This window comes from Lactobacillus pasteurii DSM 23907 = CRBIP 24.76, from assembly GCF_000297025.1.
Classification (GTDB): Bacteria; Bacillota; Bacilli; order Lactobacillales; family Lactobacillaceae; genus Lactobacillus; species Lactobacillus pasteurii.
The window spans coordinates 57,672-115,342 of sequence record NZ_CAKD01000013.1 but is presented as its reverse complement, the minus strand read 5'-3'; the positions used below and the strand labels follow the sequence as shown (position 1 = coordinate 115,342).

Annotated in this window: 50 protein-coding genes, 2 pseudogenes and 1 other annotated feature (2 of these 53 cut by a window edge); of the genes and pseudogenes, 26 read left to right on the top strand and 26 right to left on the bottom strand. The window is 36.5% G+C overall.

All coding sequences use genetic code 11. The features are described 5' to 3' along the window. The 5 genes from BN53_RS03205 to BN53_RS03190 all read right to left on the bottom strand — a co-directional run. On the bottom strand, window positions 1–395 hold the 5' portion of the coding sequence (locus BN53_RS03205; RefSeq protein WP_009559479.1) for an ABC transporter ATP-binding protein. Its footprint begins 307 nt before the window's first position; 395 of the gene's 702 nt are visible here — the first part of the coding sequence; it begins with the start codon at window positions 393–395; its stop codon lies beyond the left edge, outside the window. Between the two features lie 142 nt (window positions 396–537). Beyond that, complete coding sequence (locus BN53_RS03200) at window positions 538–768, bottom strand: hypothetical protein (protein WP_009559478.1); 231 nt, start codon at window positions 766–768, stop codon at window positions 538–540. Next, window positions 765–926 (bottom strand): hypothetical protein, encoded by a 162-nt coding sequence (locus BN53_RS09575; RefSeq protein WP_009559477.1) that lies wholly within the window; start codon window positions 924–926, stop codon window positions 765–767. Before BN53_RS09575 ends, BN53_RS03200 begins: the two co-directional genes overlap by 4 nt. Before the next feature lie 186 nt (window positions 927–1,112). Continuing rightward, window positions 1,113–1,865 (bottom strand): DeoR/GlpR family DNA-binding transcription regulator, encoded by a 753-nt coding sequence (locus tag BN53_RS03195; protein ID WP_009559476.1) that lies wholly within the window; start codon window positions 1,863–1,865, stop codon window positions 1,113–1,115. Between the two features lie 80 nt (window positions 1,866–1,945). Then, window positions 1,946–3,586: a peptide ABC transporter substrate-binding protein gene (locus BN53_RS03190; protein ID WP_009559475.1), complete on the bottom strand. Its 1,641-nt coding sequence runs from the start codon at window positions 3,584–3,586 to the stop codon at window positions 1,946–1,948. Between the two features lie 375 nt (window positions 3,587–3,961). On the opposite strand from BN53_RS03190, the gene BN53_RS03185 reads away from it, so the two are divergent. The 3 genes from BN53_RS03185 (at window position 3,962) to BN53_RS03175 (ending at window position 8,134) form a co-directional block, all read left to right on the top strand. Next, window positions 3,962–5,719 carry a hypothetical protein gene (locus BN53_RS03185; protein ID WP_009559474.1) on the top strand — a complete coding sequence of 586 codons (1,758 nt, stop codon included), beginning with the start codon at window positions 3,962–3,964 and terminating at the stop codon, window positions 5,717–5,719. A 192-nt stretch (window positions 5,720–5,911) separates the two neighbouring features. Then, window positions 5,912–7,588 (top strand): formate--tetrahydrofolate ligase, encoded by a 1,677-nt coding sequence (locus tag BN53_RS03180; RefSeq protein ID WP_009559473.1) that lies wholly within the window; start codon window positions 5,912–5,914, stop codon window positions 7,586–7,588. A gap of 18 nt (window positions 7,589–7,606) precedes the next feature. Then, on the top strand, window positions 7,607–8,134 hold the full coding sequence (locus BN53_RS03175; protein WP_009559472.1) for a folate family ECF transporter S component: 528 nt from the start codon (window positions 7,607–7,609) through the stop codon (window positions 8,132–8,134). A gap of 189 nt (window positions 8,135–8,323) precedes the next feature. Here BN53_RS03175 and BN53_RS03170 read toward each other — a convergent pair whose 3' ends face one another. The 4 genes from BN53_RS03170 to BN53_RS03155 all read right to left on the bottom strand — a co-directional run bounded on the left by BN53_RS03170 (window position 8,324) and on the right by BN53_RS03155 (window position 12,664). Next, window positions 8,324–9,655: an FAD-dependent oxidoreductase gene (locus BN53_RS03170; RefSeq protein ID WP_009559471.1), complete on the bottom strand. Its 1,332-nt coding sequence runs from the start codon at window positions 9,653–9,655 to the stop codon at window positions 8,324–8,326. Window positions 9,656–9,846: 191 nt separating this feature from the next. Further along, the gene (locus BN53_RS03165) at window positions 9,847–10,851 is read right to left on the bottom strand and encodes a 2-hydroxyacid dehydrogenase (RefSeq protein ID WP_009559470.1); all 1,005 of its coding nucleotides are present in this window, start codon (window positions 10,849–10,851) and stop codon (window positions 9,847–9,849) included. A 27-nt stretch (window positions 10,852–10,878) separates the two neighbouring features. Next, on the bottom strand, window positions 10,879–11,952 hold the full coding sequence (locus BN53_RS03160; protein WP_009559469.1) for an AEC family transporter: 1,074 nt from the start codon (window positions 11,950–11,952) through the stop codon (window positions 10,879–10,881). 91 nt (window positions 11,953–12,043) lie between these two features. Beyond that, window positions 12,044–12,664 (bottom strand): GntR family transcriptional regulator, encoded by a 621-nt coding sequence (locus tag BN53_RS03155; protein WP_009559468.1) that lies wholly within the window; start codon window positions 12,662–12,664, stop codon window positions 12,044–12,046. Window positions 12,665–12,866: 202 nt separating this feature from the next. On the opposite strand from BN53_RS03155, the gene BN53_RS03150 reads away from it, so the two are divergent. Then, on the top strand, window positions 12,867–13,658 hold the full coding sequence (locus tag BN53_RS03150) for a Cof-type HAD-IIB family hydrolase (RefSeq protein ID WP_009559467.1): 792 nt from the start codon (window positions 12,867–12,869) through the stop codon (window positions 13,656–13,658). 202 nt (window positions 13,659–13,860) lie between these two features. Next, a complete protein-coding gene (locus BN53_RS03145; RefSeq protein ID WP_009559466.1) occupies window positions 13,861–15,120 on the top strand; it encodes an MFS transporter in 1,260 nt (419 codons plus the stop codon). Between the two features lie 193 nt (window positions 15,121–15,313). On the opposite strand, the gene BN53_RS03140 is transcribed toward BN53_RS03145, so the two are convergent. From BN53_RS03140 to BN53_RS03115, 6 genes are all read right to left on the bottom strand, one after another. Beyond that, a complete protein-coding gene (locus BN53_RS03140) occupies window positions 15,314–15,589 on the bottom strand; it encodes a helix-turn-helix domain-containing protein (RefSeq protein ID WP_009559465.1) in 276 nt (91 codons plus the stop codon). A gap of 476 nt (window positions 15,590–16,065) precedes the next feature. Beyond that, window positions 16,066–16,716: a DUF4097 family beta strand repeat-containing protein gene (locus tag BN53_RS03135; RefSeq protein WP_009559464.1), complete on the bottom strand. Its 651-nt coding sequence runs from the start codon at window positions 16,714–16,716 to the stop codon at window positions 16,066–16,068. Window positions 16,717–16,730: 14 nt separating this feature from the next. Further along, window positions 16,731–17,921, bottom strand: a complete 1,191-nt coding sequence (locus tag BN53_RS03130) for a peptidase M16 family protein (RefSeq protein ID WP_040537288.1) — start codon at window positions 17,919–17,921, stop codon at window positions 16,731–16,733. Continuing rightward, the gene (locus BN53_RS03125) at window positions 17,897–18,772 is read right to left on the bottom strand and encodes a HesA/MoeB/ThiF family protein (RefSeq protein WP_009559462.1); all 876 of its coding nucleotides are present in this window, start codon (window positions 18,770–18,772) and stop codon (window positions 17,897–17,899) included. Before BN53_RS03125 ends, BN53_RS03130 begins: the two co-directional genes overlap by 25 nt. 190 nt (window positions 18,773–18,962) lie before the next feature. Continuing rightward, on the bottom strand, window positions 18,963–19,823 hold the full coding sequence (locus BN53_RS03120; RefSeq protein WP_009559461.1) for a helix-turn-helix domain-containing protein: 861 nt from the start codon (window positions 19,821–19,823) through the stop codon (window positions 18,963–18,965). Window positions 19,824–19,999: 176 nt separating this feature from the next. Beyond that, window positions 20,000–21,040 (bottom strand): SDR family NAD(P)-dependent oxidoreductase, encoded by a 1,041-nt coding sequence (locus BN53_RS03115; protein WP_009559460.1) that lies wholly within the window; start codon window positions 21,038–21,040, stop codon window positions 20,000–20,002. A gap of 119 nt (window positions 21,041–21,159) precedes the next feature. Here BN53_RS03115 and BN53_RS09395 point away from each other — a divergent pair, with 119 nt between their 5' ends. From BN53_RS09395 to BN53_RS03090, 5 genes are all read left to right on the top strand, one after another. Beyond that, complete coding sequence (locus tag BN53_RS09395) at window positions 21,160–21,291, top strand: MerR family DNA-binding transcriptional regulator (RefSeq protein WP_009559459.1); 132 nt, start codon at window positions 21,160–21,162, stop codon at window positions 21,289–21,291. A gap of 327 nt (window positions 21,292–21,618) precedes the next feature. Beyond that, on the top strand, window positions 21,619–21,981 hold the full coding sequence (locus BN53_RS03105; protein WP_040537287.1) for a hypothetical protein: 363 nt from the start codon (window positions 21,619–21,621) through the stop codon (window positions 21,979–21,981). Between the two features lie 176 nt (window positions 21,982–22,157). Then, window positions 22,158–22,442 carry an HU family DNA-binding protein gene (locus BN53_RS03100; RefSeq protein ID WP_009559457.1) on the top strand — a complete coding sequence of 95 codons (285 nt, stop codon included), beginning with the start codon at window positions 22,158–22,160 and terminating at the stop codon, window positions 22,440–22,442. A 124-nt stretch (window positions 22,443–22,566) separates the two neighbouring features. Beyond that, window positions 22,567–23,385, top strand: coding sequence for a site-specific integrase (locus BN53_RS03095; protein ID WP_009559456.1), 819 nt, complete (start codon window positions 22,567–22,569; stop codon window positions 23,383–23,385). Window positions 23,386–23,395: 10 nt separating this feature from the next. Beyond that, the gene (locus BN53_RS03090) at window positions 23,396–24,337 is read left to right on the top strand and encodes an NAD(P)-dependent oxidoreductase (protein WP_009559455.1); all 942 of its coding nucleotides are present in this window, start codon (window positions 23,396–23,398) and stop codon (window positions 24,335–24,337) included. A 61-nt stretch (window positions 24,338–24,398) separates the two neighbouring features. Here BN53_RS03090 and BN53_RS03085 read toward each other — a convergent pair whose 3' ends face one another. From BN53_RS03085 to BN53_RS03070, 4 genes are all read right to left on the bottom strand, one after another. Next, window positions 24,399–27,245 (bottom strand): AAA family ATPase, encoded by a 2,847-nt coding sequence (locus tag BN53_RS03085; protein ID WP_009559454.1) that lies wholly within the window; start codon window positions 27,243–27,245, stop codon window positions 24,399–24,401. A 111-nt stretch (window positions 27,246–27,356) separates the two neighbouring features. Continuing rightward, window positions 27,357–28,673 (bottom strand): C1 family peptidase, encoded by a 1,317-nt coding sequence (locus BN53_RS03080; RefSeq protein ID WP_009559453.1) that lies wholly within the window; start codon window positions 28,671–28,673, stop codon window positions 27,357–27,359. A 187-nt stretch (window positions 28,674–28,860) separates the two neighbouring features. Next, entirely contained in the window at window positions 28,861–30,138 is a 1,278-nt protein-coding gene (locus BN53_RS03075; RefSeq protein WP_009559452.1) for a coiled-coil domain-containing protein, read from the bottom strand. Between the two features lie 290 nt (window positions 30,139–30,428). Next, the gene (locus BN53_RS03070; protein ID WP_009559451.1) at window positions 30,429–31,565 is read right to left on the bottom strand and encodes a sterol carrier protein domain-containing protein; all 1,137 of its coding nucleotides are present in this window, start codon (window positions 31,563–31,565) and stop codon (window positions 30,429–30,431) included. A gap of 369 nt (window positions 31,566–31,934) precedes the next feature. On the opposite strand from BN53_RS03070, the gene BN53_RS03065 reads away from it, so the two are divergent. From BN53_RS03065 to BN53_RS03050, 4 genes are all read left to right on the top strand, one after another. Further along, on the top strand, window positions 31,935–32,732 hold the full coding sequence (locus BN53_RS03065; protein WP_009559450.1) for a ParA family protein: 798 nt from the start codon (window positions 31,935–31,937) through the stop codon (window positions 32,730–32,732). 243 nt (window positions 32,733–32,975) lie between these two features. Further along, complete coding sequence (locus BN53_RS03060; RefSeq protein ID WP_009559449.1) at window positions 32,976–33,275, top strand: hypothetical protein; 300 nt, start codon at window positions 32,976–32,978, stop codon at window positions 33,273–33,275. A 1,345-nt stretch (window positions 33,276–34,620) separates the two neighbouring features. Then, entirely contained in the window at window positions 34,621–35,886 is a 1,266-nt protein-coding gene (locus BN53_RS03055) for a replication initiation protein (RefSeq protein ID WP_009559448.1), read from the top strand. A 582-nt stretch (window positions 35,887–36,468) separates the two neighbouring features. Next, on the top strand, window positions 36,469–37,194 hold the full coding sequence (locus BN53_RS03050) for an SLAP domain-containing protein (protein ID WP_009559447.1): 726 nt from the start codon (window positions 36,469–36,471) through the stop codon (window positions 37,192–37,194). A 104-nt stretch (window positions 37,195–37,298) separates the two neighbouring features. On the opposite strand, the gene ppsA is transcribed toward BN53_RS03050, so the two are convergent. The 4 genes from ppsA to BN53_RS09985 form a co-directional block, all read right to left on the bottom strand. Beyond that, window positions 37,299–39,722, bottom strand: a complete 2,424-nt coding sequence (gene ppsA, locus BN53_RS03045; RefSeq protein WP_009559446.1) for a phosphoenolpyruvate synthase — start codon at window positions 39,720–39,722, stop codon at window positions 37,299–37,301. A 682-nt stretch (window positions 39,723–40,404) separates the two neighbouring features. Beyond that, the gene (locus BN53_RS03040) at window positions 40,405–41,442 is read right to left on the bottom strand and encodes a C39 family peptidase (RefSeq protein WP_009559445.1); all 1,038 of its coding nucleotides are present in this window, start codon (window positions 41,440–41,442) and stop codon (window positions 40,405–40,407) included. Between the two features lie 9 nt (window positions 41,443–41,451). After that, window positions 41,452–42,579 (bottom strand): DUF5776 domain-containing protein, encoded by a 1,128-nt coding sequence (locus BN53_RS03035; protein ID WP_009559444.1) that lies wholly within the window; start codon window positions 42,577–42,579, stop codon window positions 41,452–41,454. Window positions 42,580–42,964: 385 nt separating this feature from the next. After that, on the bottom strand, window positions 42,965–43,252 hold the full coding sequence (locus BN53_RS09985) for an LPXTG cell wall anchor domain-containing protein (RefSeq protein ID WP_269082224.1): 288 nt from the start codon (window positions 43,250–43,252) through the stop codon (window positions 42,965–42,967). Between the two features lie 72 nt (window positions 43,253–43,324). On the opposite strand from BN53_RS09985, the pseudogene BN53_RS03025 reads away from it, so the two are divergent. The 4 genes and pseudogenes from BN53_RS03025 to BN53_RS03010 all read left to right on the top strand — a co-directional run. Beyond that, window positions 43,325–43,878 (top strand): annotated as a pseudogene (locus BN53_RS03025) (IS256 family transposase); the annotation flags it as partial. 73 nt (window positions 43,879–43,951) lie between these two features. Continuing rightward, a complete protein-coding gene (locus tag BN53_RS03020) occupies window positions 43,952–45,496 on the top strand; it encodes a hypothetical protein (RefSeq protein WP_009559441.1) in 1,545 nt (514 codons plus the stop codon). Next, window positions 45,493–47,679 carry an RNA degradosome polyphosphate kinase gene (locus BN53_RS03015; protein ID WP_009559440.1) on the top strand — a complete coding sequence of 729 codons (2,187 nt, stop codon included), beginning with the start codon at window positions 45,493–45,495 and terminating at the stop codon, window positions 47,677–47,679. Before BN53_RS03020 ends, BN53_RS03015 begins: the two co-directional genes overlap by 4 nt. Further along, window positions 47,679–49,052, top strand: coding sequence for a DUF2252 domain-containing protein (locus tag BN53_RS03010; RefSeq protein ID WP_009559439.1), 1,374 nt, complete (start codon window positions 47,679–47,681; stop codon window positions 49,050–49,052). Before BN53_RS03015 ends, BN53_RS03010 begins: the two co-directional genes overlap by 1 nt. 297 nt (window positions 49,053–49,349) lie before the next feature. Here BN53_RS03010 and BN53_RS03005 read toward each other — a convergent pair whose 3' ends face one another. The 3 genes and pseudogenes from BN53_RS03005 to BN53_RS09980 form a co-directional block, all read right to left on the bottom strand. Then, window positions 49,350–50,174 carry an SLAP domain-containing protein gene (locus tag BN53_RS03005; protein WP_009559438.1) on the bottom strand — a complete coding sequence of 275 codons (825 nt, stop codon included), beginning with the start codon at window positions 50,172–50,174 and terminating at the stop codon, window positions 49,350–49,352. Window positions 50,175–50,305: 131 nt separating this feature from the next. Then, a pseudogene (locus BN53_RS03000) lies at window positions 50,306–51,100 on the bottom strand (ABC transporter substrate-binding protein); the annotation flags it as partial. 46 nt (window positions 51,101–51,146) lie between these two features. Continuing rightward, window positions 51,147–51,381, bottom strand: a binding site (T-box leader). 117 nt (window positions 51,382–51,498) lie between these two features. Further along, on the bottom strand, window positions 51,499–52,260 hold the full coding sequence (locus BN53_RS09980; RefSeq protein ID WP_009559435.1) for an SLAP domain-containing protein: 762 nt from the start codon (window positions 52,258–52,260) through the stop codon (window positions 51,499–51,501). 220 nt (window positions 52,261–52,480) lie between these two features. Between BN53_RS09980 and BN53_RS02990 the strand changes: the two genes are divergently transcribed. From BN53_RS02990 to BN53_RS02960, 8 genes are all read left to right on the top strand, one after another. Further along, a complete protein-coding gene (locus BN53_RS02990) occupies window positions 52,481–52,978 on the top strand; it encodes a hypothetical protein (protein ID WP_194073725.1) in 498 nt (165 codons plus the stop codon). A gap of 139 nt (window positions 52,979–53,117) precedes the next feature. After that, entirely contained in the window at window positions 53,118–53,735 is a 618-nt protein-coding gene (locus BN53_RS02985) for a hypothetical protein (RefSeq protein WP_009559432.1), read from the top strand. After that, window positions 53,732–54,535, top strand: coding sequence for an NEAT domain-containing protein (locus tag BN53_RS02980; RefSeq protein WP_009559431.1), 804 nt, complete (start codon window positions 53,732–53,734; stop codon window positions 54,533–54,535). Before BN53_RS02985 ends, BN53_RS02980 begins: the two co-directional genes overlap by 4 nt. After that, entirely contained in the window at window positions 54,522–55,403 is an 882-nt protein-coding gene (isdE, locus tag BN53_RS02975) for a heme ABC transporter substrate-binding protein IsdE (RefSeq protein ID WP_009559430.1), read from the top strand. The genes BN53_RS02980 and isdE overlap by 14 nt, the downstream gene beginning before the upstream one ends. Window position 55,404: 1 nt before the next feature. Beyond that, a complete protein-coding gene (locus BN53_RS02970) occupies window positions 55,405–56,337 on the top strand; it encodes a FecCD family ABC transporter permease (protein ID WP_009559429.1) in 933 nt (310 codons plus the stop codon). Continuing rightward, complete coding sequence (locus BN53_RS02965) at window positions 56,324–57,082, top strand: ABC transporter ATP-binding protein (protein WP_009559428.1); 759 nt, start codon at window positions 56,324–56,326, stop codon at window positions 57,080–57,082. Before BN53_RS02970 ends, BN53_RS02965 begins: the two co-directional genes overlap by 14 nt. 165 nt (window positions 57,083–57,247) lie before the next feature. Then, entirely contained in the window at window positions 57,248–57,400 is a 153-nt protein-coding gene (locus BN53_RS09570) for a hypothetical protein (protein ID WP_009559427.1), read from the top strand. A 231-nt stretch (window positions 57,401–57,631) separates the two neighbouring features. After that, window positions 57,632–57,671, top strand: the beginning of a protein-coding gene (locus tag BN53_RS02960) for a hypothetical protein (protein ID WP_009559426.1). The gene runs 170 nt beyond the window's last position; 40 of the gene's 210 nt are visible here — the first part of the coding sequence; the start codon lies at window positions 57,632–57,634; its stop codon lies off the right edge, out of view.

Below are 57,671 nucleotides of genomic sequence, written 5' to 3'. Positions count from 1 at the left end.
AAACGATGTTCTAGTCCAACAGCACGCAAAGCCTCTACTGCATCCATTGCATTAGGGACAATTTCAGCTGCTAGTTCAACATTTTCTTTAGCCGTCAGATTAGGAATCAAGTTATAAAATTGAAAAACAAAACCAACATCAGTTCGACGATATTGCGTTAGTTGCTTAGCAGAATATTCTGCGATGTTTTTGCCATCGATAATTACCTTCCCACTAGTGTTAGTATCCATGCCGCCTAAAATATTGAGCAAAGTGGACTTGCCAGCACCAGATGAACCTAAGATCACCACTAATTTGCCTTTTTCAACTTCAAAGCTAATATTTTTATTTGCGACGATCACAGTATTTCCCGAATGATATTCTTTGCTTGAATTAACAATTTCAATGTAAGCCACTTTTTTCACCTTCATCCAAATTTGTAACCCTTTACATATATTATTACATATATTCGCAAAAAATATTTCTTAGGGAATTCAAAAAGAGTACGGAAAATTTATCTCCGTACTCTGTGTGGCTTATGATTTCAAGAATTATTTTTTAGTTTTTAAATTCATTGTTGCCTTGGCTATCGACGATTGAACCACCATCTTCGAGATTCAAATTGGAAATAGTTGAGTTGCCAGTTACAACCCACTTAGAATTCTTAATGGTTGTCTTGCCAATCGACTTAATACCAGATGAAACATTTACGGTTGCACTCAAGGTTCCGGTGTAATCATAGCTTTGAGTATTAGCTCCGCCCTTACCCGCTTTAGGTGGAGTACTCATTTTCTTACCAGTAGGCTTTTTGCCGGCTGGTTTTTTAGCTGGCTTTGTAAGTTTAGTTTTCTTGCTTGTACGTAGTTAGTAGTAGTTGATTCAGCAACACCGCCAAGGATGGCTGCTGATAAAAGTGGTAGGGTTGCAATGACTGTTCTCTTTTTCATTTGTAATACCTCTTTCTGATTTACTATGGTTTATATCATAGAGGCATTTTTTGAAGACCATGTGCCCATTAAGTCAACATCGGCTAAAGAAAAATTAGTGATATTCTTTATTTTCTTAAGCCTTTTTTGCGCTTGGCAGATAATTTTATAAAAAAAGACCGAATCCTAATCGATTCGACCTCAAAACTATTCCGCGATTTCTACCAACTGCAAATCAGCTGGCAACATCGCCTTTTCTTGCTCAGTCAACTTATTGCAAATCAGCGCCAAATTATGCCCATCGCTAAACTTAGCAAAGGTTCTCTGACCTATCTTAGAACTATCAGCTAATACAAACACTTGCTGAGCCTGCGCAATTTCTAGTTGCTTGATCGCTGCTTCTCGAGTATCCGGCGTAGTTAAGCCATATGAATCAATTCCGTTAGCCCCAATAAAACTAAGATCAAAACTCAATTGTCCCAATTGACTAACCGCTGCTTCGCCAATTACCGCATGGGTATCCGCCTTAATGTAGCCACCTAGCAAAATAGTCTGAATCTGCTGGTCCAAACATGCAATCGCAGTATCGACGCCATTAGTAACTACAGTGATGTCTGGAATTTCTCTTAAAAATTGCACCATTTCATAGATGCTCGTTCCAGCATCAAGGAAAATAAAATCACCGGCTTTAACATAGCTAGCAGCATGTTTAGCAATTGCAATTTTGGTATCGCGATTTAAATTAAAACGAACTTTCTGCGCAATATCACGAGAAAAAGCCTTAACCGAGCGTGCTCCACCGTGCACCCGTTCGATTCTGCCCGCCTTTTCCAAACTAATCAAGTCTCGTCTAATCGTTGACTCTGAGCTTGCAGTTAACTCGCATAATTCTGTTACACTACAAATCTTATGTTCATTGACATAAGCTTCAATTAAATTTTTGCGTTCTTCCGTAAGCATTTTCATGTACCTCAGTTAGTATTTTAACCTTTGGTACTAGCAAAAACAATTACTTTCAGTTCAAAGATCCGCCAGCAAACTTATTTGATATAAGCGTACTTATAGCTCCACTGGGTTCCGGCAGTGTTGTGAATAATTCCATGGACTCGCTTGTTTTGCAAGTAAGCTGTTGTTTGTTGGTAAATTGGCGTAATTGCCTGCTGACTGTTAACAATTTGCGCAGCTTTAACCAAATCTTGCCAACGCTTCTCTACATTATTGGCATCTTGGTTTTGAGCTTGCTTAACTAAACTATCATATGCCTGACTTGACCATTTGCCATAATTATAGGAAGTCCCGGTCATCGGAATTTGCATAAAGGTCATTGGATCGTTGAAATCGCCGCCCCAGTGAGACAAGTAAATATCGAAGTAGCCATTTTGGGCTTTAGCATTAGTTGCCTTATCAGGGATATTGGTTACATTAATCTTTAGGCCTGACAAAACTTTCATCCATTGAGATTGAAGATATTGAGTCAACTGATCGCTGTCGCTTTCTTCATTAGAAGACAAAAGATTGAAAGTCAATGACTTAGCACCAATTTCCTTTAGTCCTTGGCGCCAGTACTTCTTGGCTAAAGTAGGATTATAGCTGACTGTATTCTTAACAGCCTGTGACTTAGCAAAATCAACGCCAGTCTTGGGATTAGTGGCCAAATCGCTAGCTACAAAACCAGTTGGCAAAGTCGAACCATTGCCCAAAACCTTCTTAGTTACAATATTTCTGTCAATTGCTAAGGACAAGGCCAAACGAATGTTCCTATTATTCAAAGCCTTGCGGTTCAAGCTATTGCTATCCTTGAAGTTATATAGCAGGAATCTAACTAGTGAGTAAGGATAAGAAGTAAAAGCTGAGTTAGACTTCAAATTCTTAACTTGCTCGCTAGAAAGTGGCGTCAAATCAAGCTTGCCTTGTTCAAATAATTGATAGCCAGTGTTAGTTGATTTGACAACTTGGTAAGAAATCTTATCGAGCTTGACTACCTTCTTATCCCAGTAATTCTTATTTTTGATAAAGTCCCAAGTGTCATTAGTGCCATTCCAATTCTTAATGACAAATGGTCCTGAATAAACTTGATATTGGGCCTTAGTAGCATACTTTTTGCCGTATTTTTCAACTACCTTTTGATTTTGTGGCCCAAACAAAGGATATGCCATTAACACTTTGAAGTAGGCAATTGGACGCTCAAGCTTGACTACTACAGTGTGTGAGTCTGGAGCAGAAATGCCAATACTATCAGGAGACTTTTTGTCTGCTACGATCGCATCAGCGTTCTTAACGCCTGAGAAAAGATATGCATATGGCGAAGCAGTCTTAGGGCTCAAACTTCTTCTCCAAGAATAAACAAAGTCTTGAGCAGTGATCGGATCACCATTTGACCACTTAGCATCCCTTAACTTAAAAGTCCAAGTCAAACCATCTTTGGAAACTTCGCCGCTCTTAGCAAGTCCTGCAGTAGGCTTACCATCTTTGCCCAAACGGTAAAAACTTTCAAAGACATTGCCTGTTTGTCCATACCCCGTCGACTTACTGATGTCAATCGTGTCTAGTACTGCAGTGGTGCTAAGATTTAGTACTTTATCATTACTTTGGCTTTGGCCACTTTTTTTGCCACATGCCGCAAGAAGCAATGCGACTGAAACAACTGCTAACCCGGCAACAATGGACCTAAATTTCTTCATTTTCTAACCTCTAACTTTCTAAAAGCAAAAAAAGACCGAGCTGCGCCTCAATCGGACACAACTCGGTCACTTATATTAATCGAATTAATACTAATCGTAATTAACTACAAGTAGAGATGTTCTGCACATTGAGCACGCCAAAAAAGATGTTGCTAGTACAACAACATTCCACAGTTCTTTTTTGCATTTGCATAGCGTGTGCCAACATGTCAGTTCATCTCCTTTTCTTTTTGCTTATCTTATGTAAGTGAGTCTAACGCTAATTATTTTATCTGTCAAATATTTTTTGAGATGAATTTTGCTAGCTTTTATTTATCACCAATAATATAATATAGAATATATTGAATATGGATATTTAAAAAGAAAGGTTATTTTATGATTCAAGTATTGGCTAGTTATCTAGCTTTTCCAATTATACTAGCGCTTGCTAGTTGTTACTACTTACGTGATAATCGTCCAGCCTTGAAAAAGCATATCATTAGGAGCTTAGTTTTAATACTTATCGCTTATATTTATGTATACTTTTTCTTACCATCAAGAAATTTACTGAGCATTCTTAGTGGAAATTTCATCTGGACCATAATTTACCTGCTGCTAGGCAGCGTTAACTTCCTAATTGATAAGTCGGCTCGCTTGAAGAAAAAGCTTCGGCAACTTAAAAATGGTGAGCATCCCCACGTAGCAAAAACAAAAACAGGCCTATCTGGCAAAGTTATTGCTTTAGTCTTGACTATTTTGGCAATCGTCAGCATTGGCGGACAAATTTATTCTTTTATGTCGGTTAAGCCAACTTGGAATTCCATCCAAAAGACTTTTTCAAAAAGTACCCAAGCTCCAACCTTTAAAAAGGGCGAAACTCCAATTGCCTTAGCCCCTAAGACAGTTATCAACCGGGTCAAGAAGGCTTCTAGCGATATTCCAAACAGTCAATATTTTTCAATTTCTAAAAATGTGCAGGCACAATTTTATCGTGGCAAACCAGTCTACGTAATTCCAATTGAATACAATGGCTTCTTTGAAATGATGAAGGCCAAAGAAATTCCCGGCTACTTTATCATTGATGCCACTAAGCAAAATGCGACACCACATTTTGTCAAAAAGCCATACAAATACGCTACTAGTGCCTACTTCAACTTAGATGCTGAGCGGCAAATCTACCGCCATGCCGTTAACTGGCTAAGCCTAGATGACCCACAGCTTGAAATTAACGATGAAGGCAAGCCATTTTGGGTAGAAACAATTTATAAATCAGAATTTCTCAGCCATCGAGTAAATTACCAAAAGCTCTATGTAGCTGTGATGGATGCCGAAACAGGTAAAGTTAATAAATATTCGCTAGATCATTTGCCTAAATTTATTGATGAAGGGATTACTACTGGCATCGCCAACCATATTAACTGGGATTTTGGTATTTATCGCAATGGCTTTTGGAATCGCTACTTTGGCAAGACTGGCGTAATGAAGCCAACCGGCAATGGAGTGGAAAATGGCGTTACCTCTGTTTTCAATCAAAATGGTACCATCAGCTACTTCAGCGACTTTACCACTGATAAGACTGGTTCTGATTCTGCTCTAGGCTATTCAATGATTAACGCCCGTAGTGGCCAGCTCACCTTCTATTCAGCTAACAACATCATGGATTCTACCGGCGCCAAAAATAATGCCGACCAAGACTACAAGGCCCAGCAATGGAAGGCCAATATGCCAATTTTATACAATATCAATGGCAGACCAACTTGGGTGATGACTATTCTAGATTCAACTAGCGCTATCCGCGACTACTACTATCTAGATGCATCAAATCAAAGTATCTATGGCAGCGGCAACACTCCTACTATTGCCCTTGAACGCTTCCGCCAATCTTTGGTTAATAGCGGAGCTACTGCGCAAAATACCCCTGGCAGCAAATGGGTTAAACGCTCAGGCAGCGTCGACCGAGTAGCAATTTTGTCGGATTCACACCGAGTAATGTTCACCCTTAAAAATAGCAAGACGATCTATACGATCAACACGGATGATTTCGCTAGTGCCAACTTGCTTCGATCTGGCGACAAGGTCAGCTTTAAGGCAAATATTGTTGATGGCCAAAGTCTAGGCAATATTGCTAATTTTGAAAATAAAAATCTAAAATAATTATTTTTGAGTCGAATGAAAATTCGGCTCTTTTTTGGCTGCCAAGTTTCAATGCTTGACATCATTTATAAAATTAACTATGATCATTTTATTGACTTACAAGTGCAGAAAGGATGACCTAAATTCTAAGATCGAGCTTTATTTTCAACCCATTGATTTAAGATGACATTTAAATAGAAAAAGGTGAGCAACATGAAATCAGATATTCAGATTGCAGAGGCAGCAGAAAAGTTGCCGATTGAAGAAATTGCCGCAAAGGTTGAGCTAAAGCCGAATGATCTAGAACCATACGGTCGTGATAAAGCAAAGATAAGTTGGGAAGCGATTAATCGCATTCGGGCTAATAAGCATCTAGGAAAGCTTATTTTTGTTACTTCTATTTCCCCAACTCCTGCTGGCGAAGGCAAATCCACAATGACAATCGGTCTTGGGGATGCCATTAATAATCAATTACATAAGAAGACGATGATTGCCTTAAGAGAACCATCAATGGGACCTGTTTTTGGTCTTAAAGGTGGTGCTACTGGTGGTGGTATGGCGCAAATCATCCCAATGGAAGATATTAATCTTCACTTTACTGGTGATATGCACGCTTTGACTGCCGCAATCGATACTCTAGCAGCCTTAGTCGATAACTACATTTATCAAGACAACAGCTTGCAACTTGACTCTAACCGCATTTTGCTTAAGCGCGGGATCGACGTAAATGACCGTACTTTGCGTAAAATTACGCTTGGTCAAGGGTCTAAATTCAATGGTATTGAACACGAAAGCAGCTTTGCGATTACGGTTGCTAATGAATTGATGGCTATTTTGTGCCTAGCAAAAGACATCAATGACTTGAAGAGACGCGTCGGCGATATGCTGGTGGGTTATTCAATTAACGATGAGCCTATTTTTGTTAAGCAATTAGGTTTCCAAGGTGCTATTGCGGCTTTATTAGCTAACGCCTTAAAGCCAAACTTAGTCCAAACAATCGAACATACCCCTGCTTTGGTACACGGTGGACCTTTTGCTAACATTGCTCACGGTGCCAACTCAATTATGGCAACTAACCTTGCCCTCCACTTAAGCGACTATGTCTTGACTGAAGCTGGCTTTGGTAGTGACCTAGGTGGACAAAAGTTCATGGACTTTGTTTCTACCAAGCTCGATAAAAAGCCTGATGCTGCAGTTGTTGTCGCAACTGTCAGAGCACTTAAATACCAAGCTGAGGGTACTGTTGAGCATCTAAATGACGAAAACCTTGACTCCTTGCGCGAAGGCTTCAAGAATCTAGAACGCCATATGAACAATATGCGCTCATATAATTTGCCAGTCTTAGTTGTAATCAACCGCTTTGCTTCTGACACTGACGCTGAACTAGCCTTATTAAAGGATTTGATTCAAAGCCAAGGCCTGCCTGTTGAAGTTGTCGACTACCACACCCAAGGCTCTAAGGGCGGAGTTGAAGCTGCTAGAAAATTAGTTGCCTTAGCTGATCAAACTTCAACTGATATTGTTCCAAGTTATCAAGAATCCGATTCAATCACTACTAAGATTGAAAAAATTGCCAAGCGAATCTACCACGCAACCAAGGTTGAATATAGCGAAAAAGCTCAAAGTCAAATGCTTGAGTTAGAGAAGATGGGCAAGGATAAACTACCAGTAATCATTGCCAAGACTCAATATTCTTTCTCTGATAATGCTAAGATTTTAGGTGCACCAACAGACTTTACGCTTCATGTTAAGAATTTAAGTTTGAAAAATGGTGCTGGCTTTATCGTTGTTACAACTGGCCACATTTTGGACATGCCGGGTCTGCCTAAGCATCCAGCAGCTTTAGACATCGACGTTGATAATAACGGTACAATTAGCGGATTATTCTAGTGGGAAAGAGTGATCATCATGAAAACAAAAACAATTTCGAGCACTGAATTGCAAAAATTAGTTTTACTAGGAATTATCGTTGCTATTAAAATCATTTTAGGCAAGTTTTCCTTTGGTCCAGCCTTTGTCCAAGTAGGTCTAGGCTTTATCGGAAGCGTAATGTTAGGCTACATCTTCGGCCCAATCTGGGGAGCGGTCGGCGGAGGAGTCAGCGATTTAGTTGCTTCTGCTATTTTCGGCAACCAGGGTGGCTTCTTCTTTGGTTTCACCCTTTCAGCCATGGCTGGTCCTTTAATTTATGGGCTCTTTTTCTACAAGAAGCCCGTTAAAATCTGGCGCGTTATTGCAGCCACGATTATTGTGACAATTGTTGTAAATATCGGAATGAATACCTTGTGGATCCATATGATGTACAATGTTAACTTTACTGCTGCGCTTTTGCAGCGCATCCCTAAGGAAACAATCGTTCCTTGGATTCAAATGATTGTGACCTACTTTGTTTTACAAGAAATTAGTCGAACTAAAGTTAAGGACTTCATCAAATAATAAATAAAGCGCTAGTATTGCACCGCCTGATAACGGACAATACTAGCGCTTTAAATTTAAAAAAAGAAGTCTAGCTGTTAAGCTAGACTCCGGTTTTATTTTTAGAACACACATCAGTTGTATTATAGCACTAATTTCGAATAAAAAATTTATAAATAAAAATTTTTATGCCAATATTTTGGCATTTTTTTAATTCAAGAGATCATTTAAGGCTTCTGCCATTGTAGGATGAGTGTAAATCATGTCTCTTAAAACTGTGTATGGGGCTTTGAGTTTCATGACTAGGCTAATTAAATTGATTACCTCGTGAGATTCCAAACCATAAATCGTCGCACCAAGAATTTGCTTGGTCTTTTGATCAACGATCACTTTATATAATCCTCTTGCATCCCCTGCCACGTGAGCCTTTGGAATGCCACTAGCCATTAGCTTATAAACCTTGATGTCATAGCCAGCTGCTTTAGCTTCGTGCTCTTTCATTCCTACAGCTGATAGTGGTGGCGTAATAAAGGCTGTATATGGGACAAATTCACGATCCTTAGTTGACCGCTCTCCATTTCCTAGCAATTGATCTTTCACAATTCTGAAATCATCTAAAGAAATATACGTAAATTGAGGACCGCCGTTAACATCACCTAACGCCCAAATATTAGCTACATTGGTTCTTAATTTATTATCAACTTTAATTGCACCGTATTCTGTTAATTCTATGTCGGTATTTTCTATCCCAAGATCCTGAGTATTAGCTTTTCTTCCAGCTGCAACCAATAATTTATCAAAAGTCTCTTCCTTAACTTCGCCAGCTTGCTGGTAGGTTACTTTAACGCCAGCTGGACTGTCTTCAACTTTTTCAATTTTACTATCAAGTCTGAAGTTAATACCAGCTGCAGTTAAATCTTGAAAAACCGCTTCACTGACATCTTGATCTTCTTTAGACAAAATTTGAGCTAGACCATCAATTACTGTAACTTTGCTATTAAAAGAATTAAACATTCCAGCAAATTCTAGGCCAATATAACCAGCTCCAATAATCCCTAAATTAGCTGGCTTTTCGTCCCAATCCATGGCCTCTTTTGAAGTTACAATGTTTTGACTTAATTTCAAGCCATCAATCTTGGAAATTCTTGGAGTGGCCCCAGTATTAATAAAAATTCTCTCTCCTTGAACTTTAAGTTTGTTACCGTCTTTTTGCGTTACTTCTAGTTCATAATTGCTAGTAAACTTTGCTTTTCCATCAAGAACTGTCGCCGTTTCTAAATCAGCAATCATGTGATAATTCTTATTTCTTAGTTTACTGGTCAATGCTCTCTTGGCTTCACTAGCTTGACTAAAAGGCATCCCTTTTTCGCCATTAATAATCAAATTTTTCGATGGCAAACAACCAATGTTGATGCAAGTGCCACCGTACATTTGATCTGATTGTTCAATTACTAAGACTTCTTGGCCTTGCATTGCCAATGTTTTAGCTAAAGTCTTTCCGCCTTTGCCAAAACCTACGATAATGTTTTGATATTTTTTCATTGCAATTTCCTCACTAACTGTCTTGATAAAAGTAATATACACCCTTATTTTTAGTAAGTAAAATATTTTGCTCAAAACTAAAAAAGAAGCCTAACCGTTAAGCCAGACTTCTAGACCTCTCTTTATGAATACGGACTTATTATAGCACCTATTCTCAAGAAAAAATTTTTATGCCAATATTTTGGCATTTTTTATCCCTTGTATTCAACTACATTCTTAGTTGTACCAGTTTCTTGCATTTCATGGAAGTTTTCATATGAAATTGAAATCATATCTTCTAGTGCTGGCTCAGTAAATGAACCCATATGCGGGGTAAGCATTACTCTTGGGTACAAGTTCAATAGATCTTGAACATCTTGATCTGGGATTTCTTCGATACTATCAAACTTGTGTCCAATAATCTTAGTTTCGCTTGGAACCACATCGGCACCATAGGCTGCCAAGTGCTTATTTTGCAAAGCAAGAACTACTTCGTGGGTATCAACTAATTCACCTCTAGCAGTATTGATCAAAACTGCTCCTTGCTTCATCTTGCCCAAGTATTCTGCATTGACTAACTTGTCATTTTTGCCTGGGAAGTATGGCACGTGAATAGAAACGATATCTGCTTGTGCAAGCAACTCATCTTCAGAAACAAATTCTACATATTGACGCGCAAAATCAGAAGGGAAAGGATCATAAGCTACTACCTTAGCACCAAGTTCTTTCCACATCTTGCCTTCGATTGCACCAATCTTGCCGGCACCATAGATACCTACAGTCAAGCGGTTGAATTCACTAGCAAAGTAATCTGAGTGCATCGTGAAATCACCATTCAAAATGTTCAAGGCAGCTTGACTAGCATGACGATATAAGCTAACTCCCATAGTGAAAGCCAAGTTGCTTACGGCATATGGAGAGTAGTTAGGTACACGTGAAATTGAAATACCTAGCTCCTTAGCAGCCTTTAAGTCATAATGATTGAAACCAACAGTTCTAGTAAAGACCCAATCAATACCGTATGACTTGAATTTTTCAAGGTTTTGACGATCGCAGACACAGTTGCCGCGAACTAAGACTGCATCGCAGCCTTCAGCCAAAACTACATTTTCATGATTCAAATATTCAGGAATCAATTTCAATTCATAGCCATATTTGTTCAATTTTTCAAAATAAGGTTCTTCTAAAGGACGAACTCCGTAACAAGCAATTTTCATTTGAAAATCTCCTTTAATTTTTCAAGCTTAATGTAAAACTCCAGTGTGGTTCAAAACATTCAAAATTGCGATCCAAATTGGCGAAGCAACAACCGCACAAACTGTTGACAAGAATGATGCTTTAGAAATAAGCAAGGCATCGTGGTCAAACCCAATTGCATATGATGCTACAACTGCTGCAGTTGGTGTTGCCATCATGATCACTACTGTTGCTACAGCAACAAAGTCGAAGTTAACAATTCCTGTCATGTTAAGTAGCAACAAGATAAGCAAGTTGATCAATGGAACAATAATAACCTTGTTGAAAGCATAGAGCCAAGTAAGCTTGTCTTCTGCAACTTCCTTGAATGAACTTGAGCCCAAAGTACAACCGATTGCAAGCCATGCAAGTGGTGAAGCTAAGCTTTGCAGGAAGTTCAATGGCTTCCAAAGCCAAATTGCAGTTTGATCAATTCGGTAAAAGGCAACCGTAGTCATCGTACCAGTTGCCACACCCTTGTTCATAGCTGGGACAGTTACTTGTGGCATCGAACCTTGAATCATCCAAAGAATCAAGCCCAAGAAAGTTACGATTACGATTGGGTTTAAAAACATCTTCTTGACGTTATCTTTGCTCATCTTCAAGCCGGACATCTTGATGTAGCCGTATGAGTAAAGGAAAATACGGTAACCAACGTTGAAGATTGAAGAATAGATAACACCCTTAGGCCCATAGATTGCACCAACAATTGGAATACCAAAGAATGTGGTTGAACCAAAAGCAGTAGCAACACTCAAAGAAGTGTTCTTATCCTTATCGCCGCGTGGGAACATGAATGGGGTAATGATAATTAACAAAACATAAACTAAGATACCCCATACAAGCACGTTAGCCCCTTGTTGCATTGATTTTGAATCAATCGGTTGCATGAAAGAATTCAAAACTAAGGCTGGCAAGGCAGCTGATAAAACAACCTTTGTTAAAACCTTCCCAAAATGCTCGCCGAATATCCCTCTTTTTCTAAACCAATATCCAAGCAAAATAATAAAAATGGTTGAAGTAATCGCACTTAGAACTGTCTGGTCAGTAAACGTTTTCGCGATTGCACTCCCAATGTTCATAAAAAAACCTCCTAAAATACAAGTTGTATACAAGATGTATTTTAAGAGGGTTTACTTGTGAAATCAATAACTTTTTTATTTTTTTGGTTTTTTAGCGGTAATTTACATACTCTAAAACAGCCTCATATACTTGTTGCAAGTGGTATTCGAGGGCCTTTTTGGCTTCACCAAAATCTCTTTGTTTTATTTTTGAAATGATTTGCAAGTGTTCTTCAAGTGATCGGTCCATACTTCTTTTGCTGTGGGCATTGATATAGCGTGTCCGATCAGTTTGTGAACGAATGATATTTAGCAATTGATCAAATTGTTTTTGATGAATGTTAGTGATCAAATTGTGAAACTTAATATCAACTGCCAAATATTTTTCCCAATCATGTTCAGCTGCAGACGATTTAAATTCTTCTTCAACTTCATCGAGTAATCGATCAGGAATTTTATCGATCGTTTTTTCAAGTGCATAAATCTCTAATAATGTCCGCAATTCATAAGTTTCTGCTACATCTTCTTTGGTTAATGGCGACACCATCGTTGTTCGCCCAACAAAAGTAACTAAACTTTCTGAACTCAACTGATGCAAAGCTTCTCTGACTGGCGTCCGGCTTACACCGATCTCTTGGGTGAGCGTATTTTCTGACAAAATTTGCTCTGGCAAATATTCCCCGCGAATAATTTTGTTGCGGATGTATTTATAGGCATCATCTTTACGAGTCATTGGAATCCCCCCTTTATCGAAATCTATACTTGTATTTTATCAAAAATTTGACCTTTCGATCATGAGTAACCATCAGCGCTTTTATATTTATAACAATTAGTACATTTATACATATTATTATAAATATACTAGATATTGTAACCATGAATTTTGTGTGTAATAATGAAACAGATAACGGTTACATAAAAATTAAGGTATAAGTATGAAGATCATTTTTTCTGATATTGATGGGACTTTAGTCAATGATAACAAACACGTTACTCCTAAAACTAAAAAGGCAATTCAAGCTTGGCTGAATGCTGGCAATCTCTTTGTTCCAGTATCCGCCCGGATGCCAGCTGCTATCAAGACTGTTACTGATGAAATTTCAACCAAATTACCACTAGTCTCTTACAACGGCGGCTTCATCGTTGATGCAAACGGAGAAGTTATTCACTCTGCCACTTTTTCAAAAGATTTAGCAGAAAAGATTATTGCTTATGTGGAAGACCACAACTTGGACCTAGCTTGGAACTTTTACTCAGGAAATGACTGGTTCTCACCTAAACTAGAGGCTAACCTAGCTGAAGAAGAATTAGTTCATGTTGTCTCGACTAAAGCAACGCGCGAAGATATTAAGAATTTGCCTGATCCACACAAGTTGCTATTAATTGGTCAAGCTGAAGTCCTTGACGAGCTTTTGCCTATTTTACAAGATAAGTTTTCCAAGCTTTACATGGTAAAATCTGCGCCTCATTTGCTCGAAATTACCAGAAAAGGAATCGAAAAAGGCTCGGCAGTTAAAGTGATCAATCAATATTTCAATCTCAATCCAGCAGACACTTGGGCCTTTGGCGACAATTTCAATGACTTGGAAATGTTGCAGGCAGTTGCTCATCCCTACCTAATGGACAATGCTCCAGATGAATTGAAAAAGAGTTTTTCTAATATCACTAGCGACAATAATCACGATGGTGTCGGCGAAGTTGTAGAAAAGCTTGGTATTCTTTCTTAACTAAAAGGCACAAAAAATTTCAAATTAAAAAAATACGAAAAAGAAGTCGATAGGATCAGCGATCAATCCAATCTGGCTTCTTTTTTTGCATTCGAGACTTGTACATTAATCTAAAAAATTCAAATACGACTATTTTGGAGATTTAGGCTGATATCTGGATATTATATGTCTAAGTTCTTAAAGGAAAAGGGGACTGAACGTTATGAACGTATTTTTGAAAAATAAAGATTATCGCAAATTTTCGATTGCCAGTTTTTTATCTAATGCTGGAGATATCCTTTTTTATCTAGCATTTATGACTTATGCAAGCAAACTGCAAAACTACTCTCTCGCTCTATCTTTAATTGCAATTTCTGAATCTATTCCAAGACTATTTAATATTTTTGGTGGATATTTAGCTGATAAAACTCGCAACAAATTTAAAAGTATTTTCTTAATAGCGGTAGTAAGATTTATTCTTTATAGTCTAGTCGGCGTGTTATTCATCACCAATATCTCTCAATGGGCATTAGTTATCGCAGTCGTTATTATCAACTTTATCTCCGATACAGTAGGTGCTTATTCGGGTGGTCTTAACATTCCATTGATCGTCGAAATAGTTGGTCAAGATGAAATTGCTGAAGCTGAAGGCTTTACCAATGGGGTTAGTGAAGTTATTACTTCGATTGCTCAATTTGTTGGTTCAGGCTTATTGCTTTTCTTATCTTACTCAAATCTTGCCTTTATCAACGCTATTACGTTCCTAGCTGCTGGTCTTTTATATGCTAGCGCCAGTTTCCATAATAAAACAGATACCCATTCAATTGAGCCAGAAGAAGTAAATGAAGAAAAATTTTTTGCGACAATGAAAAACTCATATAAGCAAATAAGAAAAGCTTCAGGCTTATTGACGGTAGTTTTGGTGATTGCCCTTCTTAATGGCGCATTATCTGCTATAGGTTCACTCTTACCTATTGTTATGGCAGGTAACCGCTCAACCATGATTATTTCTACTTATAGCTTTACTTTGGCAATCATTGGAGTTGTAGTCAGTGCCGGAGCAATTCTGGGTAGTGTCTTTGGTCCCCAAATATTTAAAAAGCAATCTGTCTTCTTTATGGTTATTGTTGCCATCATTTTAAGTATCGCTGCGACGGTCGGAGGATTAATAGCAAATATCTTTGTAATTCTGCCATTCTACTTCTCATTAGCCGTGATATCAAGTACAGCATCGCTTAAAATGCAACAATGGCTAGTTAACGCAATTGATCGTAAAATCTTAGCTTCAAGCGTAGGATTGCTCAATACAATTGTTATGGCTACAGCACCAATAATGACGACAATATTGACAACTATTTCTGGCTTCGGAAATGTTAGATATGCTTTATTAGTACTTTTAGCAATTGAAATTATCGTTCTGCTTGTTGCAATGAAACTAAGCAAAACAGAAGTAAAATCAACTGCTGCATGTGTGCCAGAGTGATACTATTAAGTTAAGGTATCAACCATTTTTTAGGATCGAATATTGAGATTCGATCCTTTTTGCATCTTGAATTGTCAAACTAAGTGCAACGACTTAGACTTATAAACTGTTGCACTTAGTTTGTAAATTCACGAAGCAAAAAAGCCTAGTCATTCACCTAGACTAAAAATTATGTAGTAAGCAAATATTGTTATTATGAGAAGCTAACAGTTAGGTGTTTACCCAATGCGTTGGCAATTTTAGTTAAAGTCTCAATATTAGTATTAGCCCCACTTTCAATCCGCGCAATCGTTGATTGAGGCACATCAGAAATAACAGCTAAATCTCTTTGAGAAAGGCCGGATTCTTTTCTAATTTTAGTTAATGCAATTGCGCTTTCCAACTTAGTTGTCTCATTTTCAAATTCTTTTTTGAATTCTGGTTCTTTCAATTGTTCATTCAAGTAATCTCTAAAATTAATGTTGCTCATAATTATTGTTCCTTTCGATTAGCAAAGTATTCATCACGCAATTTCTTAGCATGAATTGATTAGATTATCAATATATGCTATCTGTCATAATTTTAGCATTCTCTTGCTTTTTGTACTTAGATCAAAATTGTTTTGTATCATGATAAGCATTTCAATAACAAAAATAAAGCAAGCAAACCACAAAATGTACAGGGCTTGTTACAAATATTTACATAACGTATTCTGATATTTGAGTCATTGTGAAAAATTTGACTTGGCTAAATACATTTTTTGATGTTCGTTATAAATACCAGCAATTTAGGAATCTTATAGCTTTGGTTAATTTTTTTGCTACGAAGATTACAAGGTGTGAATTTACAATCTAAGTGCAACAGTTTATAAGTCTAAGTCGTTGCACTTAGTTTGACAATTCAAGATACAAAAAAACGCAAACTTAACATCTAAAAGCTAAATTTGCGCTTTAACCAGCTTTGTAATTAGTTGATAACTATATCGCCATTTGAATTGTTAATCTCTAACACGTTATTTTTTGAATGCATTTTTGCAAACGAATTAGAGACGGTAGTATTTTCAAATGTGTTAGTTCCGTTAGAATTTGAAAAATCATATCCTGAAGCGTTATTGTGTTCTACTACGATATCACCATTTGAGCTTGATAATTCAAATCCAAATTGCGAAATAAGATTAGAAATAATAATATCGCCATTTGAAGTAGAAATATGACCTTTGTCAGCATAAATTTTGTCCACTTTGACATCTCCATTGGAAGAATCAATTGAAAAACTTTGTAATTTAGCCTGCGGAAGCGTGATGGTGATGGTGTAAGTATTTCTTGAAAAGAAGTTAAAAGAAAAACGATGACGAGGAGTAAGCTCTAGACAATTATCTTTCACCTGGACTATTGGAGCTGAATCTTTGGGACCATCATAGTCCACGCTTAATTTTTCTCCTGTTTTGATGTAAATGTTGTCGGTATTATTTGAAATTTTAACCTGATTGATAGCTTGAGATGATAAATCAGCAATATTTTGTTGAACAGTTGTAGCACTTGTGGTTTGTTGTATTGCAGCGCCGCCTAATAAAGCTAAAACAACAGATGGTAAGATGATTCTTTTTGAAACTGACATATTTACCTCCTTTTTTACATGTAGGCAATAACTTTACTTCCAGCTTGATCTACTAGGGTGGTTGTGATTTTTTTGAACTTCTCAACTATAAAAATAGGATCAATGCTGTCTAAGTCAATTAATTTTTCTTGTTCAAGCGACATGTTTGCAAAGGATAGAACACTTTTTTCGACACCATCAAATAGCAAATTATGTTGAAATTTTAGATTGTGTATAGTTGCTTTTAAATTGTCTGAGTTTAATTTAGAAAGAGTCAGGAATACTTTATTTATATTATTTTCAATTATTTCAGCATCCTGGATACTGCATGAAGTTAATACCTGTAAATAGATATTTGTCTTTCTAAAAATTGGAATAGCTTGAAAAAAGTATAACTTTGGAACAAAGCGTTGCATTTGAGATAATAGTGAATACGTCCCCGAATTTAATAAGGAGAACAGCATGCTTAATGCTAAGATTCTATTTTTATCTAGATGATCACTTCCAACTTTATAGATGAATGATAATTGGGCTAATTGTTTTTGCTCTGCTTTTCCAATTACCGCTTTTTCTAAAAGAAGAGTTTCTTTAGGAAAATAGTTTACTGAATCATTTGCAATGATTGAACTGGTTTTTAAGTAATATGTATTTAAATCATTTTTTATTTTATGCAGTGTAGAACAAGTTCCAGCAATTAATACTGAAATATTGTCTTTCACCAAATGAGTATCAAAGAAATCATAGATATCTTTTGTAGTAAAATTAGCGATATCTTTTGGCGTTCCCAATACTTCATCATCAAACAAGTTATGTGCTTTAAATGAGCAATTTCTTGCAACATTAGCAAATTTTTCTAAAGAACTATTTCCATATTGCCTAATTTCTTGAATGACTACAGCCTTTTCATTTCGAAGGCTTTGCTTTTTTATTTTAAATGCAAACAATTTGCTAAAAAAATATTGGCTAAAGTTTACTATGTCTGCGGAATTACCAAGCATTTTTATAGAAATTGCATTTCGATCCGTACTGCCACTTAATTTAATAAAATCTGGTTTTTTTATTTTATTCACTAATACATGTTCTATCAAATGTGGAAGTCCTAGTTTTTCCTGACTATTCAGATGAATTTTAAAAGTAATACCCGCCAATGGTGTGGTAGAAAATTCTCTAAAATATAAAGTGATACCATTATTTAGTTGTACTAGTGAATTTGAATGATTTTCCATAATTTACTCTCATTTCCTTTTGTACCACAGGTAGGACAATTATTTTGTTTAGAGAAACTTATAAATTTTTCTTCTCTTAAAACGTTGTAATCAAATCTATATAAAACATTTTGTTCTTGATTATCTTTGATAACCTGATCTAGCCATTTTTTAACTATCCATGAAGTTTCTAGCATCATATTTGGAATGATAATTGGCGTAACAGGTGAAAAATTACTCTTTTGAAAACTTAATATCAATTTTTGAAATTCAGGACTATCTTCGCTTGCCAATAGACAATCCATACATCCAGTAATGTTTGGCCGAACTATCAATAATTTAGCTGCATCTCTAGAACTAAAGCCATATATACTAGGAACATTTTTAATGTAGCTGGCTCTATTGATAATGCGTTGAGAAATATATGGAGGTTCATCCATACAACAAAATACCCAATCTGAATCTTTAATTTCTTCAATGGCATCTGCAATATTACTAATTCTTTTAATTGAGGTGGTAATTTTCACATCCCGATTACGTATGGATATAAAATTCTTAACTGCATCTACTTTAAATTTACCAATATCATTAGTATTAAACATAAATTGACGATTTAAATTAGAAGTATCAATTTTATCTGGATCGACTAGATGTATATTTTTAATACCTAGATTTGCTAATTGCAGAGCAATAATACTTCCACCACCACCAGATCCGAAAATAGTAACTTTGAGATTAAATAAGGTATTCAGAACTTCAGGTCCGTCTAACCCCTCACTTAAATAATATGTCAAATCACTTTTAAATCGTTTATCTTTTGATAAAAAATCAAATGGTTGATTCAATATAGATAAAGTACGAGCATGTGCCAATTTAGTTATAATTACAGAAAGCTGATTAAGAGAAACGTTTGAATGTCTCTTTAGAATATCTCCAATTGTAAGATTCCCAATATGTTTTAACTTTATGGCTTTAGTATATGGGATAAAAAGTAAAGTAAATAAAAATATTCGTATTTGAATTTTTATTTCAAATACGAATATAAACAGAATGAAATATGCATCATTTATATTTTTCTAAAAGGCTTCCAAGAACTTTGCTATATTCTTCCATGCCGATACTCAATAAAAAGGCTTGAGTTTTCTTGCTATTTTCATAACTTTCTTGATCATGCGTTAATTGATAATTGATAAGGTTTTTAAAAAAGTAGAAAGCAGATTTATAGAATACTAATTCCGGCTGCGTTTTTATCTGGTCTCCGCTGTTTATAAAATATTCAGTTTCCTGTAGCTTACCATCTCTAACTGAAAAGGCTAATATATTTACTATAATAGCAAGTAACGCTGCTTGCATTTTAGAATCCTTAGTATTAATGTGTTGATCAATAATTTTTCTACTAATCATCTTATTGCTTTCAAGATCATAAAACTTCATAAAATTACAGAAAAGAGAAATTTTTTGATAATTAAAATTCGGAATGTTGAATATTTTATCCCTTATTTTATTTCTTAATTCTATATCTGGTTTTTCATCGGGCTTTTTCATTAGTTCTAAACAGGCTTGAATCAACAGAATTTCTTCTTGTTTATCTTTGTCTGATAGATTACTTTCATCAACTACCGTAATTAAGCTATATAATCTATCCGTGTCATTACTATAAAATGCTCCAGCCATAGTTTTATTAAGCTCATCTATTTCTTGTTTATTCATATCATCAATTATATTAAGCCTACTAAAGAAGTCCCAGACCGGAATATTGTTGTAATGGAGCAAATCTATTAAACTGTCAGCAGTAATTCTGTGAGCATTTTTTTCTACTTTTGAATAATAGGATTGGCTTACAATTACTCCATCATTAGTAAATTCTTTTTGTTTTTTCCCTTGAGTTATTCGATATTCTTTAAGCAATTCTCCGATTGTCATAGAAAACTCCCCCATTTTAGCATGACGCTGCTTCTGCTAAATTGTAATATATATCGTTACCCCAATTCAAACAATCCACATCCCAACAATAAATATTTTAGCCGGTGCAAGCCTGCATAACGCACAAAAAAACTGACAAACTTCATAGCAAGCTTGTCAGTTTTTTCTTTGTAATCTTATAAAGTATCAATGCTATTGCTTAGATCAAGGTGTTGATTTGTTTCATCAACAATTCGGCCAATCTGTGACTGCGAGGCCATTATTGCTGGCTTACCTAAATATAGCCTTCTAGGAGCTTGCTCCATCTTAGCTACTTCAAGAATTGCCTTAGCAACAAGATCGGGATCACCGGATTGATTATGATTGAAATTAGCTAATCCTTTCATAGTTTGCTTAACTATATCATAATCCGCTATTTTCTTAGCTGGCGTCTTCATAGAACTTTGATCTAAAAAGTCAGTTCTTACACCACTTGGAGCAATCGAAGTTACTTTAATACCAAAGGCAGCAACCTCATCTGCCAAAGCTTCGCCCATCATAATTACAGCCGCTTTTGTTGCTGAATAAATCGATTGGCTTGGACCTGTAACCGTTCCAGAGATAGAAGCTAAATTGATTATATGACCGCTTTGCTTTTGACGCATGTATGGCATGACCATTTGCGTTACCTGCATTAAACCAAATACATTAACGTCGAAATTTTGTTTAACTTCTTCGCCCTTTTCTAGCAAAACATAATCTAGATGACTTTCATCATTAAATAGCCAAGTCAAACGAACCAAGGTGTAATCTAAATTTGAATTTTCGACAAGTTGTGCTGACTTTCTTTCATCAATTCGATAGCTTTCGCTCAAGTTGGCATTAGTCCATTCCTTTAATGGTCCATCAAATTCATCGTAGATTCCGACAATCGTTGCGCCGATGATTCGCTTTACGCCTGCTTCATTCATGGCAACCACAATTGTTTGAGTGTCAGCGACAGATTCCATTGAATTTAAGTAAACTACATCAACGTCTTTCATCGCTTGAACTAATTTAGCCTTATCAGAAAAATCACCATCAATTACAGTTTCACGTGAAACATCAGTCACGCGAATTCTCTTTGACAAATTTCTACCATACAATTTCAAATTGAAGTCAGTATTTTCAAGTAAGTTGCTAATTAACATTTGAGAAATTTGGCCAGCAGCGCCAAGAATTAAGATATTTTTTGACATGTTTATGCCTCTCTTCTGTTTATTTGTCTTTCAAGTTATAATTAGCATATAAGCTGTACCATGGTACAGGTCAAGCGTTTTTTGAAATTTTTTTGAATAATTATTACGAGGTTAAAGCAATGAACTACACCATCGGACAAGTAGCCAAAAAATTAGGCTTAAACATCGAAACTCTATACTTCTATGACCGACAAGGTCTTTTGACTTTCATTAAACGTGATCAAGCTGGAGACAGCACGCTCCAAGAGTGAGCAGACTTTATTAGTGAGCAAAAGAAAATTCTTGATCAAAAAATCGCTGAGCTAGTTAAGGCGCAACAGATCCTTGAATACAAAGAATGGTATTACCAGCGTGCACTTAAAGCTGGAACAGAAAAGGTTAACTTAATCGGAAATAGCTTCCGTTACAATGATGAAGCCATCAAAAAGTTCACTGATATGGTAGACAATATGTCGGAGATTGAGAAGGAACTTTTTCAGTTGAAAAAGATAATCAGGAATAGAAAATAATTAGCACAGCATCCCCTGCAATTGCTTTTTTCCAGCAAGTTTGCAATAATCACAATAGAAATCTATCTTATGAAAGGCCGTGAATTTTTGAATCTTCGCGCATTGATCAATTGGTCTGCATTAATTGTAATTTACTTAATCGTGCTACATTTTGTCCGCAAGTTTGACGCTAAAAGCCTGGAAAAGTCGAAGAACTTTCTACCTAAAGATCCTACTGCTAAGGCATTTATGAAGGATTTTAGCTTTTTAGAAAATGTCTCGATCAGCTATCCAATTACTATCTTTATTTTTAAATATAGTTACTGTTTAATTTTACAAATTAATGACGACTGGTTAAACCGACAAATCTTATATGGTTTCATCGTCTACTTTTTAGTTGAAATCCTTGGTCTAATTGCATTTGTTATTATTCGACGTCGAAAAGCCGACTAAATTTTTATTTTCGCTCAAAAAAGGCTAAATGTTGTAAAAATTGCATTAAATAGGGCTTTTGCGGTTCCAAACTCGTAAAGTTAATGGTACAATTAGTAATCGTAATGGGGTTGTACAACTATAATCATTAGTACAATCCTAACGACTTAATATATTTATGAAAGAGGTATTTTCAGATGGCATCAGTAAACAAGGCTGAATTAGTAAAGCAAATTGCTGAAAAGACTGAAATGAAGAAGAAGGACGCAGAAGCAGTTCTTGCAGCAGTTACTTCAACAATTGAAGAAGAATTAGTAAAGGGTAACAAGGTTCAACTTATTGGCTTTGGTACTTTCGAAGTTCGTCGTCGTGCAGCTCGTAAGGGCCGTAACCCACAAACTGGTGACGAAATCACTATTCCAGCAGCTCAAGTTCCTGCATTCAAGCCTGGTAAGGCTTTGAAGGACGCTGTTAACAAGTAATCCTTCTTTACTTACTTAAAAAGATCTCAGAAGTTTCGACTTCTGGGATCTTTTTTACCTTTTATTATTCTTTTGCATTATAATAGTTTTAGTAACAAAGCTTTAAAATCAAGAGGTGAAATTTATGAATTATCCTTACGAACATGAATTCGTCAGATATTGTAAAACTGAGAAGCATTATACCGATATAACGATGCTAGTTGTGACCAAGTCGATCACTAATTTCTGGAATTATTATGGTGGCAGCAGCGATGAAAGCGTCAAGTTAAACGACTGCAAGGCTAGCGATATTCAAAATTACTTGAACAACCTAGAAACCAACCTTGGCCTAAAGAAAAATACCATCAACAAATACCTCAGCCATATTCGGGTTTACTTTACTTTCCTTTACACCCACCATTTGATTGATGATTATCCAATGATTGAAATCAATGGCCGTAAGTTTAGTCGCAAACACACTTTTACCATTAATTGGATGGACAAGTTGCCTGAGATTGCTAAGATTGAAGGCATTCATCCTGAAACTATCTTTATGATGCTGGGCATTTCGCTAGGATATTTGCCTGATCAAGTATTGAAGCTGCGCTACAGCGATGTAGCAACCAAGATCAACAGCTACAGCCTGCGCCAATATCTTAAAAACAATGTCAATTTCCCAGTTGACGATGACCCTTATATCTTAGGCAAAAAGTTCGGCGGCTTTTACGCTTCTGACTTCCACTTAGCCAAAAAAGCCATGCCTGACCGTGAGTTAATTGGAATGGATATTACTTTGCAAAACTTGCGCCTAAGTTATATTTATTCCATCCTTTCGCGCAAGGATCTGACTGACGAAGATTTGCTCAGAATTCTTAAGGTAGATACCAAGTCCTTGCTCTACTATCGTCAAAATATGATGCGTTACAACACTTTAAACGAATTTGTTTTGCCAACTGACAAGTGAGGTTATTCCGATGAAAATTGCTCTATTAAGAAAACTTGAACAATCATTGCTGGAGCGCCTTAATCAAGAAACTAAGGCCGAAATTATTGATCTATCTGATCAAATTTCCCCAAAAGCACTAGCTGATACGGAAATAATTTTAGGCTGGAATCCAGCTGTTTTAGACGCACTTAAATTACCAAATAAAATCAAATGGATTCAAGTTTGGAGTGCTGGAGTTGATTATCTGCCACTTGAAACTTTTGATCAAAATCATCTTTTCTTGACCACAGCCAGTGGAGCTAACAGCTTCAACATTGCTCAGCAGCTTTTGGCTTATCTGCTAATTGAAGTTCGGCACTTAGATTTATCAATCAAAAATCAAACTAAAAAGCTCTGGCAACTTCCAGCTGGGCAAACTGAACTTACGCAAAAAACAATTGCCTTGCTTGGAACGGGCAATATTGCACAAGATTTGGTAAAAATGCTTCAGCCTTTTGGGATGAAAATTATCGGAGTCAATACGACTGGCCATGAAGTAGCTGGATTTGATCAATGTTTTCCAATTAGTCAGCTATCAGAAGCAATCAGGGATGCAGATTTTGTGGTCAACTCTTTGCCATTGACTACTAAGACCAAAGGAATCATTGACCAAGCTGTATTTAAGGCACTGAAAAATAGCAGCTACTACCTAACCGTTGGCCGCGGAAAGACGACTAATGAAGCGGATTTAATCAAGACTTTAGCAAACCACGAAATTGCCGGGGCTGCATTAGATGTGTTTGAAAATGAGCCTTTATCTGAAAATAGTCCGCTCTGGGAGATGGATAATGTGCTGATTACTCCTCATAGCGCCGGCCCAAGCGACTTTTACGATCAACGAGTAGTCGATAGCTTTTTGACTAATTTCCAGGCTTATCAAGAAACTGGCATCCCTAGTCAGCACTTAATCAACTATCAAAAAGAATACTAATAGCAAAAAAGAATTGATCTATCAACCTTATGTCGATAATCAATTCTTTTTATTTTATAAGCTAATTTACTTCCGCCATTTTAGCTAAGTCTTCATCAGTAATTTGTAAAATATCGCTGTGATCGAGATCTTTAGTTACTCTGTCAGCCTGAATTCGACTTAAACGATCATTGAATACCTGTACCCAGCGCCCATTACCAGTTACAGTCGAAGGTTGATACTTCACCTTGACTAAAGCAGCATATTTTTCAGGATCAACCTGGTAATCGCGCTCAGCCAGCTTCTGCAAACCGATCTTGACGATTGCATCACTGTCGTAATCTTCAAAGTCAAATTTATTAGGAATTCTCGATTTCAATCCAGTATTAGTATCCATGAAATCGGCCATTTCTTGGTAATATCCCGCAAAGATAATAACCAAGTCATGCCTATGATCTTCCATAAATTTTAGAATTTCAGTTACAGCTTCTTGACCAAAGTCGCTACCTGTACTTTCTTTTTTAGCCAAATCATAGGCTTCATCAACAAATAATACTCCGCCTAAAGCTGACTTAAGAACTTTTCTAGTTAACTGTGCAGTGTGACCAACATATTTGCCAACTAAGTCTGCTCTAGTTACTTCAACGAACTTGTCCCGGCGAATTACGCCCTTTTGGTATAAAACCTTGCCCATTAATCTAGCTACAGTCGTCTTACCAGTACCTGGATTTCCTAAAAAGAGTGAGTGCAAAGTATAGTCGCTAGCTTCATAGCCCAATTCTTGACGCTTTTTGTTAATCAACGCCATAGAAATAAATTCATCGATCTGCTCTTTTACTCGCTTGAGTCCTATCAAGTTTTGCAACTTTTCATAAGCATCTTCTTGTGAGCCTTCAATGTAATTGCCTTGGTTGATCAACTCGTCGATATCCGCATTAATCAAAGTATCTGGCCGTTGATCTGGATGATCAGCAATTCGCTTGGCCATCTGTAATTCTAAGCCTTGCGCCATATTTCTTGACCAACGAGCGTTACCCGCATCAAAGGCATTGCTGTATTCATTAGCAATTCGTTTGGCAAAGTATTCTTCGTCCTCAGGGTAAACTTGGTCATCTTCAAGCATATCCTTGGTAATTTGGACAATTTCGCTTGGGCTATAATCGTCAAAGTAAAACTTGTTTGGAATTCTAGAGTCTAAACCTGGATTAGATTCCAAAAAGTCCTGCATTTCTTCAGTGTATCCAGCAAAGATAATCGCAATTTCATCGCGGTGGTTTTCCATATATTTCAAAATTTGCGTAATTACCTCATGACCAAAGTCGTTGCTTGAATCCTCAACATTCAAAGCATAGGCCTCATCAATAAAGAGTACCCCGCCCTTAGCCCTTTCAAGCATAATGGCTGTTTTTTGGGCACTTTCACCAATTACCTTACCTACTAGGTCTTCACGTCCAGCTTCAACAAACTTAAATTCCTCGCCTGGCAATACGCCAGCATCAAATAAAATCTTCGCATAGAGTCGTGCGACAGTGGTTTTTCCTGTACCAGGATTTCCTAAAAAGACCGCATGGAGTGTATTGCTAATATTCTTTAAGCCACTGGCTTTTCTGATTTTGTTGAACTTGATTAAAGTGGTCGTAGTCTTGATCTGCTCTTTTACTCGGCCAAGACCAACTAGATTATTCAATGTCTCCATTGCATCCCGTTGATCGCCCAAAGTAAAGACGTCAGTTTTCACTTCAGGAGACTGTGCAATTTCAATCGTACTTTCTGGGTCAGTATCATTGAGATATGGCAGACGATTTACCTGCCCTATGCGAGCATATGAGCCGGTTTTTAGTTCAGCATAAAGATCCCGAATATCTGTTCTAATTTTCTTAGCAATCAAGATTGAGTGGTCTTTTAAGGTAAAATTTTTCCACTTTGAATCATGTTCTGATGAAAAGAAGACATCTTCAATTTGGATTGCACTATGGTCTTGCGCCTGCAAGCTTTGAATCGTTGCGCTAGTAATTTCCACGTCAGATCTTGCAAAGTAAAGATATGATAATTCTTCATCATTTAACTTAACAATACTGTCTTCAGCAATTAGGTCATACTTGCCTGCACCTGGCGTTAGGACCGTTTTTTCCAGACTAACAGTTGAAAGATTAATAACCTTCAAGGCTGTTCTTTGGTTGCTGATTAGTTCTGAATTAGTTAGGGTTAATTTACTTTTATCAAGTAAAATAGCGACGGCATCTGTGTTAGTCTGGACCTTGCTATCTGAAAGACGCAAGACTGATTTGTCACTAGCCCAAATTTGGCCGGTAAACGTTGCATTATTTGCTTCTAATTTGCTGCTGGTTAAGCGATATGAAGCAGCATCATTGGCTCTAATGCCAGCAGCTAGCTTGCTATTATTTAGCTTAATGCTAGACTTTTCGGCGTTAAGGAGCCACTTTTGCTTAATATCAGCTAGCAATTCGCTGTTATCTAGCAATAGCTCACTTTCATTAACAAGATTTACTAAGCCCTTGATCTTGCTGCGGTCGATATTGACAGTCGCCTTGTTCAATTCAAGCGTGTAGTAGTTAGCCTGACTAGTATTAGCTGAGTCAAAAAAGACCTCTGAGAGGTCAACTTTGGCCCGATTGATTGCTAGTGAACTCTTGTCTTTAGCATCATTGATAAATTTGATCTTTTCAATTTTTACTTCTGCTTCTGGATCAATTGATAATTGTCCTTGAATTACAGGATACTTAGCTGGATCAAGTTCATCACTAGTAATGGTTAAATTCTTGGCAATTGATAGACTATTAAATTCAATTGTTTGACCGCCTTGAAGTTCAAGTACATCCCCATCTACAGCGACTTGATAGGCTTCATCTAAGCTATAGATCTTTTCCGAAGTTGCTTTATTTTTATTTCCAACTTTAAACTTATTCATTTGCTTCACCCCTAGACTGATTGCGCTAATTATACCCAAGCTAGGGGATATTTTTCCAATAAAATGCTTACAAAAAAATCTTGCCTATTGATTAAGCAAGATTTCTTTTATCTATCCAACCATTTGCCATGGCTTAAGGTCAACTACTGGCCCATCTAATAACTTTCTTTGACTGTCAGTCAAATATTTCTTGTGTACAATCACGTGGTAGACATAATCTTCAAACCATTGATGACTCATGACAAAATATCCCTTTTCGCCATTATCGCTACCCCAGGAGTTTTCTACTTTCCATTGACGGACTTCGCCTTGATCAAGATCAACGCCAACTAGGGTCATAGCATGACTTGCTCCACCTTCACCAGTTGCAAGGCGATCAGCTTTAGACATCTTTGTACTTACACCAAAGAGTTCATCGGTTTTGTATAGGTCCGTTGATAGGTAACCTGATTTGCGTTCCATTTGTTTTAGAACGTCATTGCCGAATAAGACAGCTTCTCCATCCTTAAGCTGCTCAATTGCCATTTTCGTCAATTCAGACATTGGTAGATTCAAGAATTTGACTTGGTCCTTGCCAACTACGTTATCCCAGTAGCCATCATGGTAAACTTTTTCATATTCGTAATTAGGCGAGTTAGAAATTCCAACATAATCATCGAAATCAAAGTCAGCTAAGTACTTATGCAAAAATTGTTGCGGGGTTAAATTCTTGTCTAAGTGATAATTCTTATCATCATCGCGATATTCTAAGTCAAAGACCTTAGGTGGCTGACCAAAGGCAGTAGCAACAATGTGATAGATTTCGTTCAAAAACTTCTTTCTGTTTTCTTCAACTTCATCCATCTTGCCTGCTTGAACTAACTTGCGCAATACTAAACCATCCTTGCGCTTTTTTCTAGCCAAGAAGTCGTCAATTGCACTAGTATTGTCGCTGTTGAAGCTTTCAGGCATCGCATATGATGGAACAACGCCGTACTTTTTGATCAAAGCAACAGCCATGGCCCATTCACCGCCATCATAGCCAGTTCCAGCCAAATATGCGGCCACTTCACGATCATCTAAAGGCTTATCTGCTGTTTCAATGATGTGATCATAGTAGATGTTTGCGCGTTCAATTTTATCCCAGAAAAAGTTGTAAACTTGTGAAAATTCAAAATTCTTCACATGATATTTCTTTCCAAAATGATGACGCAGAACATTCAAACTAGAAAATTCCCAACATCTACCTGAATGTTTTTGATTAGTGACTTGATCAACTGGCAATTCAATTGAAAAAACCCGGTTTAATTTTTCTGAAACTTTAGAATTGAAAGATGCTTCAAGAATTCCACTTCGTCTCGCTGCTCGACTAATTGCTTCGTTAGCTGGTTCTTGTTCAAAATTCTTACGGAATTCTTCTGCTTCTTGGATTGTAAATTCGTGTACCATAAGTTACCTCACAAAGATCAATTACTTTTATTTATTACTAATATACTCTTAAGTTTATTTTTTGGCTAGTCCTTACATAAAAAAATAGCCATGATTTAAAAATCACGGCTATTCATAATTATCATTCTATTTATTATTATAAATATACTTACAAATACAATTATAAGTATTAGTGCATGCATAAATATTATAAAGGCTTGATATTCTGCACTTTAACCCAGTTTGTATTATCAACTAATGCCCAGACTTGATTATTGGTTTTCTTCAATCCATTAAGCTGCTTGAAGCTACCAGTCTTGATCATCTGTTTTTTTCTTTTGCCTTTAGCATCATAAACATAGGCTTTTTTAACAAATTTCACTACTCCGCTTGCAGTGATCTGGCCTTTAATATTTTTCCTTAAGTAGCTAGTTGAAACTTTCTTCCATCCACCAAATTGATATATCTGATATGAGCCTTCATTAGTTCTTACATCTGGCTTTTTACTTACTAAAACAGAAATAAGACCTGACTTAATTGAGCTATCATTTTGATTATACATCTTAAGTTTTTCAAATAGATTCAGTAAGTCTTGCATCTTCTTCTCTTTTTCAATTTGTCGCGTCTTTTGGTCATCTAATGTTTGCTTTTTAGCTTTTAACTCTTTTGCCTTATCCTGCAACTTGCTTTTTTGCACAGTCAATTCATCAAGTTCTTTTCTGCTTTCAGCATACTTCTTTAGCGCTTGTTCAAGCTGCGTATTTAAAGTTTCTAAGTGCCCTGTTAACTTTTGACGATCATCCTGTATCTGCTTGATTTTTGCCTTTAGAGCAGCCAATTCATCGTTTTTAGCTTGATTATTGTCATCAATGCTTGCTGCTAGTGGCTTGGCATCTTTAAATAGATTATCTGCTTTCTTATTGACATATACAGCACGATTAACAATTTTGAGTGCTCGTTTATCGTCATCTTGATCTAAGACCGATCTGATTTCAATAGCTGCCTGCTTGATTTCTTTCTTTTCAGCTTTATCGCTAATTGCATCTTTGACAATATCTGTCAGATCATCTTTTTTCTCTTTTTCATCTGGCAGACTATCTTCTAAGTCAGCAAGCTGATCTTTATAGGCATCAAGTTTTCCATCTAACTCAGCAATAATCTCTCTTAGGTGCTGGGTTTCAAGCTCTGTTTTTTCGATCTCATCCAGCAATAATTCTAATTTGCGCTCTTTGAGCTTTAGAATTTGATCCAGCTGATCAATTCGATCTTCTACCTCGCTTAGTTGCTGATCAGTTAACATTTCTGGTAAAGCCTTCAAATTTGATCTTGCACTTTGCATAGTAGAGATTCTTTTTTCAAAAAGAGCAACAAGTTCTTCTTTACTTAATTCAGAATCACTGCTTGCCTTAACTTTTGGACCTTGAACCAACATGACTCCAGTAAGTACTCCAACTGCTAACATCGAAATTACATTTTTTCTTTTCATAAGATGTCCTCCTAAAATTTCTCTTACACTCCTAAATACGAAAAAAATTGCAATTTATTTTTTTGAATTTGAAGTCTTTACCATTTCTTAAGAATTATATTTACATTTGTAAGTCTGCTTATATTTATGTGTAGATATATAAGTGTATGTCTATTTGTATTTATAATAAAGCTTACAATTATCTGCATAATTATTTTGCAAAAAAATAAACGCAAATGCGTTAACATCAGCGTTTATTGATTATATATAAATATATTTATAACTATAAGTCTATGTATTATTATAAATACTTACGGTTTATCTAAAAATGTGACATTTCCTTTGAAAAAGTTCAAATTCTTATCCGTATGTCGCTTAATCAATCCTTGTTCAATTGCCTGACTTACAGTTAGATTTCCAAGGATTACTTTTGCCCAAACAGCAATTGATGCTGAATAATCAGGTGCTTGATCGCTTTCTTTTACAACACAATTCTTAGGCGTGCGTTTAACTTCCCAAATACCGCGATTCCAAGTACATAAGCTATCGTCAGTTACTTCCAAGTAATAAGTACCTGTCTTTTCAATGCTTAGAGTTTCCACCAATTTAGCAAAATCAATTATCTTGGTCATCAGATATGGCTTATTCTCAACCTTTAAATCAGCTATATTTGCTAGGCAAGAGCTTAAATCGATATCTTCTGATACTTCTATCCTAAATTCGTCAAAATTCTGTTCTGAATCGTTAAAATTGGCAATTAAGGCCTTATATCCATCTTCTACCATGCTATAAATTTCAGTGACGACAATTTCATGATCAGTATGGTAATAGAGCATATAACCTCTTGGAAGCCCTACTCGATCATAGTAGACCGCGATTCTATGGTTTGGTACACGCTTTTCAAGCAAATCCCACCACCATGCTGGTCGAATCAAGGTATTCCGCTCTGTTAAAGAATGCATCGGAACTTCATATAATTGTGCGATCGCATTTTGTAAACGGATATTATCCCAAGTTCCAGTTACAACTTTTCCTTCTTCGCTAGTAGCAACTTTAGCTAATTGATCTTTTGACAAATGGTAGATATTAGCGAAAGTTGAATCAACATAGTCAGCTTCTTCCACTAAATATTTCATTTCAACATTCGTAGAAATTGTTAAAAAGCCTTGCTCATGTAGGTCTTCAAATACTTCATCTGCCAAAAACAGGTCAGCATAACGAGTATAAATTCGAGCAAAAGCAGTTTTACCATTCTTACGATTGAATTTGTTTTTAAAATAAGTAATTGGAATAACTTTTTCAAGTCTGTCTTTATGTTGATCAACGTAAAAATCCGTCTTATCAAAAGTAGCATCTAGATATTCTAGATCACTACCAAACTGCTGCCGTGCACTACGAATGAATTCTTCAAGCTTTTCTTTATTTGCTTGTTTTTTTCTTAGTTTCATTATTTCTTGTTCCACCTTAGTACAACATATTCCTAACACATAGATTATACAAGAAATTTTATCTAATCAAATGTTTTTATTTATCTTTCGATAAAAATAATGCATTATTTAATTTTAATATGCTTACATTTATAAGTATAAGTCTGTTTCTACTTATACTTATATTTAAGCTTATAATTATACATGTAATTATAAATATTATTTTGAGTTGTAAATCATCATTCGCATAAAATCGGCATTTATAGACATAATTGTTATAAGTATAAATATATTTATGTTTATGGATGTAAGTCTATTTATTTTGAATATTAATTATGCTATTAAACAAATTTTGTGATATGATATAAAAAAACAATTGAGGTAGAAAAAATGAAAATTATTTCCTTTGCTGCTATTAAAGGTGGGGTTGGTAAGACTACCCTCGCCTACAATTTTGGTGAATGGTTAGCCAAAAAAGGTAAAAAAATATTATTTATTGATCTCGATCATCAATGCAATTTAAGTCAAACTTATGACGTATACGGCAATGAAGAGATCGGTACTGTTGCAAATATTTTTTTGCAACAAGGTGAAGTTACTATTAATCATGTAAAAAACAATATCGATCTAATTGCTGGAAATATGCATCTTGATGATATTGAAACAAATATCGAAAACATGACTAATAAGAACATGCGTCTATATATGTGGCTCAACAATAATTACGAAAGCTTGCATATTGATCAATATGATTACATCATTATTGACTGTCACCCAGACTTTTCAACTGCAACAAAGAATGCAATCATTGTTAGTCATGACATTTTAAGTCCAATTACCCCAAGTAAACATGGATTTGATGCTAAATACAACCTTCAAGATCGAATTGATGATTTAAGAAAAGAAGCAATCGAGTTTAGCACTGGTAAATCCTACGTAACAGCTACTTTGTACTATATTGCTAACTTGGTAAAAAGAAATACTTCATCTTCAAATGAAATGTTAGCTGCAATTAAAGATGATGATTCAGTGATTGCAGTTATTCCAGAAAAGGAATTGTTCAACCGTTCTAATCTTGATGAAATTCCTGTAGTTGACATGGAAGACGATACTCGAACATATAATCGAAATTATAATTTCTTCCAAGATTTTGAAAAAACATTTGCTGAAATCGAAGCTAAATTATAGAATCCTGCCCTCTTTTTGAGGGCTTTTTATTTGTCTATATTTCCTATAAATGGTTTAATAATAGCATTTATAACTTATTATGCTTATATTTATATGTATATTTTTAATTACAATTATTACATCTAGTTATTTTTATAAGTATAATTATATGTATCTTTACAATAATAAGCCTATATACTAGTATAATTATCAGTAATGCGTATAATAAGATGTATATTGCATCAAATCATGGAGGAATCTTTTATGGCATTTAATGGACCAAAAGCTAATGCTTTTAAAGAGAGCAATGAAGCTCATGAAAAAATGACAGAAGCGCTTAACAATAAACCTGTTTTAACAAATAACATGCAACCTGCTCCTGAACCACAAATTAGTTATGCTTTGCCAACTAAAACAGCAATCCAAAAAGAGAAAGTTAAACCTTTTACTTTTACATTGAAGCCAAGTAACAGAAAAGCACTTAACAAAATTGCTAAAAGACATGGTTATACTTCAACTAGTGCATTTTTGGATGATTGGATTGAGCAAAATAAAGATAATTAATTTTTATTACTAATTACAAAAATATTTAGACAAAAGATCAACGAACTTTATTTTTGAAGTAAGCTGATCTTTTTTGTTATATCTAATCTTCTGGAAAATATTTTATTTGCTATAAATTTTTATTTTTTCTTTGGCAGAATTTGACTCTCTTAAATTTGCAGTCTCGATAATTTTTGATGCCACTTGTAGATTGAAGTCTTTTAAATCCATTTATATATATCCCTTTAAGAAACCCTTTACTTCCCTTTAGCTAGGTTCGAAAGTACTGATATATAAGGCTTTCTGAATACTAATAAACGACGTTGTGTGGAAAGTATACTTAAGATATAGGCGTAACAATCGCTGATATCATCGTATTTCTGTGTAAATAAGGCAATTTAATAATAAGAGTGACGTCTCGTGGAACATAATAATTGCTTAAATTGCAGCAAAAGCCTAATATACCGGGCAAGTTCAGCGAAATTAATAAGGAGACGTCTTGTGGAGTATTTAAACGACGCCTTCTGGAGATAAGAGTGACTTCATATGGGTTGATAAATTCCTATAAAAATAATAAGGGTGACATCGTATGGAGTCAAGTTTTCCACAGCTTTTGGTAATAAGGGTGACGTTTCATGGAGCTATTTAGGAAATTATATTTCAGTTTGTCAAAAGAGTGACGTGTTGTGGACCACTATATCTTGTAGTTGGTTAAAATGAAAGCATGATATTATCGAAAAAGCATCTTTTATTGACCTATATCTAGTGTAAAACGAATAAATAGGATTAATAAGAGTGACATCTCATGGAGCTGATTTTTTAGATTGGAAAAATGAGGTTAAAGCGCGAAAAATCGGGAAATTAGGAGAAATTTTCTGTAACTCCATATTACGTCGTTTTTTTGTAGATGGAAAATTATCTAATAAGGGTGACGTCGCATGGAGAGTCTAGGTAAAAATAAGCCATGATACATACAATATCTTGTATCTAATTTATGAAAATAGCGGTATTAAAGCATCATTTTTCGGTATTAAATCAATATCTAGTAATTTTTTTCATTATTCATAATAAGGGTGACATCTCATGGAGAAGGAAAAAGAACGACGTGGTATGGAGTAATAAGAGTGACGTCTCGTGGAGTTGAAATTGAAGTTTTCTTGCAAAATGCTAGTTCAAATTATAAAACGACGTCTCATGGAGCTAAAAAATAATAAGGGTGACGTGTCATGGAGCGAATTTTAATAAGGGTGACGTGTCATGGAGCAAATTTGGCTAAAGCTATTGTTTTAGACGACGCATTGTTTTATAGTACACTTAATTAAAAGGAACGACCCATTATGGAGAAGGTCGTTAATGGAGTGAGACTATGGCAATTAGAAAAAGACCAGTACAAAAGATCATAAAAATTGATAATCGCTTCAATGATGATCCTATCTTTGAGCCGATTGATAGTTTACCTGAAATTAATAGCAACATTTTTTGGTTGATTGCTGCCCAAGTAAAAGACCAAGGTGGCAACAGAATAACTTTATCTCCAGATCAAATTAAACGAGAAGTCGGCTATAATAGTCATATTTCAAATAAGCAAATTGCAAAGAATGTTGATGAGACTTTTTCTAGGTTACTGACAATTCAATTGTCAAAAGAGGAAAAAGATGAAAAAACCGGACACATCAATAAAATTCGCGAAAACATCTTCAAAAGATCGGTAGTTGACACTAATACGCTTGAAACTAGTGTTGAAGTTAGCGATAGTTTCTTGTACTTGTTTAACCATTTGGAACATTGGACGAGATTTTCGATTACCCAGTATGTTCGTCTGCATTCGAACTATTCACGGAAATTATTTAGATTGTTGAAGCAGTGGCGCACAGTTGGAAGAAAAGAATATAAAATCGACGACTTCAGAAAGAGGCTGCAAATTCCTACGTCATATCGCCCAACAGATATTGATAGACGGGTTTTGACCTTATGTATGGAGGAGCTTTGCGCTAATTTCCAGAATTTTAAGATCACTAAAAACTATCGTAAGGGTGTAAGGGGACGCAAGTTGGATTCCTATATTTTCACTTGGGTGCCAGAAAAAAACAACCAACAAGACGTTTATTATGACAGCAGCATCGAAGATACCAACTCAGTCTATTACATCAAGTCTAACCCTTATATGACGCCAGAAGAGAAATTTAGGGCCTTAGACAGGTTTTATGGCTTTACGCTAGGTACAAGTGCTAAGGAGTACAAAGAAGGGCATCTGCACTCATATTTCTTGCCTAATAAGCTGCATAAGCGCAATAAGAGAACTGTATTCCATCGCTCTGATTTAAAGAGTTTGACTCAATACAAGCATGCGCAATTTGCACAATTGTTATCTGTATATAACGAAGTCAACAAGAAGGGCTTTTTGACGCCAGAAGATTTAGAAGACATGCAGTTATTGCAGATGGGATATGAAAAATCAGCGGAAGATAGAGAACGCGATCAAATTTCTGAAAAAGAACGACTTAAGAACCTCGAAAATAGAGCGATGACTTTACAAAAACAAAGAGAAAATGAACAATTTGCCTTAGATTTTAGTAATGCAGGACAGGATTTAAGCGACTCGCTTGCATTATTTGATATCGACGACATCTGAAAATAAGCGGTAAGAATACTGGAGCTATCAGTATTTCTACCGCTTTTTTTATAAGGTTCTTTATATTTATATTTAGAATTATACGTATACTCACTAACATACATATACGTGAAAGCATAATTACTCATACAAATACAAACATAATAATAAAGAACTGTATAATTATAAAATATAAGTCTAAATACTAATATCCTTATAAAAATAAGTATCAGTATAAATAACTCCATTTTGAGTCGTTCATAATGAATAATTTTTGTTGAGCGCAGAAAGTTAAAAATTGAATTTGATTTTTCTAGTTTGGAACATGAAAAGTCAAAACTATCGAAATTAATTAGTTAAGATACTGAGAAATAAAATTTGGAGCTTAACTTTTTAAAAAACATCTCCCCAAAAGTTTTGCCAAAAACAGATTTTGAGTTAGGATAGTAAGCATAATTTTAAATATAATTATATGTATATGTATTAATGCACTTATATTATGAAATACACTGATACTTATAAATATTAATGAAATCGAATACAAAAAAGGTTGAAAATGCTGATAAATCTGTAATAATAAAGGGGAAAGAGAGGATTTTGAAAATGAAGAAAGCAAAGAAGTTTGTGACTATTTTAGCCTTGAGTGCAGGCTTACTAGGAGTAGCAAATAATCAATCATCAGCAGTTCAAGCAGCTAGTTCATTCAAAATCAAATTGAACAAGAACGCTTTTGTTTATACTGCTAAAGGTAGTCGCCTGAATAGGTTCTGGAAGAAGAGTAGTGTTCTTAGAGCAACTGGAACAAAAGTTATCAAGGGTAAGAAATACTACCGTTTAGAGGGTTCAAAAGCTGGCTATATTTTAGCTAATACTGCCAAAAAGCAAGCTACTAAGACTAATATTACTAAGGATGCGAATAAGGTAGATAACTCAGTCAGCCCAGAGTTTAGAAAGCAAGTTCAAACAGAATTTGTTAAGCTCATTAACAACTGGAGAAAAGCTAAGGATTTGAAGGCTAACTCAGAATTGACTAAGTTTGCGACGCTTAGAGCTCAAGATCAGGTTGTTTCATTGAAGAATACAGGCAACTTGGACAATCATGCTGGCTTTAATAACTATAATGCTCCAGCTTCGGCAGAATGTATTGGAAAAGAACCAAAGACTTCAGCTAAAAAGTTGGCTCAAAATATGTTTAACAAGCTAGTGCTCAACGATGCAGACAGTCAATGGAGACACCGCGATATCCTCAAATCAGCTAAATATTCTCAAATTGGCGTAGGTATTGCTGCAACTGGAGACTATTACACTTATGCTGCTGATTTGAAGTAATGTATCAAAATGTTATTGAAAACAAAAAGACGATCGCTAAGATCGTCTTTTTGCATCTATTAAGATTTCATGCGAACAGAGGCAGTTAAATCATTCGCATATTTTTACCATTCATAGTCAGTTGGGTCTTGCAATCCCATACCGGTTGCTTTATCAAGCATGATTCTTTGCTCGTAGTGGGCAACGTTCAACTTAGTAGTCTTAACCATATCTGGGTTTACAGATACGTAGTCGATACCACTTTGTACCAAGAATTCAGTAAATTCTGGATATTGTGATGGTGCTTGACCACAGATTGAAACAGTCTTGCCATCCTTGTGAGCAGTCTTGATCAAGTGTCTAATTGCACGCTTAACAGCTAGGTTGCGTTCATCAAAGATGTTAGAAATAACTTCGTTGTTTCTGTCGCAACCCAAGATAAGCATTGTTAAGTCGTTTGAGCCGATTGAGTAACCATCGACGAATTGGTTGAATTGGTCAGCCAAGATGATGTTAGCTGGAATTTCTGCCATCATGTAAACTTTGAAGTCATTGCTACGTTCAAGGCCACATTCACGCATGATTTCAGTAACTTTTCTAGCTTCGTCAACTGTACGGCAGAACGGAATCATAACGTTCAAGTTCTTCAAGCCGTATTCGTTTCTTACCTTCTTGACCGCTTCAAGTTCTAGCTTAAAGGCATTTATATACTTAGGGTTGTAGTATCTTGAAGCACCACGCCAACCTAGAAGGTCTGCTGGTTCAACTGGTTCATACTTTTCACCGCCCTTAAGGTTGCGGTATTCGCCTGACTTGAAGTCTGAGAAGCGAAGAACAACTGGACGAGGAGCCATAGCACGAGCAACCTTGCTGATACCGTTAGCTAATTCGTTAACGACTCTTTCTGGGTGGCCAGTTTCAATCAAGTAAAGTGGGTGTTGGTGAATGAAAGTAGTCCACAAGAATTCTTCTCTCATCAAACCAATACCATCTGCTGGCAAGCTTGAGTACTTTTCAACTAAGTCAGGGTCACCAAGGTTCATCATGACTCTAGTAGCTGTTGGAGGGAAGTATTCAGCAACTGCAGCTACATTAGCTTCATGAGTTTCAGCCTTTGGTTTAACTACATCTTCAACAATGCCGTCGTAGACAATACCATTTTTGGCATCAACGGTAATTTCTTGACCGGTTGTCAAAGTCTTGGTAGCTGCTGCTCCGCGACTAGTAGTACCAACGATACATGGAATTTGCATTTCGCGAGAAACGATTGCAGCGTGGCAAGTCATACCACCATTGTTAGTAACAATAGCTGCTGCCTTCTTCATTGCCGGTACCCAGTCAGGTGAGGTCATCAAGGTTACAAGGATTTCGCCTTCCTTAAATTGGTTGATATCCTTAGGGTCATCGATTACGTGAACCTTACCTGCAACAATACCAGGGGATGCTGGCAAACCTTTCAAAAGAGTCTTATGATCTGTGGTTACATGCTCGGATGAAGTGCTTGCTTCATCATTAGCACGTTGTGACCAAACAGTTTCAGGACGAGCTTGAACCATCCAAAGCTTGCCGTTTTGATCGAGGGACCATTCGGTGTCCATGTAGCAACCGTAGTGTTCTTCGATTTCTTTAGCATAGCCAGCTAATTGGATAACTTGTTCATCGGTCAAGCATGGCTTAGTAGCAAGGTCTTCAGGAACTTTTCTTTCTTCAACACCGCCATCAGGCAATCTAATCAATTCAATATTCTTGTTGTTGATTGTCTTGTCAGCAATCGTCAAGCTTGCCTTGTCAACGATGTAGTTGTCAGGAGTAACTGTACCTTGAACAATGTATTCGCCAAGTCCCCATGAACCTTCGATCATAATCTTGGTGTCGTCACCAGTTGCTACGTTGACGGTGAACATAACACCTGAAGCCTTTGAAAAGGCCATCATTTGAACAGCAGCAGAAAGAGCAACTTTTTCTTGTGGGAAGTTTTGCTTAATTCTGTAGTAGGTAGCACGGTCTGTGAAGAGGGATGCGTAACATTCTTGCACCTTCTTGATAACATTATTGCGACCGTGAACGTTTAAGAAAGTATCTTGTTCGCCGGCAAAACTTGCATTTGGCAAGTCTTCAGCAGTAGCACTAGACCTTACTGCTACGAATGGTTCATTGATTCCCATTCTTTTTGCTAAAGCATCATATGCATCGCCGATATCTTTAGCTAGGTCATCTGGCATCTTTGCTTCGTTCATCAACTTACGGATTTGGGAGCAAACGCGATGCAATTCTTCAGAATCTTCTGGATTCTTTAAAGTGTCAAGCAAAGCGTCTACTTTAGGATTCAATCCTGTTTCAGCCATGAAATGACGGTAGCCGGCTGCAGTGGTAGCATAGCCAAATGGCACTGGAACATTGGTCCCAGAAGTCAATTCACCAAGGGATGACGACTTACCACCAACTAGGTCGACATCTTCACGATGTAATTCATCAAACCATAAAACATAGGCACTGCTCTTGTGAGTGTCTGTTTCTGTAACTACATAAGCATTAGTATTTGTTTCCATATATATTCACAACTTTCTGTCTATATGTAACCGCTTACTTACAACTATTATTCTACTAGGATTTTTGCAATTGTCAATAGAGCGGAGTATCCATAAGATAAAGGCTGACTAATATATTTTTGTAGTTGGTCTACTCGTTAAGGCGAAAGAAAGCTGTCACTGAAACAAGCTCAGTAGGTTTTATTAAAGATATAGTAAGCGCTTCAAAAATTAACAAAAAAAGAGTAGAAAAAAAGCGATCGGAGAAGAGGATCGCTTTTATGTACCACTAATGGACTAGTTTAGTAGTAACAAGATTTGTGTTTTTGACTAAGATTTTTGGAAACACGCATTCCTTTTCAAGAAAACGCTTACTAAGAATTTACCATAAATTTGCTCGTTTGTGAATTATTTTTTTGAAAAAATATCGATTAGTTTTTGCTTTTAGAAAAAATTGAAGTTGATCCTATAAAGATACGAGACCGTAAAATAGTTTGATATTATATGAAAAAAACGATGTTGTTAACACATCCATATGTAATTATTGTATTGCAATTATTGATCATTAGATTTTTGTTTTGCATGTCAGAAGGTCCTTTATCAAGCAATATAAATAAAAACAAAATCCCACTTTCATGAATAATTGAGTGTATATATTATCCATGTTAGTGGGATTTTCTTGTTTATGTTTTACAATTTTTATTTAGTAACTTAGTGCTCTGTGAGCGTCTAGTGCCCAGTGGCTCATGAAAGTTACAACACTCATTGAACGTTTAGTTCCAGTCCAAGGATCATTATAATAAATGGTATTTCCATGATAACCAGTTAATGTAATTGCATGATTGAAGATATTATCGAACCAACCAACCCAAGTTACGACTAAATGGGAATTAATTAATTTATGCTTGATTGTAGATAAACTACAATTTGTCAGATTAACCGCAGTGCCTAAATAATGTCGTACAACTGGTTTTACGCCACTTGGTGCTACCCAAAATCCTAGTGGAAACTTTTTATAGGGAGAACCGATAAATCCTTTATTTGGATTATGACTACGTGGCATAAGTTTAGCTGCCTGATCTTTAGTAATATTTTTACCTGCAAAATTAATCATCATCGTAACCGCAGTAATTTCGCAACCTGTTGGCATTTCAGGAAGCTGACTAATTACCTTAGCATAATTTTTGATTCCTGTGATACTTCCAGACTTATCAATCCAATAGTAAGCACGATTAGTCTTAGTATTTTGAAATCGACGTTTACCTGAGTTGTCAAAGTAGCCATAAATATTTTTATTGGGAATTTTATGGATACCTTTGAGCATGACACCATTTTTATCAAATAAGTACCAATTATTAGAGATTTTTTTCAAACCTTTAGTTAATTTATTGTTACTTAAATAGTAGCTTTTACCATTTCTAACAGTCCAACCATCCTTATTTTGGGCAACTTGCTGGTGATTAGGATTATTTTCCTGAGTGTTTTGGTTAGATTGATCATTTTGAGTATTTTTCTCAGTAGTATTTTGACCAGATGTATCAGTATTTACTTGTTCGGATTGATCAGAACTAGTTTGACTAGAATTAGTGGTATCAGACTGATTAGCATCATTATTACTGGTTATAGTCGAATTTTGACTACTATTATCAAGAGTATCGGCTCGAACGATTGGGCTATTTGTGAAAAATAGTCCCACACAGAACAAAAGACTAAAAATAATAAGTTGTTTATTATGTTTCATTTTTATCTTCTAAATAAATGGTCTCTTAATACCGGCAATGACGTTTCTCTGACCATTGACAATCGGTTGAACCATTACACGTGGTGGCCAGCTTTCGATGACAAGATTATTACCAAGATAGATAGCTACATGCCAGATGGTATGAGTACCAGGTTGGTAGTAGAAAACAAGATCACCACGACGGCGTTGAGAGTATGGTACAAGTTTCAAATGTTTATCCGCCCAAAGATTGCGTGAATTCCATTCGTTGCCAGGATGTGCGTGACCAATTGAACTAGTTGGAATTGGACTAATTCCTCCGGCGTATAAACTTTGCATTACAAGGCCAGAACAATCAACACCATATGCCGGACTTGAAGAAGAACCAGCGATCCATGGTTTGCCCATATACTTATAAGCTTGTTTAATCATAGCTTCAATGTGTGCTGAACGACCTTGCCATGCTTGTGCTTTTAAAGGTGCAATATAGCTATCAATGCCATACCAAGAACTCTTAGAAAAGCCCATCTTTTGCCAAGTCTTTAGGTCAACGGTACCTGTAGCTGGCAAGTGGTTTCTTGCTTGGAAGTTCTTAACTGCATTATAAGTTGTTTGGTTGTAGTAGTTTACACCAGCCCAAGTTCCCATTCTGCGCATTACTTTCCATGTTTTGATACCTTCATATCCAATTGATAAATTATAACCAACTTTACCATATGGCTTAATTTGAGTGTAATGGACTTGATGGTATCCCTTAGGATTTTGATAACCTTTAACAGCGGAAATTAACGACTTTTTAGCAGAAATATATAAACCAGAATTAGTTTTAACAACTGGAATTTGGTTGTCTGCCAAAACAAGTCCTGTAGTAAGGAAATGTTCACCAGCTTTAATAGTGCGAGCAGGTTTGGTCATAGCTGCATCTTTATAGGCAGTAGTACTGTGTTTTACTCGAATAATTTTCGGGTTACTTGAAAAATAATCATGCTTATCATAACTTACTTTGTTTTCGTTAGTTGAACTGTCAGAACTATTTACTTGTGTTACGACTTGATTGGTAGAAGAATCATTGTCGGCTGCTTGAACGGTTGTTACAGTTGTACTAACTCCAATTAATGCAGAGATGAGGGCAATAGTCCACTTTTTTTGCTTTTTCATACATATTTACTCCTAAATTTTAAGTTCACATTTATTTTACTACGAAGATATATATAATGCTATAGTGACTTAAATGAAATAAAGATAAAAAGTAATTTTAAAAATATAATTGTAAGTGCTTACTATTACTATGCAACAAGTGCTATAAATTTACGAAATAAACGAATTTTATAAAGATATTATTAGTTTTAGCTTATTTATTATCACCCTTTTAGTAGATATTAATTATAAAAAATCTCATTTGTCAAAGATTACTTAAAATTAAGCACAATAAAACCGAAAGATTCATATTTGGATCTTTCGGTTTATGCATATTAATGGTTAGATATTAGTTTATCTTGGGAATTTACGGATCTTATTAATGTTTGCGAACAAATGCCCATACTCAAAGAAGAGAAGTTAAAATTAATCCAAAAATTGAGTAAATTACACTTGATTTATTACCTGTTTGTGGCAACTTTTCTTGAGAATCTGTAGTGTCTTCTACTTCGTCTTCAACTTTTGAACTGCTGGCAAGTTCATTAGATATGTTGTTTTTTACATTAATAGGTGGAGTGGAAGGATCCGTTGGAGTAACCGGAGTAGTTGGGGTAGAAGGATCCTTTGGGTCGACTGGAGTAGCTGGAAGAACTGGTACATCAGCTCTGTAGTAAATATCGACAACAGCATCCAAACTCTCAGAAGTTACCTCAACCGCATCAACAGAAGTAGGAAGAGCAGTATAGCCAACTAATTCAGGAGCAGTGAAAGCGTCGAGAATTGGGCAGAAATGCTTCAAGACATGAAATCTCGTGGCCTTAAGCAAGTCGAGCTCTTTCTTTCAGATGGCGTTGTGGGTATGAAAACAGTGCTACAGCAGACTTATCCAAAAGCTCATTTTCAACGCTGTCTGGTGCATGTCATGCGCAATATCTGCTCTAAAGTACGCATAAGTGATCGTGAAATGATTATGAATGAATTCAAGCAGATCCATCAACAGCCAAATAAAGAAGCTGCTATTAATGTCTTGCATGCTTTCTATGACAAATGGGGCAAAGCCTATAATCATGTCATCAAAAATCTCAAAGAGATTGAGCCGGATCTGCTAGTTTTTTATAACTATCCTAAACAAATCAGAGCCACAATTTATTCCACCAATATGATTGAATCCCTTAATAACGTTATTAAGCTAAAGCAGAGTTTCCAACTGAGCAGTCGCTAGATACTTTTATTGGGGTTCAGGCAATGAACTACAACAAGCGCTATTTCAATCGAATCCACAAAAGATTTGACAGTTTCAAAGATACATATTTGTTATGACAAAAAAGCAAAAGAAACATATAATAAAAAATGTAATTATTGTAAATAATTCTATTTACTATAGGTGGTAAAAATGCGAAGAAAACTATTTGGTCTCATATACATGTCTTCATACAAGATCCAATTGGATATCGTCAATCTCAAGGACTTGACGATTCTAGAAAAGTTAAATTCGCCTTCTTTTATTCAAGCAAAAAGCAAGAGCGAAGTCTTTGAAAAAGACATGGATAAAATCTGTACTGCTATTGATGGGTTTAAGGATAAGTTAAAAGAATACAAAATAACGGATTACAAGTTTTATGGCAATGGTCAACTAATTGATGAAATTTCTGCTAGTTATATTGCTGATCAAATTCAAGTTAGAACGGGTTTAAAAATTGAATGGCTAAGTAGTAGTCAAATTGTTTTTGCTAAGGTTTTGAGTGGGATAAATAGCTTAAATCAGATACAGCATGAACGTTTGCAAGGCTTGCCGACTTATTTGCTTAGTCTGGGATCAGCGATGATCAACCTTTCTTTATTTGAAAATGGCAAATTTATTTCCACTTGGAATTTGCCACTAGGTCCGCGTGAAATTCAAGAAATTGATCAAATTACTAATGAAACGCCAGGTAACCCAATTGATGTTATCAGCGACTATTTAAATGCCCGAATTGATCATTTGGCGCGTCAAATTAAGCCTAACCCTAACTCAGCCTTTATCATTCAACATGCTGACTCGCTTAATAATCGCTTTTTGCATCAACATGATTCCGCAACTAGAATCACACATAAGGATTTTGACGACTTCTACTATGACAGTATCGAGATGCCGCTGGACTACTTGATGGATATGTATCAGTTAGAGCCAGCTGTAGCCGAGCATACCTTGCCAAATTTGGTAGCAGTTCGTAGTTTTGTGAACTTGCTCAGTCCAAAAGAGATCTACATTACGGATATGTCAGTCATAACTGGTCTATTATTAAGTGAAGCCAATTCTCAAAAATTGCTCAAAGGACCATTTATAGGTAACGATATCATTATGACCTTTGCCAAAAACATGGCCGATCGGTATTTGGTTGATCCTGATCATGCAGGTCAAATTAGAGATTTTGCCTTGCACATTTTTGACCGTTTGCGCAATGTCCATTTGCTGACAGAAACAGACAGACGCCTGCTTTCTCTAGCAGCTACAGTTGATGATATCGGAAGTTTCGTCAATCAAGTTAGTCGTTATGAACAATCAGCCGAAATTATTACTGCCAATAAGATCATCGGCCTCTCAAATCAGGAAAATACAATTGTTAGTGAAATCTGCCGTTATCAAACCTCTGACGAAGGTCCTTCTTCTCCTGATATTGGCGGCCAGCACTATCGTCAACTTGATTCGCAAATTCAATTGCGTGTGGCCAAGATGTCAGCGATTTTACGCTTAGCAACGGCCTTAGATGCTTCCCACAAGCAGAAGATCAAGAAGATAATCATCTCCATCAAAAATGATAACGAGTTGATCATTCGTGCCAAAACAAATGCGGATATTACTTTAGAAAGGTGGTCTTTCAATCGGCGATCACAATTATTTGAAGAAGTTTTTGGAATAAAGGTTAGTCTGAAGCAAGAAGGAATGAACAGACAATGAGCAAAAAATTGAAAGAAGAAAGCAAGAAGCTAAAGGATTTTAAGAAGGCACAATACTATACCAATCGAGAATTAAGTTGGATGGACTTTAATAATCGGGTATTGGAAGAAGCTCGCAGCAAAGACAATCCATTGCTTGAGCGACTTAGTTTCCTAGGAATTACGCAAAGCAATGTTGACGAATTCTTTATGGTTAGAGTCGCTTCGCTACATAAATTGATTGCTGCTGGCGTTAAATCAACTGACGCATCAGGGATGACGCCAAAAGAGCAATTGAAAGCCATTATCAAAAAGGAACACGAATCAGTTGAAAAAAGATATTCAACCTATGTGCGGTCGCTAGTACCTTTGCTTGAAAAGCAAAATATTTTTCTAAAATCAGTTGAAGATTTATCTCAACGCCAACATGAATTTATTCGTCGCTACTTTAATGATGAATTGTATCCTGTGTTGACGCCAATGGCTGACGATGCTAATCGCCCTTTTCCGTTTATTTCAAATGATTCGCTTAACATTGCAGTCGAACTTAAAGACAAAGAAAAGGGCCACTATCAATATGCAACAGTTCGCGTGCCAAATATTTTCAAACGATTAATCAAATTGCCCGATGAAGAAAATAGTTTTATTTTAATCGAAAATATTATCAAAGAATTCATCGGAAAATTGTTCGATGGCTATGAAGTCAAAGAAACTGCCTGCTTTAGAGTAACGCGCGATATGGACTTAGACGTGGCCGAGCGTGATACTTCTGACTTTTTGCGGAGCGTGCAAAAGCAACTAAAGGACAGAGAACATGGTCAAGTGGTGCGCCTTGAAATTGACAAGGACATGGGTGCTAAGATTCGCAAGCGTTTGATCAAGAAGCTAAAGGTTGATGATGATGATATTTATGAAATCAATGGGCCAATTGACCTCACTTTCTTAAAGAAATTATCTTCAGCTATTATCGAGCATGATGATTTGCACTATCAGCCAGCAAGCAGCTATATTGATCCAGATTTGAGTTTGAACAGCAATATTTTTGCCAATATTCGCAAGCAAGATTATCTGGTTCAACATCCATATGATTCATTTGATACTGTTCTTAACTTCATTAAAAAAGCTGCTCACGATGACAAGGTATTGGCAATCAAGATGACCTTGTACCGCGTATCAGGCAATTCGCCAATTATTAAATATCTAGGTGAAGCTGCTCAAGCGGGCAAGCAAGTAACGGTTTTAGTTGAAGTTAAGGCCCGCTTTGATGAACAAAATAACGTCCATTGGGCTCGAACTTTGGAACAAATGGGTTGCCATGTAATCTATGGTTTAAAGGGCTTGAAGACGCATACTAAGATTACTTGCGTTATTCGCCGGGATGAAGACGGCATTCGCCGCTATTTGCACTTAGGTACGGGTAACTATAACGATGTAACGGCGCATTTCTACACTGATATGGGTTTGTTTACTTGCCGCAGAGACTTGGGAGTGGATGCTACTAACTTGTTCAACATGCTTTCGGGTTACTCAAAGCCACCTTACTTCCACCAATTGCGTATTTCTCCAGACCATATTCGCGAATTTATCAATGAAAAGGTCGACAACGAAATCGCTATTGCTAAAGCCGGAAGACATGCGGAAATTCATATGAAGATGAATTCCTTGTCCGATCCAGATATTATCGCCAAACTTTATGAAGCTTCTCATGCAGGAGTTAAGATTCATTTGATCATTAGAGGTATTTGCTGCTTGAGAACGGATATTCCTGGCATCAGCGATAATATTGAAGTTCACTCAATTGTTGGACGTTTCCTTGAACACAGCAGAATCTACTACTTCTACAATGATGGTCATGATGAAGTCTACCTATCAAGTGCTGATATGATGAAGCGGAACTTGAATCGCCGGGTAGAAACTTTGTTTCCAGTCCTTCAACCAAATTTAAAGCAACGAGTATTGGATATTTATCGGATAATGTGGGAAGATAATGTTAAATCTAGAATTTTACATGATCAAACCTATTCAATGGTTGACCGCCGAGGCAAGGAAACCATTGACTCCCAAGAATATTTTGTGGCTGAGGCCAAAGAGCAAAATCGTTTGCTTAAAGAAAAGCGCAAGGAGCAAGCTAGAAAGCCAGAAACTTTTGAGACAATGCGTAAACAGGAGGTCGACATTGAATTAGGCGAAAAGAAGGACGACTAATGGCTGACAGTTTTGTACTGAAAAAATTCAAAATCGACAAATTACGCTTAAAAGCTAATAAAGAAGAGTTAATTGAAAAAGGGAGACAGCAAGCTAGCGTGGTTTCTCCTGAAAAGTTGGGACAGTATATTCCGGTTGAGCGGGATGTTGTTGAGATGATCAAATCCCAAGAAGATAGCATGATTCCGGAATTGATGGGATTGCGCCACCAAAGAATGATGAAGAATGTCTTTACTTTCTTTAGAGGTACTGCGGGCATTATGGAATATGACTTGATTCATGGCGTAAGAAGCGGTATTCCGGTGATGACTTGCGGGGATGCACACTTGAATAACTTCGGCTTTTTTGCTTCACCAGAAAGGCAGCTACTATTTGGGCTAAATGACTTTGATGAAGCAAGAATCGGCAATTGGGAAAGCGACCTGAGAAGATTAATGGTTAGCGTTCAATTGACTGGCGAAATCAATGGTTATGATCAGGCAAGCAATGAGAAGATCCTAGAAAAAACAGCCAATGCTTATAAAAATGGAATCAATTATTCAAAGGATCTAAAATTATTGGACCGGTTCTACTTATCTTATAACATCAATGATTTGATGAATTTGATTGCAGATGATGAGCAGATGGTTAAGGTCTTGAACAAAATTGCTAACCGAGCTCCACGCAATAATTCTGATAAAGTGGTCAAGAAGTTTACCGAAGAAGTTGATGGACAGCTTCGTTTTAAAGAAAATCCACCTCGGGCAAGACGAATTTCTGAAAAGCTTTATGAACAGATGTTAGAAGCATTTGACGAGTACCGCTTGCAGCTTCAGCCAGATATGCAGGTATTTTTGAGCAATTTTAGTGTGTCAGATATCATTCGCTATAGTGTTGGCGTTGGTAGTTTTGGTACGCGTTGCTATTTGGTCTTGTTAACTGGAAAAGATGGCAGCAATCTAGTCTTGCAGATTAAGGAAGCCTTGCCTTCAAAGTATGACTTAAATAGTCTCTCGCCAGAAGAAGCTAAAAAGCAGGGTTATGAAGAAGGTAAGCGCGTTATTACTGGTCAGCGAATTTTGCAGACCTTCTATGATCCATTTTTAGGGACGACTAAGACAGGCCACCGTAGCTACTATGTCCGGCAGTTCCGTGATATGAAGGATTCAATTGATGCGACTAAGCTTGATGAGGCAAGCTTTACGGCATATTCGAGATTGTGTGCTTTCATCTTGGCTGTAGCACATTATCAAAGTCCAACTGCGCCAATGATTGTGGGATATTTGTCAGAGTGCAAAGATTTTTCAAAATATATGGTAACTTGGGCTAAGAGCTACGCCGAGCAGGTTCATCAGGACTTTGAAACATACAAGAATTATTTACAAGGTGAATAATCAAGAAAACAAGTACAATTTTAAAGACTCAGCCTTATTGGCTGAGTTTTTTTGTTTATAAGTATAAAACAAGTATAAAAAATATGCTTATGCCTTTCAGACAGTTGGTTATTACGCCTGGAATGAGAGTGGAGATAAGATATAGTCGACTAATAACGGCTCTTAGACGAGGCTATCTTTCTTTGCGATTACCATTTTTTGCAGATTTTATTCGTTAGTATAAGGATAGATATTATATATAGTCAAAAATAAAAGGAGTTTATCTATATGAACTCCTTTTTAGTGTCTAAAATCAATTTACTTTTCAGTGATTACGGCTAAGTTAGGTAATTTAGCAATGTCAGTCATTTCTACGTAGCCACTCTTGTCCTTAATGCCATAAAGGATCAAAGTCTTGCCATTTACTTTAACTGTCTTAGTGCGGTCAACGACAACCTTGCTGCCAGCCTTTAAAGTTTCTTTAGTAACTTTGCCTTCTGCAGAATATACAGGAACATTGTCGCTGCCATTGTGTTTGCCTAAAGTGACAGTTTGATACTTAGCAAGCAAAGCATAGTTATTGATGTAGCTTACCTTAGATACAGGGATGTATTGGTTCTTGCCAACTTGGTAGTATCGCTTGCCTTTAATTGTAGTGTAAGTCAAAACCTTCTTGCTGCCTGTAGAGTCAACGAAGAAGCGGTAGGCACTGGCTGATGCTGGCTTAATTTGGCCACGGTAATTTACGATTTGGCTTCTCTTCAAAGACTTGTTAGCAATCTTCTTGCCACTCTTTTGGTATAAAGCGGAATTATTAGCAATGTACAAAATTCCCTTGCCATTTAGGCTAGTAACTTCAGAAGTTGGAAGATATTTGCCACCGGCTAATTTATAAGTATATTCGCCATTGATAACTTTAGTTCCATAGTACTTCAAAGAAGCGGACTTAACTTTCATTGAGCTAGACTTGCCGTTGATATCGTAAACTTCAATGCTCTTTTTGCTTGAATCAACAGTAAGAGTTTTAGCTGAGCTCTTTTGGCTAGCAGCTTGAACGCTTGAAGTGCTAGTAACAGTACCAACTACAGGAGTAGCAGCTAATAATAAAGCTAATGAACTAATTGCAATTGTTTTAATTTTCATGATCTATCTATCCTTTCGCAATTATGTTTTGTTTTCAAGCTTAATTATAGTTTATTCCAAGTGTAAAAAGTAGCAATTAGACCAATCCTTTACCTTTTTGTAGTTATCTTTGAAAAAACTTTAGAAATTGACTATTTGACGTAAACAGACTTGAAGTCGTAAGGAACACCAGTTGGATTGAAGGAGACACCTTTTTTTTCAAAGACATCGAGGAAGTTGATCGGATCAGCGATTACCGCTTGCCAATTCTTAATTGTCAATTGGTAGTCACCAGAAACTTGTCTAGTAATTAATTGAGTGTAAGGGATGTTTTGAATAGATACGTTAACCTTTGGAAGACGGACAAGTTGACTTTGCAAGAATTCAGCGATCTGTTTAGAAGTATCATCGTCGCCGGCTAGAAGAGTGACTTTAACATTAGAAATTCCTGTTTCTTTGTAAGCTTGATTGAGCAACTTTTTAGCCTTAGTTAAATCATAGCTTACTGCATTCTTTACATATGCATCATCTTGAAATTCAGCGCCAGTTGTTGGATTCTTTCCCATGCCTGATGGAACAAATCCTTTGGCAGCAATAGAGCCATCTTTTAGAATTGCTCCGGCTAATTGTTTACGGTTAATTGCGTAAGAAAATGCTTGGCGAGCTTTTAGATTTTTGAAGATTTTGACAGTATTTTGATTTAATTCCAGACGCTTGATAGCTGAAGCAAGTCGTGGATAGTAGCCAGCTTTATTCTTGTTAGCAGCGGCTTGTTGACCTGAAAGTGGTGTTTCGTCGGCTTTGCCTGCTTGGAAGAGGTTGTAGCTAGTGGTGGTACTTTCGCTAACTTGTTCATTTACCTTGCTTAGCTTTACATTTTTAGCATCCCAATAATTCTTATTCTTTACCAAGGTCCATTGCTTATTGTTGCCGGTCCATTTAGTCAAAAATTGCTAGCAAATAACAAAAAAAGCCCTACTAGATCAATTGATCTAATAGGGCGTCTTTAACGCGGTACCACCTAATCTTTATGGAGTCTTCCACCTTGGTTCATGTACGGCAAAAAGCGATACACTACCGCGATAAAGGGCGGACCCTGAAGCCACTAAATATCGCAGCTTCATGCTCGAAGGCCATTTTCAAAGGTAGTACTAACAATCCCTTTCACCAAAATGGGATCTCTCTTGGGGAAGTACCTACGTTTTACTTTCCTTGTCATTGCTTAATCTAAACTTAATTTGATTATAGAATACAGGGAGATTTGAAATTTATCAATTTAATTTTGCAAAAAAATAGACCGACAAAACGTCAGTCTATTTTTAATAGACAAATATATTAGTCAGAATTAGAAGTTAGCCTTCTTTACGTAGCTGTTCTTGCCGATTTGGTAGAAAGCCTTACCCTTTAACTTAACAGCTTTGCCGTAAGTTGAAACCTTCTTGCCTTTCTTCAAGGCCTTCTTGTTTACGCGCTTGCCAGCCTTGTTGTAAACGTAAGCGTTGTGCTTAAGGGTTCTCTTAACAGCCTTAGTAGTCTTTGCAGGCTTCTTAGTGTCAGTAGTAGTTGTAGTATCAGTGGTCTTAGCTGGAGTAGTAGCTACAGCACCTAAAGTTACGTCAGCTGCTTCTTGCATTGACTTAGGTCCAAGGTTGATAGTGAACTTGATAGTACCCTTACCTTCCTTGTAAGCTTCACCAGCAAAGACAAAGTCTAAGCTTGAACCATCCTTAGCAACGTTAGCTTGCTTGCCTTCAACACCGTTAAGAGTCATTGAAGTCATCATCTTAGACATATCTTGACCCTTTGACATTGGAGTGTTGCCTGAAACGTGGATAGTTACTTGAGTAACCTTGCCGTTTTCAACAGTAACATCTGCGCTCTTACCTAAGAACATAGCAGATTCTGAAGGAGTAGTAGTACCAGTCTTAGTCAATAACATTGATACGCTTTGGCTGTTGGTCTTAGCTGCAGTAGGGTTAGCTGCGATCAATGCTGGAGTTTCGCTAGCAGTTATAGTAGCAGTGTCTGCCAAGGCAACAGCAGGTGTAGTTGCAGTACTTGCAAGTAATGCAAGAGCAGTTAAAACGACTTTAGTATTCTTTTTCATAAAAAATCTCCTCTGAATGGTAATGTATTTTTAATCCGCTTACATTATTTAACAAAAAATGCTCAATTGCAATAGTAAATTTTCGTTATTTTTAAAATATAAAATAACAGGCATAACCCTTGATACTAGTGACATTGTGTCACATTTGAAACCGTTTGCTTGATTGTCTTTTAACCAGTATAATAGTCAATAAATGAGATTAGGAGAAATTAGTATGAGAATGAATATATTAAAAGTTGCATCAGTGGGTGCGATTTTAGCTTTAACAACGCCAGTTTTTATGACTGAGTCAAATATTTCAACAGTTCAGGCGGCAACTCAAACCACACAAACAGTGAGTATGTTGGCTTATAAGTATAGCAAAAACCATAAAAGTCACAAAGCTTCGATTTCACGTGGCTTTATCGGAACTAAGGCAAAAGTTGTCCTAAAGAATAAAAAGGTTAGTCAAGTGATCGTTCATGTTGATGGCAATGGTAGTTCCATGGGCAAGGGTCAAAACGTTGATAAGATCGTCAAGGCTTTAAGCCTTAATGGTGTAAAGGGCAAAAAGGCTAATGTATCAAAGGATAAATCTAGTTTCGACTTTATTTTTTCATCTAAAGCTTTCAAGAACAACGGCTGGGTAAAGATGCAAGTAACGATTGATTTTGGCGGAAAAATGTCAGAACCAGCTTGGATTAAGTTTGGCAAATTAAAAAGCGTTAGTAACAGCTAGCAAAATTCAGCCAGACCTAGCAGAGCAAACTTTAAATTATCACGTCTACAAAGAGGATAAAAAGTCTTTATCAATCGCTGATGAATACTACACGCACAAAGCGGAACTGCTAAAAGAGGGTAACAAATATCGCCTAATAATGACCATCAAGGCAAAACATGACTTAGTGGTCTTTAAGCCACTATCGATGTCAGTGGGTCCGATCACTAACTTGACGGAAAAGACTGAAGGGGATTTTGATATTTGGATAGTAGAAACTAGCATCAGTTCTATTGATCAGTTAACTAAGCCTTTTTCAGGAGAGTTAGAGTATTCTGTTCCTAGCCTAGGGATGCAGCATCAGAAGTATAAGGTATGGTATGTGTTTGACCAAGCACTTGAAAATGCAGCAACTGTGCCTAAAAAGACTGCTAAGTCTAAATCATCTGCAGGCAAGGTTTCAAAAGAAAAAACAACTAAACAGATTGAACAAGTCGCAAATACTCCGGTTAAAAATCCGGTCGTAGAAGAAGCTGCAAGAAAAAATAACGCTGCTTCAAAAAAATCGACCAAAACTAAGACGATTCCATTTAATCTTGCGAAAAAACAAAAAGAATTGGGCAAGTATGCAGTGAAAAAGCAGGCGACTTTAGCAGAAGTTCCATTGATTTCTTATCCTTTTTTGCCTGTTATTGGCATTTTTGCGTGCTTAGATTTGGTAATTATTTCCTGGGCAATTATTTTCCGTAAAAAGAGAACGCGAAAGGATAAAGAATGAAGAAAGTTTTAAAGTACATTTTGACCCTCGCTGTGATGGCGACGGGGCTAGCGCTATTTTCTAAGCAGACAATGGCTGCGGATGTTAACTATCATACTTACAAATATCACACTAAAGAAACTTCAATGGCTACGACTTACTACGTTACTCCAGCTCAAGTTGAGGTTTCTGGTGGGGAATATTTAGTGACAATGACTATTCGGACTAAGAAGAGCTTGAGTCCTTGGCCAGTTAAAGTTATCAGCATTGACGGCCAAAGTCCGATGAATGTGACTAAGACTCGGCATGGGTCTGACTATGATTATCGCTACGCCTTTAGAAGCTCTAACTTAAATCGAATGATTTCAAGTCAGATAAAGATTGATGTACCAAATATCTACAAGGCTACTCATATGGTAAGCTTCAAGTTTGATCAAACTGCTTTGCCTAAGCTAACTACTAGCGCTAATAGTAGTAAGAGTCAAACAAAAACTGCTAAGAAAGTAGTTACTCCAGTCAAACAATCCAGCACTAAAAAGCAAACGAGTCAAGCAGCTAGTCCAAATGATAAGCAACTAGAAGCCATCATGGCTCAAGCCAAAAAGCAATCAAAGGATGTCAAGAAACGGCAAATGGTCTTGGCAGAAGCGCAAGCTAAACAGAATTTAAAAAATCGTCAAGCTAACGAAAAAAATCAGAAGATGTTTTACTACTTAATTTTGGGAGGTATTTTGAACCTAATAATTCTAATTGTAGCGGCGGTGTTCTTTGTTTTTGGAATTAAGCCGGCAGGTTCAAGAGGAAAGCATGAAGAAGCATAGTGGATTAATTATCGGACTAGTCGTTTTGTTAGGGCTAGTTATTGCGGGAGCATTTTTTGGCAAGAAATATATCGATCAAAAAGTTGCTAATAATGAAAAAATCGTCGCTACTACGGTAGCTATTACGGAAATTTTTGATAAGTTGGATGTTAATTTGGCAGGCGTACCTTCAACTGAAGCTAGCTTGCCAGCAAGATATCGCAAATTGCCTAAGGTGGGAAATCCAATGAATCCGAGCGTTGAGAAGATTGCTTCGCTCAACCCAACCAAGGTATACGCTGTATCAACGCTAAAAGACCAATATGATCAATCCTTTAAAGAACAAAGCGTTGACGTTACTTATCTTAATCTTGATTCCGTAGCTGCTTTAAAGTCGACCCTAACTAGTTTGGGCAAGGAATATTATCGTCAAAAGCAGGCCGAACAGCAGATCAAAATAATTGATGAAGCTGTAGCTAAGGCTAAAGCACGCATCCATGGTCAAAAACCAAAGGTGTTGATTTTGATGGGATTACCTGGTGCAGGATATTTAATTTTGACTAATAAGTCTTACTTAGGCGACTTGGTACGTTTAGCTGGCGGGGAAAATTTATATAAATCTAAGAGTCAAATTTACTTAAATCCAAGCAATGAATCATTAGCTAAGCAAAACCCGGATCTGATCTTGCGCTTGTCACATGCCATGCCAAAGGTAACGATTCCGCAGTTTAAGCAGGAATTTAAGAGTAATCCTGTTTGGAAAAAGATGAAGGCGGTTAAAGAAGGAAAAGTTTATGATTTAAAGCAACCAACTTTTAACGCTTCTGCGAATATGGAAGTTTCCAAGGCAATTAAGAAATTAAGTCAGCTACTATATCCGGAGAATTAAGATGAAAAAAGCGGTAATAACCTATAGCTTGTTGACTATGATGATCATAGCAACGCTTTATTTTGCGCTAAGTCACGGAGCAAGCAATATTTCACTAACTAGTATGAGTCAGACGGATTTGAATTTGCTATTGAATATTAGATTGCCAAGAATTGTTTCTGCCTTAGTAGCTGGCGCAGCCTTGTCGATTAGCGGTTTGTTTTTTCAAGCCGCTTTTCGCAATCCAATAGCTGATCCGGGTATTATGGGGGTATCGTCAGCCGCTGGTTTATTTCAGACTTTGTTTGGCATTCTCTTTCCGGCGTTTTTCATTGGTAAAACTTTAGCTGCTGTTTTAGGCGCTTTAGTTGCGTTTGTGCTATTGATTCAATTTCAAAAATACTTTGACCCATTTAGATTGATTATCGTTGGTGTGGCTATCAATGCAGTATTTACTGGAATTGCAGAAGTCGTCACCAGCAAGGCTAGCAGCAGCTTAGCGACTAGCAGTTGGAGCTCGACTTTGATTTTGACTATTAGTGGAATCATCGGCTTGATCATAGCACTTGTTTTAGCTAATTGGGCTAATTATCTGAAGGTTAGCGATGAACAATTGAGTTCATTAGGAATTTCGGCGAGTTTTATTCGTTTAGTTCTTTTGCTTTTAGCGGTCTTTTTGGCAGGTGTGACGACAGCATGTTGCGGGGTATTAGCCTTTATTGGCATTATCGTGCCACAAGTTGGAAGAGCTATTTTAGGCCATGATTATCAAAAATTGACAACTTTTTCGATTATGGCAGGGAGCTGGTTGATGCTGTTTGTCGATACGCTAGGAAGAACAATTAACCCACCAAATGAAATTGCGGCTGGAACTTTGCTAGCGATTATTGGTGGTCCGATGATGATTGTTATTTTGCTAAGTATGAATCGAGGTAAGAGGGATGTTAGAAGCTAAAAATATCAATTTTTCATATGGTAAAAAGCAAATCCTCGATGATGTCTCGATCAAGCTAGCTGAACATCAAATCACCACGCTAATTGGCCCCAATGGTTCAGGCAAATCAACTTTGTTTAAATTGCTCACCAGGTCGCAAAAAGCGGATTCTGGTCAAGTTTTATTGGCAGATAAAGACATCTGGCAATATCCGGCTCGCGACTTTGCCAAAGAAGTTGCAATTGTTCATCAAAAAAATGATCTCTATGATGATTTGACGGTTGAAGAGCTAATCAAAATGGGCAGATTGCCATATGTCGGCTTAACTAAAGAAATCGATAATCAAGATGAAATAATCAAGCAAGTGATTGAATATTTGGAACTTGAACCAGTTAAAAATAAGTTGGTCTCGCAGCTTTCTGGCGGTCAGCAACAACGTGTTTGGCTGGGATTAGCCTTAGCTCAGCAGCCACGTTACTTATTCTTGGATGAGCCAACGACATATCTGGATTTGCACTTTCAGATGAGATTTTTGACCTTGTTAAAAAATTTAAATCAAACTACCAAATTAACTATTTGTATGATTTTGCATGATTTGAATCAGGCGCTTCACTATAGCGATCAAGTTGTTTTGCTTAGTCAGGGCAAAATAAAAAGCCAGGGCTTACCTGAAGAAGTAATTACCGAGGCTAATGTCAAAGAAAGTTTTGATATCAATTGCCGGATTATTGAAACTGAAGATGGCAAGTTTTTCCAGCAATTATAGTTCAGAATTAGATCGAGTCGAAAGGTTCGATCTTTTTTAGTACAGATTTTTAGTTTACCAAATAAGTCCAAAAACTGACCAGATAGGTACTTTTGGCCAAAAGAGAAAAATGTAGTGCTAGTATAGCTTGTGAGTCGAAGGGAAAGAAAATTATAGGTATTAAAAATGGAAAAAGATGATTTTTCTAAAGATATGTTATGGACAAAAACTGTTGGTTCGCATTCAAAGGTTGATCCTATACTTTGGATATTAATTGCTTTTGCTGCTTGCTTGATTATTGGATCTAAGTACATACCTACAATTAATAAGGGTAATTAGTTGGAAGTGCTAGAAATCAACATTTTCAGTAACGTGGTTTCTAGCACTTTTTAGGTTTTAAGTTTTTGTACTTATTCTGTATCTCAAATACCAAATAGGTACAAAAACCTACCAGATTGGTACATTTGCTGTATTTTTATTGGGGGGTAGTATAATGTGTATGTAATTTGAAGCTAGGCTTATTGTATTTGATAAGTTTAGCTATTGAATAAGGAATATGAGGTAGGAATTATGAATATTGCATATTTAGTAATTGGAGTTTTATTACTTC

Coding starts and splice junctions, on each gene's coding strand:
- BN53_RS03200 (WP_009559478.1), bottom strand. CDS start 768: ATGAGTACTCCACCTAAAGCGGGTAAGGGCGGAGCTAATACTCAAAGC.
- BN53_RS09575 (WP_009559477.1), bottom strand. CDS start 926: ATGAAAAAGAGAACAGTCATTGCAACCCTACCACTTTTATCAGCAGCC.
- BN53_RS03195 (WP_009559476.1), bottom strand. CDS start 1,865: ATGCTTACGGAAGAACGCAAAAATTTAATTGAAGCTTATGTCAATGAA.
- BN53_RS03190 (WP_009559475.1), bottom strand. CDS start 3,586: ATGAAGAAATTTAGGTCCATTGTTGCCGGGTTAGCAGTTGTTTCAGTC.
- BN53_RS03185 (WP_009559474.1), top strand. CDS start 3,962: ATGATTCAAGTATTGGCTAGTTATCTAGCTTTTCCAATTATACTAGCG.
- BN53_RS03180 (WP_009559473.1), top strand. CDS start 5,912: ATGAAATCAGATATTCAGATTGCAGAGGCAGCAGAAAAGTTGCCGATT.
- BN53_RS03175 (WP_009559472.1), top strand. CDS start 7,607: ATGAAAACAAAAACAATTTCGAGCACTGAATTGCAAAAATTAGTTTTA.
- BN53_RS03170 (WP_009559471.1), bottom strand. CDS start 9,655: ATGAAAAAATATCAAAACATTATCGTAGGTTTTGGCAAAGGCGGAAAG.
- BN53_RS03165 (WP_009559470.1), bottom strand. CDS start 10,851: ATGAAAATTGCTTGTTACGGAGTTCGTCCTTTAGAAGAACCTTATTTT.
- BN53_RS03160 (WP_009559469.1), bottom strand. CDS start 11,952: ATGAACATTGGGAGTGCAATCGCGAAAACGTTTACTGACCAGACAGTT.
- BN53_RS03155 (WP_009559468.1), bottom strand. CDS start 12,664: ATGACTCGTAAAGATGATGCCTATAAATACATCCGCAACAAAATTATT.
- BN53_RS03150 (WP_009559467.1), top strand. CDS start 12,867: ATGAAGATCATTTTTTCTGATATTGATGGGACTTTAGTCAATGATAAC.
- BN53_RS03145 (WP_009559466.1), top strand. CDS start 13,861: ATGAACGTATTTTTGAAAAATAAAGATTATCGCAAATTTTCGATTGCC.
- BN53_RS03140 (WP_009559465.1), bottom strand. CDS start 15,589: ATGAGCAACATTAATTTTAGAGATTACTTGAATGAACAATTGAAAGAA.
- BN53_RS03135 (WP_009559464.1), bottom strand. CDS start 16,716: ATGTCAGTTTCAAAAAGAATCATCTTACCATCTGTTGTTTTAGCTTTA.
- BN53_RS03130 (WP_040537288.1), bottom strand. CDS start 17,921: ATGGAAAATCATTCAAATTCACTAGTACAACTAAATAATGGTATCACT.
- BN53_RS03120 (WP_009559461.1), bottom strand. CDS start 19,823: ATGACAATCGGAGAATTGCTTAAAGAATATCGAATAACTCAAGGGAAA.
- BN53_RS03115 (WP_009559460.1), bottom strand. CDS start 21,040: ATGTCAAAAAATATCTTAATTCTTGGCGCTGCTGGCCAAATTTCTCAA.
- BN53_RS09395 (WP_009559459.1), top strand. CDS start 21,160: ATGAACTACACCATCGGACAAGTAGCCAAAAAATTAGGCTTAAACATC.
- BN53_RS03105 (WP_040537287.1), top strand. CDS start 21,619: ATGAAAGGCCGTGAATTTTTGAATCTTCGCGCATTGATCAATTGGTCT.
- BN53_RS03100 (WP_009559457.1), top strand. CDS start 22,158: ATGGCATCAGTAAACAAGGCTGAATTAGTAAAGCAAATTGCTGAAAAG.
- BN53_RS03095 (WP_009559456.1), top strand. CDS start 22,567: ATGAATTATCCTTACGAACATGAATTCGTCAGATATTGTAAAACTGAG.
- BN53_RS03090 (WP_009559455.1), top strand. CDS start 23,396: ATGAAAATTGCTCTATTAAGAAAACTTGAACAATCATTGCTGGAGCGC.
- BN53_RS03085 (WP_009559454.1), bottom strand. CDS start 27,245: ATGAATAAGTTTAAAGTTGGAAATAAAAATAAAGCAACTTCGGAAAAG.
- BN53_RS03080 (WP_009559453.1), bottom strand. CDS start 28,673: ATGGTACACGAATTTACAATCCAAGAAGCAGAAGAATTCCGTAAGAAT.
- BN53_RS03075 (WP_009559452.1), bottom strand. CDS start 30,138: ATGAAAAGAAAAAATGTAATTTCGATGTTAGCAGTTGGAGTACTTACT.
- BN53_RS03070 (WP_009559451.1), bottom strand. CDS start 31,565: ATGAAACTAAGAAAAAAACAAGCAAATAAAGAAAAGCTTGAAGAATTC.
- BN53_RS03065 (WP_009559450.1), top strand. CDS start 31,935: ATGAAAATTATTTCCTTTGCTGCTATTAAAGGTGGGGTTGGTAAGACT.
- BN53_RS03060 (WP_009559449.1), top strand. CDS start 32,976: ATGGCATTTAATGGACCAAAAGCTAATGCTTTTAAAGAGAGCAATGAA.
- BN53_RS03055 (WP_009559448.1), top strand. CDS start 34,621: ATGGCAATTAGAAAAAGACCAGTACAAAAGATCATAAAAATTGATAAT.
- BN53_RS03050 (WP_009559447.1), top strand. CDS start 36,469: ATGAAGAAAGCAAAGAAGTTTGTGACTATTTTAGCCTTGAGTGCAGGC.
- ppsA (WP_009559446.1), bottom strand. CDS start 39,722: ATGGAAACAAATACTAATGCTTATGTAGTTACAGAAACAGACACTCAC.
- BN53_RS03040 (WP_009559445.1), bottom strand. CDS start 41,442: ATGAAACATAATAAACAACTTATTATTTTTAGTCTTTTGTTCTGTGTG.
- BN53_RS03035 (WP_009559444.1), bottom strand. CDS start 42,579: ATGAAAAAGCAAAAAAAGTGGACTATTGCCCTCATCTCTGCATTAATT.
- BN53_RS03020 (WP_009559441.1), top strand. CDS start 43,952: ATGCGAAGAAAACTATTTGGTCTCATATACATGTCTTCATACAAGATC.
- BN53_RS03015 (WP_009559440.1), top strand. CDS start 45,493: ATGAGCAAAAAATTGAAAGAAGAAAGCAAGAAGCTAAAGGATTTTAAG.
- BN53_RS03010 (WP_009559439.1), top strand. CDS start 47,679: ATGGCTGACAGTTTTGTACTGAAAAAATTCAAAATCGACAAATTACGC.
- BN53_RS03005 (WP_009559438.1), bottom strand. CDS start 50,174: ATGAAAATTAAAACAATTGCAATTAGTTCATTAGCTTTATTATTAGCT.
- BN53_RS09980 (WP_009559435.1), bottom strand. CDS start 52,260: ATGAAAAAGAATACTAAAGTCGTTTTAACTGCTCTTGCATTACTTGCA.
- BN53_RS02990 (WP_194073725.1), top strand. CDS start 52,481: ATGAATATATTAAAAGTTGCATCAGTGGGTGCGATTTTAGCTTTAACA.
- BN53_RS02985 (WP_009559432.1), top strand. CDS start 53,118: ATGACCATCAAGGCAAAACATGACTTAGTGGTCTTTAAGCCACTATCG.
- BN53_RS02980 (WP_009559431.1), top strand. CDS start 53,732: ATGAAGAAAGTTTTAAAGTACATTTTGACCCTCGCTGTGATGGCGACG.
- isdE (WP_009559430.1), top strand. CDS start 54,522: ATGAAGAAGCATAGTGGATTAATTATCGGACTAGTCGTTTTGTTAGGG.
- BN53_RS02970 (WP_009559429.1), top strand. CDS start 55,405: ATGAAAAAAGCGGTAATAACCTATAGCTTGTTGACTATGATGATCATA.
- BN53_RS02965 (WP_009559428.1), top strand. CDS start 56,324: ATGTTAGAAGCTAAAAATATCAATTTTTCATATGGTAAAAAGCAAATC.
- BN53_RS09570 (WP_009559427.1), top strand. CDS start 57,248: ATGGAAAAAGATGATTTTTCTAAAGATATGTTATGGACAAAAACTGTT.